We start from the raw sequence: 57671 nt of genomic DNA on the forward strand, positions 1-57671 counted from the left end.
ACGATGGCGGGGAAGAAGTCCACCTCCGCCGGGTCGCCGCAGTAGCGCATGGTGGACAGCCCCAGGGCCCGCATCCGGTCCCTGACCAGCGTCTTGCTGGCCAGCACCTCCAGGCCGGCGCCGGCTCCCGGCAGGCCGTAGTGGGCGGCCAGCGCGTCCTTCCAGGGGATCAGCGCCTCGATCAGGCTGACGACGGCGGTGGGGACGATCCCGCGCTCGTCGAGCCGGGCGACGAGCGCGGGCACGTCCTCGCCGTCCCAGTCCACCAGGACGTGGTCGTCGCAGTCGTCACGGTGGCGGTTGTCCGCGAGTTCGGAGACCAGGACCGACCGCAGGCCGCGGGCCCGCAGCTGTCCGGCGGCGAGGAGGACGCCGCCGGCCTGCCACTTGGAGAGGATGAGTACGGATTTCACGCGCCGCGACCTCCGGGCCGAGTTCCAGGGCTGGTGCAAAGAAGCACCCAGACCAGCACGAGGGTGGCACGGGCGGGTCCGCGCCGGGGTAAGCGAGGTACGTAGCCGAAGGACGGCGAGGTCAACGCGGTGCGTCCCCACGGATGAGCTTGTCGCGGACGCACCCGGCGCCGACCCGGCCGTACCGTCCTTTTCGATGCGGCAGACCGACCGGTACCGCACCGGGACACCACCGGAACCGAGGGTGCGGACCGGTCCCCACCGCCGTCGACACGGCGTTCCGCCCCGGAACAACCGATGGAAAGGAAACCGTCACATGAGCACCATGCTGGCCTGTCCGGAGTGTGAGGACGAGGTGCAGATCAGTCAAACGGCGCGGCTCAACGAGATCGTCGACTGCGCCGGCTGCCGGAGCGAGCTGGAGATCGTGGCGCTGAGCCCGGCCGTCCTCGCCCTCGCACCCGAGGTCGAAGAGGACTGGGGCGAGTAGGCGATCAGGCAGGTGGGCGCGGTGGCGCCCCGGTTCCCCGGCAAGCGGGTCGGCGGTGCGCAGCCGCGACCGGGTCTCCGGCCCGCCAGGAACCTCCGTCCGGGGTTCGTTCCGACTCACAAGGGAAGTAGCTGACGATGCCAACCAGTTCCCGCGCGCGAACGAGGCGCGTGGCGTTCGTCGACGCGTTCTCGATGGGGCGCCACCTCCTGCCCGTGCTGCACCGGCTCGGCATGGAGTGCGTGCACGTCCAGTCGCCGAGCCCCGACGTCCACATGGCCCGGCTGCCGTTCCCCGAGGGCTTCGTGGCCGACATCCGGCACGACGGCGACATCGACGCGACGGCGGCCGCGCTGCGCGAGCAGGAGGTCGCCTGGGTGATCGCGGCCGGCGAGTCGGGCGTCGAGCTGGCCGACCGGCTCTCCGCCGAACTCGGCACTCCCGGCAACGGGATGAGCAGGCCGACGGCCCGCCGCAACAAGTACGACATGGTCCTGGCCCTGCGCGACGCCGGACTGGAGCACGCGGACACCATCGTCTCGTCCGACGCCGACGAGATCGTCGAGTGGGCCGAGAAGACGGCGGGCTACCCGGTCGTCCTGAAGCCGGTCGCCAGCGCCGGCACCGACAACGTCGTGGCGTGTACGTCCGCGGAGCAGGTCCGCGCCGTCCACGAGAAGATCATGACCAGCACCGACCGCCACGCGATGCCCAACACCGTGGTGCTGGCGCAGGAGTTCCTGGACGGGGACGAGTACTTCGTCAACACGGTCAGCCGGGACGGCGGGCACCACACCGTGGAGATCTGGCGGTACTACAAGACCCGCCTGCCCGGCGGCAACATCATCTACGACTACAACGAGCCCCTGGCGCCGGACGATCCGGTCGCCAAGGAGGTGGAGTCCTACGTCCACCGGGTGCTCGACGCCCTGGAGATCAGGAACTGGGCCGGCCACACCGAGGTCATGGTGACCGCCAGGGGGCCGGTGCTGGTCGAGTGCGCCGCACGCTTCGGCGGGGGGCAGGTCCCGGAGATCCTCGACCGCTGCTTCGGCACCAACCAGGTCGACCTGGTCGTGCGGGCGGTGACGGATCCGGACGGGTTCGACCGACTGCCCACCACCGCCTACCGGTTGCTGGAACGCCTGCGTTTCGTCCACCTCGTCAACCCGAGCGAGCGCGGGGTGGTCCCGTCCGAGGAGGCGCTGGCCGCCGTCCGCGGGCTCCCGTCCCACGCCCGCACCGTCCTGTGGCACCCGGAAGGACAGCCGCTGCCCCGGACGATCGACGTCGCGACCCAGGTGGGGTACGTCCTGCTCATCTCCGAGGACCCGGCGCAGCTCGACGCCGACTACCGGAAGCTGCGGGAGATCGAGCGCGACCACCTCTACGCCGAGGGGCCCTGAGGCCCGTCCCCGGTGACCGGGCAGAAGCCGCCGAGTAAGGAGTCACGTTGTCCGACAAAGCCGTACGGTCGAGCGTCGGCGAGCCGCGGTTCCGTGACACCCTGCGCGGCCTGCCCCACCGGGTCTGGATCATCAGCCTCGGCAACCTGATCCTCCAGGTCGGCACCTTCCTGCCGGTGTTCATCGTGCTCTACCTGACCAGGAGCGGCTACTCCGCCGGCTCCGCGGGGCTGGTGCTGGGCGCGTCCGGCCTGGGCAGGGTGCTCGGCAACGTCATCGGCGGCCACCTCACCGACTCCATCGGCCGGCGGCCGGCCATCCTGCTGTCGGTCGTGACCACCTCGGGGCTGACGGCGAGCGTGCCGTTCCTCGGACCGCTCCCGCTGGTCGTCGTGGTGGTCGGTCTCATCGGCGTGGTGTCGCAGATCTACCGGCCGGCCATGGCGGCGGTGCTGGTCGACTGCGTGGCGCCCGGGCAGCGGCTCGCCGCCTTCGGGGTGCTCCGGTTCGCGCAGAACGTCGGCGCGGCGCTGGGCGGCGTGCTCGGCGGCGTGGTGTCGAGCATCTCCTACCGGGGGCTCTTCCTGGTGGAGGCCGCCGTGCTCCTGGTGTTCGGCGCGATCGTGGCGGTGCTGCTACGGGACGCGCCCGGGGAGGGGTCCGGCTCCGACGAGGCGGCGGAGCCGGCCGTGGCGGAGCCGGCGGTCGGGTACCGGCAGGTGCTCGCCGACCGCACCCTGGTGCGGTTCCTGCTGATGACCGTGTTCTCGATGTTCGTCTACATCCAGACCAGCGTCGGCCTGCCCCTGCACGTCACCGCCGTGGGCCTGAGCGAGCGTGACTTCGGGCTCCTGATGGGGCTCAACGGTCTGCTGGTGGTGCTGCTGGAGCTGCCGCTGATCAGCGTGGTCGCCCGGTACCGGCCGGAGTACGTGCTGGCCGCCGGCAACCTGTTCACGTGCGCCGGGCTCGCGCTGACCGGGTTCACCGACGGGATGGGCCCGCTGGTGGCGACGGTGCTGGTCTGGACGCTCGGCGAGATGGTGTCCTCCTCGATCGTCCAGGCCCACCTGGTGAGCCTGACCCCGCCGGGGCTGGTCGGCCGCTACCAGGGGCTGTACGGCGCCGCGTACACGGTCGGCACGGGCGCCGGCCCGGTGGTCGGCGGAGCCGTGTACGCGAGCAGCCCGGGGGCGCTGTGGATCCTGGTCGCCGTGCTGGGCCTGCTGAGCGTCCAGCTCAGTCTGGGGCTCCGCCGGCCGGCCGCCACAGCGGCTGCGGCCGAGTGACGGCCCCGAGTGACGGCCCCGAGTGACGACCGCCGGGTGACGGCCCCCGGGGCCGGCGAACCGGATTCCTGACCCGGGACCACGTCCCGCCGCACGAAGCGGGCGCGTCCGCACGCACGCGGTGACGCCGCGCCGAGGCATCCCCTTTTTCCGCAAGACCGTCCGCACATCGTCCGCAAACGTCCGCAATGAACAGGAGAAACCAGTGAGCGACTTCACAGGGCTGACCGCGATCGTCACCGGCGGTGCGGGGGCCATCGGCCTCGCCACGGCGAAGATGCTGAAGAGCAGGGGCGCCGACGTCGCCGTGCTCGACCTCAAGCTGGACGGCGTCCCGGACGACATCCTGGGCATCGAGGCCGACGTCACCGACGACGCCCAGGTCGAGGCCGCCGTGGCCGCCGTGGTCGAGCGGTTCGGCCGGCTGGACGTGGTGGTGAACAACGCCGGCGTCGCCGCCGTCGGGAACGTCGCCGAGAACGACGACGAGGAGTGGCGGCGCGTCCTGGACATCAACGTGGTCGGCATGGTCAGGGTCTCCCGGCACGCGCTGCCGCACCTGCGCCGCTCGCCCTCCGCCGCGATCGTCAACACCTGCTCGATCGTCGCCTGGGCCGGCCTGGAGAAGCGGGCCCTCTACTCGACCAGCAAGGGCGCGGTCTACGCGCTCACGCTGGCCATGGCGGCGGACCACGTCCGCGAGGGCATCCGGGTCAACTGCGTCGCCCCCGGCGCGGCGGACTCGCCCTGGGTGACCGGGCAGCTCAGCCGGACGCCGAACCCGGAGGCCGCGCGCGAGGCGATGAACCAGACCCTGCCGATGGGCCGGCTGGTGACGACCGACGAGATCGCCGGCGCGATCGCCTACCTGGCGAGCCCGCTGTCGGGCGCCTCGGTGGGCACGGTGCTCGCCGTGGACGGCGGCATCCACGGCCTGCGGATGCGTCCGTCGGCGCAGCAGCACCTCATCGGCCGATGAGCGTCCGGAACAGACCGTCGGAGCCGAAGGACTGGGGAAGTTCGCATGCCGCTTGATCCGACCATCGCGAGTGTCCGGGACTACCGCGTCGCGACCGGGTTCACGCCGCTCTACACGATGTCCATCGACGAGGCCAGGCGATCGGACGCGGAGACCGAGGCCACGGCCTGGGACTGGCACGAGCAGCCCGAGGAGATCTTCGAGCTGGAGATCGACGGCCCGGCCTGCCGGCTGCCGATCCGGGTGTACCGCCCGCGGAGCGACGGCCCGCTCCCCGTACTGGTGTACTTCTTCGGCGGCGGCTGGGTCGTCGGCTCGCTGGAGACCTCGGACGCGATCTGCCGGGCGCTGGCCAAGCTGACGCCCTGCGTGGTCGTGTCGGTGGGCTACCGGCTCGCGCCCGAGCACCCGTTCCCGGCCGCGACCGACGACTGCTACGCCGGTGTGAAGTGGGTGGCGGAGCACGCCTCCGAGATCGGCGCCGACCCCGCGCGGATCGCCCTCGGCGGGGACAGCTCCGGCGGCAACCTGGCCGCGGCGATGGCCCTGATGGCCAGGGCCGACGACGACGGGCCGCAGATCGCCGCCCAGGTGCTCGTCTACCCGCCGTTCCACAACGCCGCGGACACGCAGTCGATGCGGGACAACCAGGACCCGATGTTCTTCAACGCCCACTCGTCCGCGTGGTTCTGGAGCCAGTACCTCGCCGATCCCGCCGACGGGGACTCCCCGCTGGCCTCGCCGCTCAAGGCGGACGACCTCGGCGGGCTCCCCCCGGCGCTGGTGATGACGGCCGAGTACTGCCCGCTGCACGACGAGGGCGAGGCCTTCGCGGACGCGCTCGCCCGGGCGGGCGTGCCGGTGGACTACCACCGGTACGAGAACCTGACGCACGGCTTCCTGGCCATGTCGGCGATCCTGGAGATCTCCCGGGACGCGATGGACCTGATCGCCGAGTACCTGCGCGAACGGCTGAAGTGACATGGCGCCGGACGAGACCGCAGGCGTGGTCCTGCGCGCGCCCAGGTACGTGCTCGGCGAGACCCCGGTCGACCACACCGACATCGAGGGGTTCGCCGAGTACGTCGACCGGCAGCGGATGGTGCCCGACGCCGGGATGTGGGGCTGGGGGGCGGTCCACCGCACGGAGCTCGACCTGGCCGCCCTCGCCGTACGGACCGGCCGCGAGACCCTGCGCGCGGCCGCCGTCGAGCCGGGCGAGGTCGACGCGCTGGTGCTGTGCTCCAATGCCTTCCCCGCCGAGGTCGAGGCGCACGGCGAGCTGATCGCGTCGGTTCTCGGCGGGCTGGGGCTCGGGCCGGTCCCGGTCACCGGGATCACCCTGAACCGGTGCGCGAACCTGCTCACCGGACTCCAGGCCGCCGCCTCGACGGTCGCCGCGGGCCGGCACCGGACCGTGCTGGTGATCACGACGGACCGGGTGTCCGCCGAGTCCGCGCGGATCGCCGACTTCGCGCTGTTCAGCGACGGCGCGGCCAGTTGCCTGGTCACCCGGCGGTCGGACGGCGCCCCGGAGTCCTACACGTGGGTCGGCGACGCGTACGCCCAGGACCCGGCCACGCTCGGCCGGGGCAACGAGATCAGCGCCGATCTGGCCAGAGCGGCCAATCAGCGGCTGACCGCCGGGACCGGCATCGGGGTCGAGGCGATCGACGGCCTGCTGCACAACAACATCTACCTGCCGATCGTGACGATGAAGGAACTCCAGGCCGGGTTCCGCCAGGCCCAGTTGGACACGTCGAACATCGCCAGGGTCGGGCACTGCTTCGCCGCGGACCCGCTGATCAACCTCGTCGACCGGCAGTCCGCCGGCGCCGTCCGTCCGGGCGGGCTCTACCTGCTGGCGTCCAGCGTGTCCGGGCTGCGGGTGTGCGTCCTGCTGCGCGCGGACTCCGCGGACCCCGCGGCCTGACCGGACGGCCGCGCCGGCGGACCGGCCGTCGCGCATCCACGAAGGAGTCACCGAAGTGCAGAACTTGACCGTCACGGCCCGCGCCGACCAGGGCGGGGCGCAGTGAGCGCCGCACCGGGCGGGCCCGGGACCGCCGGCGTCGACCGGGCCACGCTGGAGTGGCTGCGGACCCTGGTCCGCGAGATCGTGCAGCTGCCCGAGTCCGAGGACGTCGACCGGCGGACCCTGCGTCAGCTCGGCGCCGGATCCCTACAGGTGGTCGCCGTGCAGTTCCGCGTCCTCCAGGAGACCTCGGTCACCGTGGAGATGGGCGAGCTGGTCGGCGAGACACCCGTCGCGGACCTCGCCGCGCTGATCGACGCGCGCCGGCCGGCCGCGTAGTGGGCCCCGGCGGCCGGCCGGGAACGGTCGCGCCGGCCGGGTAAGCGAAATGCGCAAATGCGGAGGACGGAAGTCAACGCATCGCGTCGTCGAAGTGAACCGGCAGCGGACGCCCGGAATACCGGCGCACCCGTATCGTCCATTTCGACGTGGCAGACCGAATTCCCAGCGGGCGTTCGCCGAGGACGTCCGGCTCGACATCCCGTCCGGAGGAGACCGAAAGAATGGAAGAGCCAAACTTTTCGCTCGGCAACGTGCGTGACGACCTGCTCCAGGAAAGCGACGACTGGGACAGGTTCGGCCGGTTCTGGGAGAACCTGCCGCTGGACCCGCACATGGGGGACGGCGGCGTGTACCGGCGCCGCAAGTACTCCGCGATCTCCTACGACCTCGACGCCGACACCGTCCGGGTGGTCGACCAGGAGGGCTTCCTGCAGAGCAAGGAGATCAACAAGCTGAACGGCGGAGTCGTCCGCCGCTTCGAGCCGGTCGACCCGGCGCTGCTGGACACCCCGGTGTTCCGGCGGGTGCTGGCGCACTTCGCCACCCGCATCGAGGAGGCGGCGCCCGACGGCGAACAGGTGCCCAGGGTCCGGCACGTCAACATCCACCAGCACCGCATCGTCGCCACCGAGGGGGAGGCCGGAAACCCGACCCCGGAGGGAATCCACCGGGACGGCGTCGAACACATCGTCATGATGCTGGTCGCGCGACAGGGAATCGCCGGCGGGGTCAGCACGCTCTACGACAACGCCGAGTCGTCGATTCTGAGCCGCACCCTGGCCGACCCGGGCGACTACATATTCCTGGACGACAAGACCTGCCTGCACTCGGTTTCCCCGGTGGAGGTGCTCGCGCCGAATCCGGAAGGGTACCGCGACATGTTCTTCCTGGAATTCTGCTGACGGAGACGGACCCCGTCCCGCGGTAGGCCGGTTCGCGGTAGGCCCGGTCCCACGCCGGGCGGACGCCGGCCTCCGCGACCGGCAGCGTCCACCTCGACGACGTGGCACGGCACAGCGGCGAGGAAGGGGCGCGGCGGCGGATCCGCCCGGCACGGCCGGGCCTCCGCCGCCCGCTCCCTCGACACCGACCCGGTCGACCGGCTGGAGCCCGCTTCCGGGCCGACCACCGAGCCGACCACCCGAGTGAGGATCACGATGAGTCTCTCCGAAGTGTTCGATCCCGGCGTCCTCGCCCTGCCGCTGTACGACGACGCGCACCGCGCCCTCGCCGACGGGATCGTGACGTGGTGCGGGGACCGGGCCGAGGCGTGGGCGGGCCTGGACACCACCGATCCGGCCGCCACCGGCCGGGCCGTGCTCGCCGACCTCGGCCGGTCGGGGTGGCTGAGCCACCTCGACCCCGACCGGCCCGACTCCGACCTCAGGTCCCTGTGTCTGAGGCGCCAGGCCCTGGCGTACCACGAGGACCTGGCCGACTTCGCCTACTCGATCCAGGAGCTCACCGCCGCCGCGATCGCCCGCCACGGCACCGAGGAGCAGCGTCGCCGCCACCTGCCGGGCCTGGCCGCGGGGACCAGTGCGGGGGCGCTGGCCGTCTCCGAGCCCGGCGCGGGGTCCGACCTCGCCGCCGCGGCGCTCGAAGCGACCCCCGACGGGGACGGGTTCGTCCTCAACGGGACCAAGGCGTGGATCGCCCAGGGCGACATCGCCGACGTGTGCGTCGTCCTGGCCCGCACCGGGGACGGCCCGGGCCCGCTGGGCCTGACCACCTTCGTGGTCGACTGCTCAGCCCCCGGCTTCAAGGCCGAGCCCGTCGGGGCGATCGCCCCCCGCTCGTGGGCCGAACTGACGTTCACGGACTTCCGGGTGGGCCCCGAGGCCGTGCTCGGCGAACGCGGCCAGGGCCTCGTGGTCTCCCTCGACGCGCTCGAACGGGCCCGGGCGACGGTGGCCGCCGCGGCGATCGGCTTCGGCAGGCGCGCCTTCCGGCTCGCCCTCGGCCACGCCCGTACCCGCAGGGCCTACGGAGGCCGGCTCGCCGACCTCCAGCTCGTCAAGGCCTCGCTCGCCCGGATGGACGTCAAGCTCTCGGCCGCCTCCCTGCTGACCGCCCGCGCCGCCTGGGCGATGGACGCCGGACTCGACTACGCCAGGCACTCCTCGGCGGCCAAGCTCTACGGCACCGAGGCGGCCGGCGAGATCGTCGACGGCGCCGTCCAGATCTTCGGCGCCGCCGGGATCGTCGCCGGCAGCACGATGGAGCGGCTCTACCGCCAGGTCCGCTCCCTGCGCATCTACGAGGGGGCGTCCGAAGTGATCGAGATGACGATCGCCGACGCCCTGTGAACGACCGGTGCGACCGGCACCGGGACCGAGCCCAACAGCCTGCACCACCACAGGAAGGACCTGACGTGGGACCTGTACCGAAGCCAACGACGGCGTCCGGTGCCGCCGAGCAGCCCAGTCACCTCCGGCTCGTCGGCATCGGGGCGGGCCCGGCCAACCTGAGTCTGGCCGCACTGCTGCACGGTGACCCGGAGCAGCCGAACCTGTTCCTCGACCGCAAGCCGAGCTTCACCTGGCACGACGACCAGCTCATCACCGGCGCGACCCTCCAGGTGTCGATCTTCAAGGACCTGGTGAGCCTGTCCGACCCGACCAACCGCTTCTCGTTCCTGTCGTACCTGCACGAGCACGGCCGGATGTACCACTTCCTCAACGCCCAGTTCGCCGAGGTGCCGCGCACCGAGTTCCGCAACTACCTGGCCTGGGCGGCCGAGACCAACGAGAACGTGGCCTTCTCCGAGACCGTCGAGCGGGTCGACTTCGACGGGGTCTTCCGCGTCACCACCGACCGCCGCCAGGTCACCGCCGACAACATCGCTGTGGGCGTCGGCACGGTCCCGTGGGTGCCCGACTACGCCGTCCCGCACCTGGGCGCCGGCCACCTGCACGTCAGCCAGTACCTGCGGCACGCGAAGGAGCTGGCGGGCAAGCGGGTCGCCGTCATCGGCGGCGGCCAGTCCGGGGCCGAGGCGTTCCTGGACCTGATCTCGCGGTCCGACGCCGAGCGCCCGGCCTGGGTCTCCTGGGTCTCCCGCCGCCGCAACTACTTCCCGATCGACGACTCGACGTTCACCAACGACTTCTACATGCCGGAGTACTCCGAGTACTTCTACCGGCTGTCCGAGTCCAAGCGGGCCGAGCTCAACTCGGCCCACCTGCTGAGCTCGGACGGGATCTCCGAGTCGACCCTCAGGGCGATCTACCAGGTGCTGTACCGGCTCCAGTTCATCGAGCGGGACGAGCACCGGTTCGGGCTGCTGCCCAACCGGAACGTGGTGTCCGCCGACCGCACCGCGAGCGGGGCGTTCGAGGTGATGCTGCGCCACAACGACGAGTCCGGCCAGAGCGAGTGCCTGCCGGTGGACGCGGTGGTGTGGGCGACCGGCTTCCGCCCCGCGCCGAAGACCTTCCTGGAGCCCCTGATGGGCCGCATCGAGACCGAGAACGGCGAGGTCAGGGTCAACGAGGACTTCGCGGTCAGCTGGGACGGCCCGCCGGACCGGAACATCTTCATGCAGAACGCGGTCCGCGGCCAGCGCGGCCTGCCCGACGTGAACCTGAGCCTGAACGCCTGGCGGGCCCAGCGCATCGTCAACTCCCTGCGCGGCAGCACCGCCCCCGAGCTGGCGATGTCGTTCATCGACTGGTCGGCCAAGAGCGGGCGGGGCACCCAGTGGACACGGTAGACCTCGCCGTCGTCGGCGGCGGAGTCATCGGCGCGCTCATCGCCCACGAGGCGGTCGCGGCCTTCCCCGGCCTGTCCGTCGCCGTCCTGGAACGCGGCCTGGTCGGCCAGGGCGCCTCCAGCCGCTCGGCCGGCGTCCACTTCCCGCGCGGTGCGACCGAGCGCGTCCGGTCCATGACCGAGCACTCCCACCGGGTCTGGGAGCGCCTGGCGGCCGAACTCGACCTGCCGATCCGGGAGGTGGCCGCGACGGTCGTCGCCACCGGCGCCGGCGACGCGGTCCCCACCAGCTACCTGCGGCTCGGCGGGGAGACCGCCCCGGCCGACCCGGCCCGCGGCTGGGCGGCTCCGGCCGGCGCCCGCGCCTGGACCCTGGACGGGTGCCACTACGCCGACGTCCAGGCCGTCACCGGCCGGGTCCTGGCCCGGCTGCGCGACCAGGTGGCCGTCCTGGAGGGAGCCGAGGTCACGGCGCTCGCCGCCGAGGACGGGCACCACAGGATCACCCTCGGCCAGGGGCAGGAACTGCTCGCCCGCCGGGTCGTGCTGGCCCCGGGCCCGTGGATCGCGCACCCCGCCTGGGCCGAGCTGCTCGCCCCGTTCGGCCTGCGCGTCAAGAAGGTCGTCGCCACCCACCTCGAATCGGCCCCGGCGCCGGACGCCCCGCTCGCGGTCTTCCACGACGAGGACGCCTTCCTGCTGCCCCTCCACGAGCGCGGCCACTACCTGTTCAGCTACACCTGCGACCGCTGGGACGTCGCCCCCGACGACCTCGAACCCGGGCTGGAGCGCTCCGACCTCGACGACGCCCGGGCCGTCCTGGGCCGCTTCGCGCCCGGGCTGGCGGCCCGGTGCACCTCGGGCCGGGTGTTCTGCGACGCGTACAGCCCGCGCCGCGAACCCGTCGTCGCCGAACTGCGGCCCGGCCTGGTCTTCGCCGGAGCCGCCGGCGGCTCCGGCTACCGCCTGGCCCCCGCCATCGCCGCCGAGACCGTCGCCGCCCTGGACCTCGCACCGGTCCGCACCCTCTCCCAGCCACCGCAGAGGCAGTCATGATCCTGAACCACTACAGCGAGTCCGAACTGACCGCGGCCTTCGGCATCGACATGTCCTCGGTCGAGGGCCTCGGGGTCGGCGCCGGCTGGGGCCGGGTCGCCCCCGGTGCCTCCACCCACACCGACCGGCACGACGAGACCGAGTTCTTCGTCATCGTCGCCGGTACGGGCGAGCTGACCGTCGACGGCCGCACCCATCGGGCCGGGCCCGGCACGGTGGTGCTGTTCGAGCCGTTCGAGTCCCACATCCTCGCCAACACCGGTGACACGGACCTGGTCTTCCTCACCCAGTACTGGCGCGACTCGGCCCGCGCCCGGGTCTCGGCGCAGTCGCGGGTCCGCCCGAACCTCACCGAGCGCCCGCAGTTCGTGTTCTCCACCCCGCCGACTCCCAACGGCGACCTCCACCTCGGCCACCTCTCCGGCCCCTACCTCGGCGCCGACGTCTACGTCCGCTACCAGCGCCTCAACGGCAACCGGGCCTGGCACCTGACCGGCAGCGACGACTTCCAGAGCTACGTCGAGGCCGTCGCGACCCGCGAGGGCACCACCGCGGCCGAGGTCGCCGCCCACTACTCGGCCGAGATCGCCGCGACGCTGAAGGCGATGGACATCGAGGTCCACCAGTACTCCGTCACCAACAAGGACGAGGGCTACGCCGAGGGCCTGCGGCGCTTCTTCTCCCGGCTGGTCGACTCCGGAAGCGTCGGCCCCAGGGCGACGCCCGCGCTCTTCGACGCCGAGACGGGCGCGTACCTCTACGAGGTCAACGTCGGCGGCGCCTGCCCCGGCTGCGCGCACGGCACCAGCGGCAACATCTGCGAGGAGTGCGGCGAGCCCAACCTGGTCGCGGACCTGGTCGACCCGGCCTCCCGGATCAGCGGCACCGCGCCGAAGCAGGACGAGGCCGAGCGCTACACGCTGCCGCTGCACGAGTTCGCCGACGCCGTCGCCGAGCACCACGGGCTCGGCCGCGTCCCGGCCCGCCTGCGCGAGCTGGCCCAGCGGGTCTTCGCCCGCGAGACGCTCGACCTGCCGGTCTCCCACCCCTCCGACTGGGGCGTGCGGCCCGCCGGCGACGCCCCGGACGGCCAGGTCATCTGGGTCTGGCCGGAGATGAGCTACGGCTTCCTCCACGGCATCGAGCGGCTCGGCGCCGGACTGGGGGAGGACTGGTCGCGCGAAGTGCCGTCCCCCGACTGGAAGATCGTGCACTTCTTCGGCTACGACAACAGCTTCTACCACTCCATCCTCTACCCGGTCCTGTACCGGCTGGCCTTCCCGGAGTGGAACCCCGACATCGACTACCACGTCAACGAGTTCTACCTGCTCGAAGGCCAGAAGTTCTCCACCAGCCGGCGGCACGCGATCTGGGGCAAGGAGATCCTCACCCCGGACACCGTCGACGCCGTCCGCTACTACCTCTCCGGGACCCGCCCCGAGGGCGAGCGCACGGACTTCCGCCGCGCCGAGTTCGACCGGGCCTGCGCCGACACCCTGGTCGGCCAGTGGCAGGAGTGGCTGACCGGCCTGGGCGAGCGCGTCGACGCCCGGTTCGACGGCGTCGTCCCCGACGCGGGCACCTGGACCGCCGAGCACACCGCCTTCCTGGCCCGGCTGTCGCTGCGGCTCGACGAGGCCACCGCCGCACTCAACCCCGAGGGGTTCTCGCTGCGGTCCGCCGCGGCCGTGCTCGACGGCATCGTCACCGACGTCCGGACCTTCTCCCGCCGGCAGTCCGCCCTGGCCGGGATCGACCGGTGGAGCTCCGAGGCCCGTACCGCCGTCGCCCTCGAACTGGCCGCGGCCCGCCTCCTCGCCACCGTCTCGGCCCCCCTGATGCCGCGCTTCTCGGCCGGACTGGCAGCCGCCCTCGGCATCCCGGCGGTCGAGACCTGGCCCGACACGGCCGACCTGGTCGAGCCCGGCAGCCGCTGCACCCTCTCGGGCACCCGCTTCTTCGGCACCGGCTGACCGCCCGAGGAGCCGACCGCCCGAGGAGTCGACCGCCCGAGGAGACCGTGCCCGGCACGGTGCGTGCCATGGCCCACCACATCGCAGCCGCGAAGGACCGGTAGCAGCAATGACCGAATCGATCATCAACCGCATCATCGCCACCAGGCCCTCGCACGACGGCGCCATCACCGTCACCGGCCTGGGCCACCGCACCACCATGCCGCTGGCCGAGTTCCACGACCGGGCCAGGGCCGTCGCCGGAGCCCTGCGCCGCCGGGGCGTCCGCGCGGGCGACCGGATCGGCATCCTCTCGGCCAACCGGCTGGAATGGGTGCTGCTCGACCTCGCCGCCCTCATGCTCAAGGCGCAGACCGCCGGGTTCGAGCCGGGCAAGTTCCGCCCCGACGCCGACCTGGTCGAGCGCTACGGCCTGGACCTGCTCTACACCGACGTCCCGCTGTCCGACGGCTCCCCAGCCGAGGCCGTGTCGATCGCGACCGTCGCCGGCCACGCCGAGGAGGCCGCCGGGGCCGTCGGGGCCGCCGGGGAACCGGCCCCGGAGCGGTGGGCCGCCACGGAGTGCACCACCGTCAAGTTCACCTCCGGCTCCACCGGCGCCCCCAAGGGACTCGAAGCCACCGCCGGCAGCATCGACTCCTCGCTGCGCGCCGTCCAGAGCCTGTTCGAACACCGCCCGGGTGACGACGTCCTGACGTTCCTTCCGCTCTCGCTCCTCCAGCAGCGCTACTGGCTCTACTCGGCGCTGTACTGGGGACACGACATCACCATCACGACCTACCAGTCCGTCTTCGCCGTGATGCCGACCGTGCGCCCCACGGTCGTCATGGGGGTCCCCGCCTTCTTCGACACCGCCAGGCGGCACCTCGAAAGCAGCATCGCCGACGGCGTCGAGCCGGCCAAGGCCGCCGCCGAGCTCTTCGGCGACCGCGTCCGCTACCTGTGGACCGGCTCGGCCCCCGCCGACCAGGCGACGCTCGGGTTCTACACCGGGCTCGGGCTCCCGATCTTCGAGGGCTACGGGCTCAACGAGACCTGCATCACCACCAAGAACCACCCCGGTGCCCACCGGGAGGGCAGCGTGGGCCGGGCGCTGCCCGGCAAGGAGATCGTCATCGACGAGGAGGGCGTCGTCTGCGTCCGCAGCGACCACCCGGTCAACACGGCCTACACGTACGCCGCTCCCGGTGACAGCGAGCGGATGTTCAGGCCCGGCGGCATCGTCCGCACCGGGGACCTCGGGCGCCTCGACGAGGACGGGTTCCTGTACATCCTCGGCCGCGCCGACGACGTCATCGTCCTCGACAACGGCAAGAAGGTCATCGTCAGGCCCGTCGAGACGCGCTTCCGGGACACCGGCGCGGTGGCCGAGTGCGTCCTGTACCACCCCAGCCCGGCCGGATTGGTCGCCGTCGTCTCCCCCCACCCCGGCCCGGTCGACACCGACGCGATCGCCCGGGCGCTCGCCCTGGTCAACGCCGCCTCCGAGCCCGACGAGCGGATCTCCCGGGTGATCGTCGCCGACGAGCCCTTCGCCGTCGACAACGGGCTCCTCACCTCCCAGTTCAAGCCGATCCGCAAGCGCATCGCCGACCGCCACCGCGACCGGATCGACGACCCGAAGGCAGGCATCCATGCCCACTGACCTCGACACCCTGGCCCGCGAACAGCTATCCCGGGTGCTGCGCGACCACCCCGATCCGACGGCCCTCGACCCGGCCGAGGACCTCGTCCACACGTACGGGATCACGTCCCTGAACAAGGTCCTGTTCCTGACCTCCCTGTGCCGGGCGGCCGACGTCGGTCTCGACAACTTCACCGAGGACGACCTCGCCGGCATGCGCACCCTCGGTAACGTCGTCGACGCCCTCCGGCGCCACGCCCCCCAGAACGGATGACTTCCTTGAACAGCACCACCTGGAGCCGGCAGGCCTCCGCGCTCCTCGAGAACGAGCACGTCGAACTCCACCCGATCTCGGAGGCCGACCGGGAGCCGCTGCGCAAGATCGCGTTCGACGACCGGATCTGGACGTACTTCGTCTCCCGGGTCGGGAACGACGTCGACTACGAGCGGTTCTTCGACGCCATGCTCGCCGACCAGGCCGCCGGCAGGCGCGCGGTCTACATCGTCGTCGACAAGTGCACCGGCCAGGTCGCCGGGAGCTCCAGCTACGGCAACCTCGCCGAGGCCGACGGGCGCCTGGAGATCGGCTGGTCCTGGCTCGGCGTCGACTTCCAGGGCAAGGGCGTCAACCGGTGGGTCAAGTACCTGCTGCTGCGGCACGCGTTCGACGTCCTGGGCGCCGAGCGCGTCGAGTTCAAGACCGACGTGCTCAACGTGCAGGCCCGCGCCGGACTGCGCAACATCGGCGCGTACGAGGAGGGCGTCATGCGCAGCTTCAACCCGATGCCCGAGGGCCGGCGGCGCGACGCCATCTACTACTCGGTGCTCCGCGCCGAGTGGCCCTCGGTCGGGGAGCAGCTCAGCCGGGCCGGCAAGGCCGTCAACCCGTGCGCGTGAACGGCGCGCCGCTGCTCGAACTGTCCGGCCCGCCGCACACCCGTGGGTTCGCCCACGGGCGCGCGCTGGCCGGACGGCTCCGCGGCTTCCTGGGCGACTCGCTCGCCCGCCTCGGCCACCTCAGCGACCGGCCGATGGACCTCGACGCGCTGCGGCCGTCCATCGCCGCCCACCGCGAGGTCGTGGCCACGACGCTGCCCGATCTCGCCGAGGAGGTCGACGGCCTCGCCGCCGGCGCGGGCATCGAGCGCGACGAGGCCTGGCTGCTGCAACTGCGTCGCGAACTCCTGGGCTACAGCCGGGTCACCGCCGGGGACTGCACCACCTACGCCTCGGTCCGCGGCGGGCCGGTGCTGGCCCAGACGGTCGACCTGAACGGGAACCTCGACGACCAGATCGCCGTCCTGGCGGTCTCGGGGCCGCGGCACCGCTCCCTGGTGCTCAGCTTCGCCGGGCTCCTGGGCTACCTCGGTGTCAACGACGCCGGGATCGCCGTCGGCCTCAACCTCGTCCTCGGCGGGGAGTGGGAGCCCGGAGTGCCGCCGTACCTGGCGATCCGTCACGTGCTGGACAGCGCCGACAGCGTCGACCACGCGGTCGAGCTGCTGTGCGGGCTCCCGCTGGCCAGTTCGCGCTCGTTCACGGTGTGCGGAGAGGAACGGGCCGTGTGCGTCGAGTCCCTGGGCCGGGAGCGCAGCGTCCTCGAAGACGCCGATCCGGCGCACACCAACCACTTCCTGGACGCGCGGTTCGCCGGACGGGACGAGATCAACGTCTTCGCCAAGAACTCGTCGCGGCGGCGCCTGGACGCCGTCCGGGAGGCCGGCATCCCGGCCGCGGGCGACACCGCGGGCCATCACCGGCTCCTCTCGACGCCACCGGTCCTGGTGCGCGACAACGGCGACATCCGGCGCGAGCGGACCGTCGCGGCGGTGGTCCTGCGCCCGGACCTGCGGGAGCTCCGGCTCTGGCCGGGCGATCCGTCCACGGTGGCGGAGCAGGTCCACTCCCTGCGGTGACGGCCGGCGTCCGGGCGACGGCACCGGACCCGGAGTAATCGGAGCGTGTAGCCGCGCGGCGGCGACGTCAGTGCGGTGCGTCCTGCGGAATGCGTTTGCCGCGGACGCGAGAGGTACGGCCGGGTACGTAGTTTCCCTGTGACGGATGGTCGGTTCGCAATGGAGGGAGTCGTGGTGGTGGGTCGGAGCATGTCGGCGAGGGGGGTGCGGTCATGATGCGGGTGGCGGTGGTCGGCGCGGCCGGCTACATCGGCGGGGAGCTGCTGCGGCTGTTGCTGGGACACCCCGGGGTCGAGCTGGTGGGCGCGGTCTCGTCCCGCTTCCCCGGCAAGCGGATCGACGGTGTGCACCCGAACCTGCGGTCCTCCACCGATCTGTCGTTCTGCGCGGCCGAGGAGGTCCCGGACTGCGACGCGGTGTTCCTGGCGCTGCCGCACCGGGTGGCGATGACCCAGGTCGAGCAGTGGACCCGGCGCTCCAAGGTCGTCGTCGACCTGACCGGGGACTTCCGGCTCGACGACACCGAGGTCTTCCGGCGCTACTACGGCGAGGAGCACCAGGCCCCGCACCTGCTGGGCGACTTCGTGCCCGGGCTGCCCGAGCTGTACCGCGAGGGCCTGCGCTCCGCGGACCTGATCAGCGTTCCCGGCTGCATGGCCACGGCCGGCGTGCTCGCCCTGTACCCCCTGGTGGCCCGCGGCCTGATCGACCTCGACCGGGGGGCCCAGTTCGACGCCCGCACCGGGTCCAGCGGCTCGGGCGCCACCGCCGGCCCGGCCAACCTGCACGCCGAACGCAGCGGTGCCATGCGGGTGTTCGCGCCGACCGGGCACCGGCACGAAGCCGAGATCTCCCGGCACCTCGGCCTGTCGGCCGCGATGACGGCCACCGGCGTCGAGGCGGTCCGCGGCGTCCAGACCATCTGCCACGCCACCCTGCGCCCCGGCGTGGACCTGAAGACCGTGCGCCGGGCCTACCGCGAGCAGTACGCCGGGGAGCCCTTCGTCCGCATCGTCGCGCACCAGCGCGGCATCTTCCGCTACCCGGACCCGAAGATCCTGCTGGGGTCCAACTTCTGCGACGTGGGCTACGCCCTCGACGAGGACACCGGCCGGCTGACCACCATCGCCGCGCTGGACAACCTGGTCAAGGGCGGCTCCGGCAACGCCCTTCAGTGTTTCAACATCCGCATGGGACTACCCGAGAACCTCGGCCTGACCTTCCCCGGCCTCCACCCCCTGTAACCCCGGCCAACCGGAGCGACCGTGACCACCAAACCGCTGACCGTCGTCAAATGCGGCGGCAACCCGGCCGTGGACGCCGCGGGCATCTGCGCCGACATCGCCGGCCTCGTCCACGAGGGCCACTCGATCCTCCTCGTCCACGGCGGCTCGGGCGAGATCGGCCGCCTCGCCGGCCGACTCGGCGTCGCCCAACGCACCCTCGTCGCGCCGGACAACGTGTCCGCGCGCTACACCGACCCGGACACCCTCGAAGTGGTCGTCCTCGCCCTGGCGGGCTCGGTCAAGCCCGGACTCGTGGCGGAGCTCTCCCGCCACAAGGTGCCCGCGGTCGGCCTCACCGGCATGGACGGCGGGATGCTCCGCGCCCGCCGGAAGTCCGCCGTCCGCGCCGTCGTCGACGGCCGCACCGTGCTGATCCGCGACAACCACAGCGGCCGGATCGACACGGTCGACACCACGCTCCCCGAGACCCTCCTGCGGGCCGGCTTCGTCCCGGTGCTCTCACCGCCCGCCATCGACGAGAACGACCGGCCCGTCAACGTCGACGCCGACCGCGCCGCGGCGGCCCTGGCCGCCGCCCTCGGCGCGGAGCGGCTCCTGCTGCTCACCGGCGCCCCCGGGGTCCTCGCCGACTCCGGCGACCCGGCCAGCCTGCGGAGCACCCTCGGGATATCCCCGGCGGGCCCGCCCGACCCGTCCGCCACCGGCGGCATGGCGCTCAAGCTCATCGCCGCGCGCGAAGCGCTCGCCGGCGGCGTCGCCACCGTGCGCATCGCGGACGGACGCACCCCCGAACCCGTCAGCCGGGCACTCGCGGGGGCCGGCACCACGGTGCACATCTCCCACGCGGGGACGCCGACCCACAGCTCTCGTGAAAGGGAGATCCGCACATGAGCGAACCGAACGGCACGCCCGCCGAGTGGCAGGGCGGCACGGTCTGGCTGACCGGGCTGCCCAGCGCGGGCAAGACCACCATCGCGACGGGCCTCGCCGGGCGACTGCGCTCCGAGGGGCACCGGGTCCAGGTGCTCGACGGCGACGAGGTCCGCGCCGCCCTCTCCGCCGAGCTGGGCTTCTCGAAGGAGGACCGGGACGTCAACGTGCGGCGGATCGGCTACGTGGCGGCCCTGCTCGCCGAGCACGGCGTCACCGTGCTGGTGCCGGTCATCGCCCCGTACGCGCAGTCCCGCGCGGCGGTCCGCGAGCTGCACGCGGCGCGCGGCGCGCGCTACGCCGAGGTGCACGTGGCGACCCCGCTGGAGGTCTGCGCCGACCGGGACGTCAAGAGCCTCTACGCCAGGCAGGCGGCGGGCGAACTCAGCGGTCTCACCGGCGCGGACGACCCCTACGAGGTGCCGGTCGACCCCGATCTGCGTGTCCACACCCAGGACCAGACCGTCGACGAGTCGGTCCGGCAGGTGCGTGCGCTGCTCACCGCCCGGGGCCTGTCGTGACGGCCCCCGCGCGGCCGGTGGCCGCCGACCGCCCCGGAGACCACGGCCCGCTGCCGGACCCGGCGCCCCCGCTGACGCACCTGGAGGTGCTGGAGGCCGAGGCGGCGCACATCTTCCGCGAGGTGGCGGGGGAGTTCGACCGGTCGACGCTGCTGTTCTCCGGCGGCAAGGACTCGATCGTCATGCTGCACGTGGCGCTCAAGGCGTTCGCCCCGGCCCCGCTGCCGTTCTCCCTGCTGCACGTGGACACCGGCCACAACTTCCCCGAGGTGCTCGCCTACCGCGACCGGATCGTCGGGAAGCACGGCCTGCGGCTCGACGTGGCGTCCGTGCAGGACTACATCGACGCCGGGACGCTGCGCGAGCGGCCGGACGGCACCCGCAACCCGCTCCAGACCGTTCCGCTGCTGGACGCCATCCGGGACGGCCGCTACGGCGCGGTCTTCGGCGGCGGCCGGCGCGACGAGGAGAAGGCGCGCGCCAAGGAGCGGGTGTTCAGCCTGCGGGACGAGTTCGGCGCCTGGGAGCCGCGCAGGCAGCGGCCAGAGCTGTGGCAGCTCTACAACGGCCAGCACCAGGCCGGTGAGCACTTCCGGGTCTTCCCGCTGTCCAACTGGACCGAACTGGACGTCTGGCAGTACATCGAGCACGAGGGCATCGAGCTGCCGGAGATCTACTTCGCGCACTGGCGCAAGGTGTTCCGGCGCGACGGCATGTGGCTGGCGCCCGGCGACTGGGGCGGCCCCAGGGACGGCGAGTCCGTGGTCGACCGTCAGGTCAGGTACCGCACGGTCGGCGACATGTCCTGCACCGGCGCGGTCGACTCGTCCGCCTCGACGGTGGGCGAGGTGATCGCGGAGATCGCCGCGAGCCGGGTGACCGAGCGCGGTGCGAGCAGGGCCGACGACCGGTTGTCCGAGGCAGCCATGGAGGACCGCAAGCGAGAAGGGTACTTCTAGACATGTCAACGGGCGTCGCGGAAGCGGCAGATCAGACGCGCTCCACCGGCCGGCCCTCGGGCGGCCTGCTGAGGCTGGCCACCTGCGGGTCGGTCGACGACGGCAAGTCGACCCTGGTGGGACGGCTGCTCTACGACACCAAGTCGGTCCTCGCCGACCAGGCGCTGGCCATCGAGGAGGTGTCCCGCAGGCGCGGGCAGGACAGCCCCGACCTGGCCCTGCTCACCGACGGCCTGCGGGCGGAGCGGGAACAGGGCATCACCATCGACGTGGCCTACCGCTACTTCGCGACGCCCGCGCGGCGGTTCATCCTCGCGGACACCCCGGGGCACGTGCAGTACACGCGCAACATGGTGACCGGCGCCTCCACCGCCGACCTGGCGGTGATCCTGGTCGACGCGCGCAACGGCGTGGTCGCCCAGACCATGCGGCACGGCGCGATCGCGGCCCTGCTGCGGGTGCCGCACATCGTGCTGGCGGTCAACAAGATGGACGCGGTCGACTTCCGGGAGTCCGTCTTCACCGGGATCGTGGACGAGTTCGGCCGCCGGGCCCGCGAGTTGGGCATCACCGACGTCACCGCCATCCCGATGTCCGCGCTGACCGGCGACAACGTGGTCGAACCGTCGACCAGGATGGACTGGTACGGCGGCGAGACCCTGCTGTCCCACCTGGAGGGCGTGCCGCTCGGAGCGGAGCCGGCCGGCCGGCCGCTGCGGCTGCCGGTGCAGTACGTGGTCCGGCACCCCTCGGGCGACCGGGTGGAGCGCTGGCTGGCCGGTCAGCTCGCCTCCGGGCAGCTCAGGGTGGGCGACCCGGTGGCCGTCCAGCCGTCCGGGGAGACCAGTACGGTGGCCGGCCTCACCGTGCTCGGCAAGGAGGCCGACCGGGTGTGGGCGCCGCAGTCGGTGGCCGTCCGGCTCGCCGACGACGTCGACATCTCCCGGGGCGACATGCTGGCCGCGGGCCCGGCCCCCCGGATCCTGCGGAACATCACCGCGAACCTGTGCCACCTGCACGAGCGCCCGCTGCGCGAGCGGCAGCGCGTCCTGCTCAAGCACACCACCAGGACGGTCCCCGCGGTGGTGGAGCGGATCGACCACCGCATCGACGTCACCGACGCCCGGCGGCTGCCCTGCGAGGACGGACTCTCCGTCAACGACATCGGCGGCGTGCGGATCCGCACCGCCGAGCCGCTCGCCGTCGACGACTACCGGGAGAACCGGCGGACCGGCTCGTTCCTGCTCATCGACCCGCAGGACGGGGCGACGCTCGCCGCCGGGATGATCGAGGCGGCGGAGCGGTAGCCCCGGTCCGCTTCGCCGTCTGCCGCCCGGGTCCCGTGTCCGTACGGGGCCCGGGCGGCCGGATGCCTTGGGCCGGTGCCGGACTCAGCCGACGGTGACGGTCAGCAGGCCGTCGGGCCCGGCGGTGACGGTGACGGCGGCGAGGGTGCCGGCCTGGGCGTCCGGCCGGTGGGGGAGGGCGCGCGGGCCGACGCCGACGACCCGGACGCCGGCGGCCCTGGCGGCGGCGATGCCGGCGCCGGAGTCCTCGAAGGCGAGGCAGTCGGCGGGGGCGAAGCCGAGGGCGGCGGCGCCCTTGAGGAAGCCCTCGGGATCGGGCTTGCTGGCGCCGACGGACTCGGCGGTGACCAGGACGGGCGGCAGCGGCAGGCCGGCGGCGGCCATCCTGACCCGGGCGAGCGGCTGGTCGGCGGAGGTGACCAGGGCGTGCGGGAGGCCGGCCAGCGAGGCGAGGAAGGCGGGCGCACCGGGCACCGGGACGACGCCCTCGGTGTCGGCGCGCTCCTCGGCGAGCATCAGCTCGTTGTCGGCCAGGTTGGCCTCGGCCGGGCGCTCGGGCAGCAGCACGGCCATGGTCGCGTGGCCCTGGCGGCCGTGGGCGACGGCGAGCACCTCGGCGGGGTCCAGGCCGTGCCGCTCGGCCCAGCGGCTCCAGCAGCGCTCGACCACGGCATCGGAGTCGACCAGGGTTCCGTCCATGTCCAGGAGGACGGCGCGGGCGGTCAGCCGGACGGGGGCAGCGGACATGGGACGGCTCCTCGGGGAGAATGGCTGCGGGAGAGCCGGAAACGGAAGCTCTTTGTTTCCCGATGATACAAAAGTTCAGCCGAGCAGGTGGATGTTGACCGCCCGGGCCTCCCCGGCCAGCTCCGGCAGCTCCACCACCTCGACCCCGGCGGCCTCCAGCAGCGCGGTGCCCTGGCAGTCGGTGACGAACAGGTCGGGCTCCCGCCAGGCGACCACCACCCGCGGCACGCCCGCCGCGACGAGCAGCCGGGCGCACGGCACCGGCCGCGAGGCGCGCTGCCCGCAGGGCTCCAGCGAGCTGTAGACGGTCGCCCCGCGCAGCCGCGGGTCGCCCGCGGGCAGCTTGGCCAGGGCCGCCTCCTCGGCGTGGTCGTGCGGGTCCGTCTCCCGGCTGTACCCCTCCGTCAGCACCGTGCCGTCGGCGCCGACGACCACCGCGCCGACCGAGAAGGCCGTCCCGGACGGCGGGCAGCGGCGGGAGAGTTCGACGGCCCGGCGCAGGTGGGCGAGGTCGGTGGACGCGGGCTCGGTCACGGCGCGGGCTCCTTCGGGGCGTACCTGAGCAGGACGACGTCGCCCACCGTACGTGCCCCCAGCAGCCGCATCCGCCGGGCCGGGCCGCCAGGGAACGCGGCCGGGCGGACGAACCGGGGAGCCTCGGCCTGGCCGACCAGCAGCGGGGCGACGGCGAGCTGGAGCTCGTCCGCCAGGCCCTGGGCCAGGAACTGGGTGTGCACGCCCCCGCCGCCCTCGACCATCAGCCGGCGCACCCCGCGCGCGCCCAGGTCGTCCAGCACCGCGCCGAGGTCCACCGCGCCGCCGAGCGCGACCACCTCGGCCAGTCCGTCCAGCCGGGGGCGCAGCGCCGCGGCCCCGGCGTCCGTGGTGTAGGCGAGCTTGGCGCCGCCGGTGTGCCAGAACCGCAGGCCGCCGTCGAGTGAGCCGCTGGCGCTGAGCGTCACCTTCAGCGGGTGCTCGGGCCGGCCGGCCGCCAGCCGGGCGGCCCGGCGCCCGGGGTCGGCGACCAGCAGCCGGGGGTTGTCGGCGCGCAGGGTGTTGCCGCCGACCAGGATCGCGTCGGCGGCCGCGCGCTCCTCGTCCACCCGGTCGAAGTCGGCGGCGCCGGAGAGCAGCAGCCGGTCGGGGGAGGCGTCGTCGAGGTGGCCGTCGAGCGAGACGGCGGCGCTCAGCAGGACGAAGGGGCGCTGGCCGGGCATGGGCGGGACCGTTCTGTCGGGGGCGCCTCCACGGTACGGCCGGCCGGTCCCGCCCCGGCGCCCAGCGTTCGACATCTGAGACAGATCTTCTCGGGATGCGGGACGGGGAGTAGCGTCGAGGGCGTCGCGGAACATCGGAGCCGACCACGCCCAGGGGGACCTCATGACCGGACCGCAGCCCGCCGCCGTCTACACCCACGGCCACCAGGAGGCCGTGCTGCGCTCGCACCGCTCCCGCACCGCCGCCGACTCGGCCGGCTACCTGCTGCCCGGACTGCGGCCCGGGCAGTCCCTGCTGGACGTCGGCTGCGGGCCGGGCACGATCACCGCGGACCTGGCCGGGCTGGTCGGCCCCCAGGGGCGGGTGGTGGCGGTGGACACCTCCGCCGAGGTGCTGGAGCAGGCCGCCGGGTACGTCGCCGGGCGGGGCCTGTCCAACGTCGTCTTCGAGCGCGCCGACGTGCACCGGCTGCCGTACCGGGACGGCGAGTTCGACGTCGTGCACGCCCACCAGGTGCTACAGCACGTGGCCGACCCGGTGGCCGCGCTGCGCGAGCTGCGGCGGGTGACGGCGCCGGGCGGGGTGGTCGCGGCCCGGGACGTCGACTACGCCTCGATGACCTGGTTCCCCGAGGTGCCCGCGCTGGACCGGTGGCTGGAGCTGTACCGGCGGACCGCCCGCGCCAACGGCGGCGAGCCGGACGCCGGCCGGCGGCTGCTGTCCTGGGCCAGGGCGGCCGGCTTCACCGAGGTCACCGCGAGCGCCACCACCTGGACGTACGCGACGCCCGGGCAGCGCGCCTGGTGGGGCGGGATGTGGGCGGACCGGGTCACCGGCACCGCGCTGGGCCGGACGGCGGTCGAGCGGGGCTTCGCGGAGCCGGACGAGCTGGACCGGATCGCGGCCGGCTGGCGGGAGTGGAGCGACGCCGGGGACGGCTGGTTCTCGATGCTGCACGGGGAGGTCCTGGCCCGGGGCTGAGCGGGCGGACGGCGGGCCGGGGAGGACGGGCAGGCGTTCGGAAAGATCGGGTAAAGTCGCGCGACCGTTCAGATCGGGCCCGTTCGGGTCCGAGCCATGGTGCCGAGTGCCGAGCCGAGTGCCCGCCGCGGCGGGTTGGGGGAGTCCACGTGTCCAAGCCTGAGTCCGGGCCGCCCGTCCCGGGGCCGGAGTCGCCCGCGGCCGCGGGGGCCGGTACGGACGCGGACCCGGCGGCTCCGGCGGCGGAGGCTGTCGAGGCGACGGTTGCCGAGACGGTGGCGGAGGATCCGGCGGCTGGCCAGGACCCGCGGGTGGACTTCCGCAAGCACACCGCCGCCCCGGACGCCGTCACCCCCGCCGTCACCCCCGACGACACCGCCGAGCCGGCCGAGCCCGAAGCCCCCGCCGACCCCTGGGCCGCGCCCGACGTCACCGCGGGCCCGCTCGCGAGCCCGGCCCCGCGGGCCGTCCCGCCGTCGGCCGCCCCGCCCCAGCCGCCGTACCCGCTGCCCGCCGGCGGCTGGGCCTCCGTCACCCCGGCCGAACGGTCGGGCCTCCAGCCAGGCCACCCGTACGCCGTGGCCCCGGGCCAGGCCCCCGCCGTTCCCGGGTTCGCCCCCGGCTTCGTCCCCGGGCCCGCCCCGACCAACGGCTTCGCCGTCGGCTCCCTGGTCACCGGCCTGCTCCTGGTGGCCCCGGTGGCCCTGGTGTTCGGCATCCTCGCGCTGGTCCAGATCAACCGCCGCAAGGAGCGCGGCTCCGGGATGGCGGTGACCGGCCTGGTGCTCGGCACGATCGGCACGGTGCTGCTGGCCCTCCTCCTCGGTGCGGCGGACTTCGGCTCGGCGCGGGCCGGCCGCTTCGGCCAGGCCCAGAAGCCGCCGGGCTCGGTGCACTGGTCCGACCTCAAGACCGGCGACTGCTACGACTCCCCCGGGGGCGCCCCTGCGCCGGGCGGGGACGGCGACGAGACGGTGTCCTGGGTGCACCGGGTGCCCTGCGCCGAGCCGCACAACGGCGAGGTGGCCGGCACCGTCGAGATCCCCGGCGGCGACGGCCCGTACCCGGGCGAGAGCGAGGCCAGGGAGTCGGCCGCCCGGCTGTGCCGCAAGGTGCTGGACGAGTACGCGCTGGACCAGTGGGCCCTGCCGGACGGCATGGACGACGTCTACCTGTACCCGACCGCGCAGAACTGGAAGTCCGGCGAGCGGTACGTCACCTGCGGCTTCGAGGACTACGAGGACCGGCACCGGGGGACGGTCCGCACCGACCGGAACAGCCTGACCGCCCCCCAGCTGGCCTACCTGGAGGCCGTCCGGGGCTTCAACGACGTCTACCTGGACCAGCCGGGCCGGGACGTCTCGGTCGCCGGGCCGGAGCACCGGGCGTGGGCCCGGCGGATGGCCGTCGCCTCCAGGACCGAGGCGGCGGTGCTGGGCAACCCCGGGGCGCCCTGGCCGGCCGACGTCCGGCCGGGCATCGTCAAGCTGGTCGACGCCCAGTCGCAGGCGGCCGCCGCCTGGGACGCCGCGGCCTCCGGCGACGACGTGGCCGGTGACGTCCGCCGGGCCAGGGCCCTGGTCGCCAAGACCGCGCCGATCACCCTGGAGATCCGCCGCGGGCTGAGCCTGTCCACCGGCGAGCAGGCGCCCGACCTGCGGGTCTGAGCGCCCGCGCGAGCGGTGCCCGGGCGTCGACCCGCCGCAGCGGGCCGGCGGGCCCGCCACGGAGCCGTACGGCCCGCGGCGGCCCCCGGTACCCTCCCGGCATGGACACCTACCGGGTGATGCGGCAGGACGACAACGGCAACCGCTTCCTGGTCGCCGGAGGCCTCGACCCGGCCGAAGCGCGGCGGCTGGCCACCGACTTCGAGTCCCGCGGCCACAAGCAGCTGTACTGGGTCGAGGCGGACGGGGAGGCCGGGCCGGAACCGGCGGATCGGACCGTCCGGAACGCCTGAGCCGCCAGGGCCCGCCGGCGACAGCCCGTAGGGTCGGCCCCATGGACGCGACCCACGCCACCCACCCCACCCACCCCGCACCCGGCACCCCCGGCACCCCCCGGATCGTCGTCGGCGGCGCGCTGGTCCGCGGCGGCCGGGTGCTGGCCGCCCGGCGCAACGCGCCCGAGGCGGTGGCCGGGCGGTGGGAGTTCCCCGGCGGGAAGGCCGAGCCCGGTGAGACCGAGGCGCAGGCGCTGGAGCGGGAGCTGCTGGAGGAGCTCGGCGTCCGGGCGCGCGCGCTGACCCGGCTGCCCGGCGCGTGGGCCGTGCGCCCCGGCCTGGAGCTGCACTTCTGGGCCGCCGAACTGCTGGCCGGCGAGCCGCGCGCACTCCAGGACCACGACGCGCTGCGCTGGCTGGGCCCGGACGAACTGGACGCCGTGGACTGGATCGACCACGACCGTGACGTGCTGCCGCACGTCGCCCGGCTGCTCGCGGAGGGCGGGGCGGCGGCCGCGGACGGCGCACCCGCGGGTGACGACGCGCAGTCCGCCGGGTAGGTCAATCGGACAAGACGACCCAGCCTCCGGGATAGCCTGGGAACTGCTGGGTATGTCACTTTTCGGCACTATTCGTCACCATCGGTGAGCCGCCCCCAGCCGGCGACGCCGATCCCGACCAGAGCCGGAGGCCACGTCGGTGTCGAGTACCGGGAAGGGTGGCGGGGGAGAGCGGCGGGCAGGCTCCGCGGGGAGCGCCGCCGCCCGCGCCCGACTGCGCCGCGTCGCCCGTCCGGCCGCCCCCCAGCCGCCCTCCGGCCGCCGCGGCGGCGCTGTCGAGGCCCCCGACGCCGCGCGGCCCGCCCAGCCGGCGCCGACCCTGGCGGTGTCCGGGGCCGGCACCGCGCCCGGCCTGCGCAGCCGTCCCGGACGGCCGTTCCCCGGCGGTCCCGCCGAGAGCCAGGCGGGCCCCGGATCGCCCGCCGAGGGCAGCCTGCTGGACATGCTCAAGGTCGCCATCGCGATCCTGGACACCGCGGGCCGGGTGGTGCTCTGGAGCCCGGCCGCCGAGGAACTGCTCGGCTGGCCGAACGAACTGCTGGTCGGCCGCCGGATCGAGGAGCTGATCCCCGAACCCACGCAGGTCGCCCGGATCCGGGCCGCGATCCAGGACACCCTGCGGCACGGCCGCTGGGCCGGCTACGCCGAACTGCGCGACCGGGACGGCGCGCCGGTCGCCGTGGACGCCAGGATCTCCCTCCTGGTGGACGGCGACGGCACCCCGTTCCTCCAGGTCAACATGGCCGAGGCGACCGCCGTCCGGGCCGTCGAGCGGGACCTCGCGGTGCGTGACGCGCTGTTCGAGCAGTCCCCGCTGGGCATCGCCATCATGGACACCGACCTGCGCTACACCGCCGTCAACCAGACCCTCGCCGAGATGAACGGCGTCGCCCTGGAGGACCACGTCGGCCGCACCACCGGCGAGACCCTGCCGGAGCGGGCCGCCGACGAGATCACCGCCATCCAGCGCCAGGTGCTGGCCACCGGCGAGCCGGTCATCGACGTCACCCTGGCCTCCCCGGTCACCACCAGGGCCGGCTACCGCTCGATCTCCTACAGCCGGATGACCGACCGCTCCGGCCGGGTGCTCGGCATCTCCGGCACCGTGATGGACGTGACCGAGCGTTACCGGGCGGTCGCCAAGGTCGAGCACGCCCGGCGCCGGCTCTCGTTGCTCAACGAGTTCGGCTCCCGGGTCGGCGATCTGCTGGACGCCTCCAGGATCGCCCAGGAGCTGGCCGGCTCGGTCGTCCCCAGGCTGACCGACCACTCGGCGGTGGTCCTGCTCCAGGCCGTCGCGCACGGTGACGACCTGCCCCGGCACGGCCACGACCGGCGCACCTCGCTGCTCCAGCTCGGCACCGCCTCCGTCCAGGACGGCCCCGAGGTGGACGTGATGCTGCGCCGCGGCGCCAGGATCACCTTCGCCGAGGACTCCACCTGCGGCCGGGTGCTGCGCACCGGAGTGCCCGAGCTGCTGTCCGGCGCCGACCGGCTGGAGGACGTCACCTACCCCGGCGATCCGAAGATGCAGGCCGCCAGGGACCTCGGCGTGCACTCGATGCTGGTCGTGCCGCTGCGCGCCCGCGGCATCGTGATCGGCCTGCTGCTGGTCAGCCGGGCCGGCTACCGCGAGGGCTTCGACCGGGACGACCTGGCCTTCACCGTCGAGCTGGCCGACCGGGCCGGCAGCTCGCTGGACAACGCCCGCCTCTACGCCCGCGAGCGCACCGCCGCGCTCACCCTCCAGCGCACCCTGCTCCCGCAGCAGGTCCCGCAGCCCACCGGCGTCGAGGTCGCCTACCGGTACGTCCCCGGCAGCAGCGGCACCGAGGTCGGCGGCGACTGGTTCGACGTCATCCCGCTGCCCGGCGACCGCACCGCGCTGGTGGTCGGCGACGTGATGGGCCACGGCCTGCGGGCCGCCGCCACCATGGGACGGCTGCGCACCGCCGTCCGGGTGCTGGCCGCCCTCGACCTGCCGCCGGACGTCCTGCTGCGGCACGTCCACGAGCTGGCCGACGACCTCGCCCAGGGCCCGGACGAGGCGCTGCTGGCCACCTGCATCTACGCGGTCTTCGACCCGGCGACGGCCCGGCTCACCGTCGCCAAGGCCGGGCACATCCCGCCGGTGCTGGTGGTGCCCGGCCCGGACGGCGCGGAGCCGACCCGCACCGGCGGTCCGCTGCCCGGCGGCACCGGCCGCATCCTGGACCTGCCCTCCGGCGCCCCGCTCGGCGTGGGCGGAGTCCCGTTCGAGTCGGTCGAACTGAAGATCCCCGAGGGCAGCCTGCTGGCGCTGTGCACCGACGGCCTGGTCGAGTCCCGCGACAAGGACCTGGACGTCGGCCTCGGCCGGCTGGTCACCGTGCTCCAGGACTCCCACGCCTCCATCCAGGCCGCCTGCGAGGCGGTGCTGGACACCATGGAGCAGGGCCGGGAGCCGGACGACGTGGCGCTGCTGCTGGCCCGGCTCGGCCACGGCCAGGCCGGCACCCCGACGGCCGGCTGGACCCTGCCCGCCGAGCCCACCGCCGTCTCCCGGGCCCGCCGGCTGGTCCGCGCCGCGCTCGCCGAGTGGGGCGTCGAGGGGCTCACCGACACCGCCGAGCTGCTGGTCAGCGAGCTGGTCACGAACGCCGTCCGGTACGCCAGCGCTCCCATCGGGGTACGGCTGACGCTCGGTGAGACGCTGCTGGTCGAGATCTCCGACCCGCTGCCCGACCCGCCCAGGGAGCGGCACGCGGCCGAGGCCGACGAGGGCGGGCGCGGTCTGGAACTGGTCCACCGGCTGGCCCTGCGCTGGGGCGCCAGGGCCGAGGGCATCGGCAAGGTGGTCTGGTTCGAGCAGGCACTACCGGGTAATGAGCCCGACGGATCGTGATCGGAACGAACGTCGGGAGAGCCGTGCCGCACATGCCGTCGGGAGCCCAGGGGGAGCGCGCGACTCGGAAGGGGGCGCGAGCGTGGCATTGTGGTTGCGCGGGCGGTAGGACAAAAACCTTCGCCCGATCTGATGTTGTGATGTTGAGGGCGTGTGAACGTACCCCTCGATGATGAATACTCGGTCTTCTCGACATCCGGACGGTCGCGGGTTGGAGGGGTCGGTCCGTTGAACAGCACTCCGGCGCGGAGCGCGCAGAGCAGCAGCGGTCATGCCGCCGTGCCCGGACAGGCCGGTGCCTCGCACCTGCCCGTACCGGGCGGCCGGGCCACCAGCCGCGGCCACCATCCGGTACCGGAGGACCGGTCGCGGGGCGCCGGTGACCCCGGATCGATCTACGACTACATCCGGGTCGCCACCTTCGCGATCGGCCCCGACGGGCGGATCAGCCAGTGGAGCGAGCGCGCCGCCGAGTTCTTCGGCGTCCCGGCCGCCGAGGCCGTCGGCGCCGACCCGATCACCACCTTCGTCCCCCGCGAGCTCTGGCAGCGCGGCCGCGCCCGGCTGGAGCGCACCCTGGCGGGGGAGGAGTGGGTCGGCACCACCCCGTACCAGGACGCCGCCGGCGGCGAGGGCCTCGCCGAGCTCTACCTGATGCCCGACAGCGCCCTGCCCACCGCGGGCGCCACCTGCCTGGCCGTCGACCTCGGACGGCTGCGCCGGATCGAGACCGACCTGGCCGCCTCCGAGGCCGTCTTCGGGCAGACGCCCACCGGTTTCGTGCTGTTCGACGGCCGGCTGCGGCTGCAGCGGGTCAACGACGCCTTCGCCTCCGGGATGGGCCTGGTCCCCACCGACCTGGAGGGCCTCACCCCGCACGACCTCTTCCCGCCGTCCGAGGCCGACCGGCTCACCGCCGCCCTGCGCAAGGTCCTGGCCACCGGCGAGCCCGTCTTCGACCTGCGCTTCCACGGCGCCGTCCCGACCCGCGAGGGCAACCGGCTCTGGGCCGTCTCGCTGTATCGCCTGAACGGCACCGCGGGGCAGACCGTCGGCGTGGCCGGACAGGTGACCGACGTCACCAGCCGGCACGTCGCCGAGCGCGAGGCCGACGGCGTGCGCCGCAACCTGGCGCTGCTCAACGAGGCCAGCGCCCACATCGGCTCCACGCTCGACCTGGAGACCACCGCCAAGGAACTCCTGGACGTCGTCGTCCCGCCGTTCTGCGACCTCGCCACCGTCGACCTCTACACCGCGCTGCTCTCCGGCGAGACCGTCCCCAGCGCCGGCCGGCTCGGCGACACCGTGCTCACCGACGGCAGCGGCGAACTGCGCCGGGTCGCCGTCTCCAGCGTGGTCGGCGGCGCCTCCTCGGTGCTCGGCTCGGTCACCGCCCTGCCGATCGCCGAGGCCGGCGGCACCCTCTGTTATCCGCGCCGCTCCCCGCACGCCCGGGCCCTGCGCACCGGCCGCAGCGTCATCCCCGAGCCCGGGCCCGACCCGCTGCTGCGCTCCACGCTGATAGTCCCGCTGGTCGCCCGCGACCAGGTGCTCGGCCTCGTCCAGCTCTCCCGGGCGATCGGCAGCGAGCCCTTCGACGCCCGCGACGTCGCGATCGCCGAGGAACTGGTCGCCCGCGCCGCCGTCTGCATCGACAACGCCCGGCTCTACCGGCGCGAGCACGAGCGGGCGCTGATCCTCCAGCGCAGCCTGCTGCCCCCGGGCAACCCGGCCGCCAGCGGCCTGGAGATCGCCTGCCGCTACCTGCCCAGCAACAACAACACCGAGGTCGGCGGCGACTGGTTCGACGTCATCCCGCTGCCCGGCAACCGCACCGCGCTGGTCATCGGCGACGTGATGGGCCGCGGTCTGCGCGCCGCCGTCGCCATGGGCCAGCTGCGCACCGCCGTCCGCACCCTGGCGATGCTCGACCTGGACCCGGCCGAGGTGCTCACCGCGCTGGACGAGATCGCCCGCGGCCTCGGCGACGACTCGGTGCCGGCCGGCCCGCCCACCCAGTACGGGCGGCTCACCTCGACGGCCGACGAGGAGGCCCGCGAGGTTTACCTGGCGACCTGCGTCTACGCGGTCTTCGACGCCGTCACCCGCCGCTGCGTCTTCGCCAACGCGGGCCACCTGCCGCCCGTCCTGCTCAGCCCCGGCGACAGCGCCCGGATGCTCGACGTACCGCCCGGCCTGCCGCTCGGCGTCGGCGGCGAGCCCTTCGAGGAGGTCGAGCTGACCCTCCCGGACGGCGCCGTGCTCGCGCTCTACACCGACGGCCTGGTGGAGAGCCGCAAGCACCAGCTGGACGAGGGCCTGCGGGCCTTCCGCTCCGCGCTCTCCGGTGAGGGCAAGGGGCTGGAGGAGCTCTGCGACCACGTGCTCGGCGAGCTCAACCCGCACCACGGCGAGGACGACATCGCCCTGCTGATGGCCAAGGTGCACGCCTTCCCCGAGGACGCCGTCGGCAACTGGTTCCTGCCGCCCGAGCCCACCTCCGTGGCCAAGGCCCGCGAGCTGGCGTGCAGCTGGCTGCTCTCCAGGGGGCTGGAGGAACTGGTCGACACCACCGAGCTGCTGGTCAGCGAGCTGGTCACGAACGCGCTCAAGCACGGGCGGGGCGAGATCCGGCTGCGGCTGCTGCGCGAGCGCAGCCTGGTCTGCGAGGTCTGGGACGACGGCTACGCCCAGCCCAGGCAGCGGCGTGCCCAGGAGACCGACGAGGGCGGGCGCGGCCTGCAACTGGTCAGCCTGCTGGCCGAGCGCTGGGGCAGTCGGCGCACGCCGAAGGGCAAGATCGTCTGGTTCGAGCTGGGGCTGTAGCCGTCCGGAGCGGTGGGCCGGACGGGTGCTGTCGCCCGGCCGCCCGCCGTGTCGGCGCGGGCCGGGCACCGGGCGCGGCGTTCGATGGCCGCCATGCGCGTCCGCCAGCTCACCGCCGCAGCCGCCGCGCTGCTGCTCGCCGCCGGCCCCGCCGGCTGCTCCGCCGACCGGGGCCCCGCCCGTACCCCGGCCCCCGCGCCCGTCCCGGCCGAGCCCACCGCCACCACCGGGGACGTCCGGCCCGCCGACCGCACCGCCGTCCGGGACGGCGGCACGCTGCGCTGGGCCCTGGACGGCGTCCCGGCCACGCTGAACGTCTACCAGGGCGCGGCGAGCGCCGACTCGGCGCTGCTCGCCCATGCGCTCTACCCCTCGCTGTTCCGGCCCGACGGGCACGGCCGGCTGGCCCCCGACCCGGACTACCTGGCCGGTGCCGAGTCCACCCCGGCGGGGCAGCAGCCGCAGGTGGTGACGTACCGGCTCAACCCGCGCGCCGTCTGGAGCGACGGCACCCCGCTCTCGGCCGCCGACCTCGACGCGCAGCGGGCCGCGCTGTCCGGCCTGGACCCGGCCTACCGGGGCGCCCGGCCGGCCGGGTACGACGCCATCGACTCGATCACCCGGGGCGCGGACCCGCACGAGGTACGGGTGACCTTCCGGCGGCCGTACGCCGAGTGGCGCTCGCTGTTCGGGCCGCTCTACCCGGCCGCCGAGACGGCCACCCCGGCCGCCTTCGAGCGGGCGCTGACCGGCGGGGGCCGGCCGGGCGCGGGGCCGTACACCCTCTCCAGGTACGACGCCGAGGGCGGGCAGGTCAGCGTGGTGCGCAACCCGCTCTGGTGGGGCGATCCGCCGAAGGCCGACCGGATCGACTTCCTCGCCGTCCCGCCCGGGCAGCGGCTGGACGCGCTGGACCAGGACCGGCTGGACGTCGCCCCGCTCACCGCGGCGGTGGACCGGGCGGTGCCGGCCGCCTCCCCTTCCCCTTCCTCGTCCCGTGCCGCTTCCCCTTCCTCGTCCCCCTCAGCTTCCCCGGCGCCGCCGCCCGCGGCCGCGCCCGAGGCGGCGGCGCTCGCCCTGCGCCGGGCCGAGTCGCTGCCCGGCGTCACCGTGCACCGGGCCGCCGCGGCCTCGCTCACCCAGCTCACCCTCAACGCCGCCCGCGACCCGCTGACCGACCCGGTGGTGCGCCGCGCCCTCACCAAGGCCGTGGACCGGCGGCGGATCGCCGAGGCCGCGCTCGCCCCGCTCGGCCTGCCCGCCGAGCCGCTGGGCAGCCACCTGCTCGCGGGTGACCAGGAGGGCTACCGGGACGACAGCGCCGCGGCCGGTTCCGCGGACCCGGGCCGGCTGCTGGACGAGGCGGGCTGGATGCGGTCCGCCGGCGGGGGCCCCCGGACGAAGGGCGGCCGGCCGCTCGCCCTCTCCCTGCTCGTCCCGGCCGGTTCGGCGACCGCCCAGCGCACCGCGGACACGCTCACCGCCGTCCTCGCCGAGTCCGGGATCGTGGTGCGACCGGTGGCCGCGCCCGCCGACTCCTTCCTCGGGGAACACCTGGCGGCCGGGGACTACGACCTCGCGCTGTTCTCCTGGCCGGTCGGCCCCAGCCCGGCGAGCGAGCAGCGCCCCGCGTACGCCAAGCCCCGGCCGGACGCCGACGGCGCACTCGACCCAGGCGGCAACTTCGGCCGCAGCGGCACCGAGGAGATCGACCGGCTGTTCGACCGGGCCGCCGCCGAGCTGGACCCGGCGGCCCGGCTGGACCTCCTCCAGGAGGCGGACCTGCGGATCTGGCAGCTCGGGCACTCGGTGCCGCTCTACCAGCGGCCGGAGCTGGCCGGCGTCAGGACCGGGGTGGTCGGCGCGGGCACGTACGGCTTCGGGTGGCCGCGCTTCCAGGACGTGGGCTGGAGCCGCTAGCGCGCCGCCTCCGCGGGCTCCGGCTCCGGCCGCGGCCGCAGCCGGGGCAGCGAGGCCCGGAGTCGTCGGATCACGAACGGAAGAGTGTCGGAGTCCGGCCGCCAGGTGAAGGGAGTATGACCCACCTGTGATCTTGATCCCGCCCGACCTGCTCGTTTCTGCCCACCTCGGTGCTTCCCCGTACGATAGGAGGAAGCCGAGGCATGGCCATGTGCCCGGCGGGTGGACCGGTAGTAGCAGGCGGAACGGGCGGCGGCGATCGACAGGGATCGCAAGTGCGCGTCACGCAGCCGGGCGCCGCAACCCACGATTCCGGGAGAATCAGCAAGGCATGCCCACGCGCAACGACATCCGTAACGTCGCCATCGTCGCCCACGTCGACCACGGCAAGACCACGCTGGTCGACGCCATGCTGAAGCAGGCCGGCGCCTTCGCCGCCCACCAGCACCTCGACGACCGCATGATGGACTCGAACGACCTGGAGCGCGAGAAGGGCATCACCATTCTCGCGAAGAACACCGCGGTCAAGTACCACCCCAAGGATGGTGGCGCACCGATCACCATCAACATCATCGACACCCCGGGCCACGCCGACTTCGGTGGCGAGGTCGAGCGCGGTCTGTCGATGGTGGACGCGGTCGTCCTGCTGGTCGACGCCTCCGAAGGCCCGCTGCCGCAGACCCGCTTCGTGCTCCGCAAGGCGCTCACCGCGCGGCTGCCCGTCATCCTCTGCATCAACAAGACCGACCGTCCGGACTCCCGGATCGACGAGGTCATCAACGAGACCTACGACCTGTTCCTGGACCTGGACGCGGACGAGGACCAGATCGAGTTCCCGATCGTCTACGCCTGTGCCCGTGACGGCGTCGCCTCGCTGACCAAGCCGGAGAACGGCACCGTCCCCGCGGACAGCACCAGCCTGGAGCCGTTCTTCTCCACCCTGCTGGAGCACGTCCCGGCCCCGACGTACGAGGAGGACGCGCCGCTCCAGGCCCACGTCACCAACCTCGACGCCGACAACTTCCTCGGCCGCATCGCGCTGCTGCGCGTCGAGCAGGGCGAGCTGCGCAAGGGCCAGACCGTGGCCTGGATCAAGCGCGACGGCACGACCTCCAACGTCCGCATCTCCGAGCTGCTGATGACCGAGGCGCTCACCCGCAAGCCGGCCGAGGTGGCGGGCCCCGGTGACATCTGCGCCGTCGCCGGCATCGGCGAGATCATGATCGGCGAAACCCTCGCCGACCCGGAGAACCCGGTCGCGCTGCCGCTGATCACGGTGGACGAGCCGGCCATCTCGATGACCATCGGCACCAACACCTCCCCGCTGGTCGGCCGTGGCGGCAGCGGCAAGGGCGCGGACGCCAAGGCCGCCGGCAAGGTGGACCGCAAGGTCACCGCCCGCCAGGTGAAGGACCGCCTGGACCGCGAGCTGATCGGTAACGTCTCGCTGCGCGTGCTGGACACCGAGCGTCCGGACGCCTGGGAGGTGCAGGGCCGCGGTGAGCTGGCGCTGGCCATCCTGATCGAGACCATGCGCCGGGAAGGCTTCGAGCTGACCGTCGGCAAGCCGCAGGTCGTCACCAAGCAGGTCAACGGCAAGACCCACGAGCCGGTCGAGCGCCTCACCGTGGACGTGCCGGAGGAGCACATGGGTGCCGTCACCCAGCTCATGGGCATCCGCAAGGGCCGGATGGACAACATGTCCAACCACGGCTCGGGCTGGGTCCGGATGGAGTTCGTCGTGCCGTCCCGCGGCCTGATCGGCTTCCGCACCGAGTTCCTCACCAACACCCGCGGCACCGGCATCGCCCACTCGATCCACGAGGGCCACGAGCCGTGGTTCGGCAACCTGACCACCCGCAACAACGGCTCGCTGGTCGCCGACCGGGCCGGTGTGGTCACCGCCTTCGCGATGACCAACCTCCAGGAGCGCGGCGTGCTCTTCTGCGAGCCGGGCACCGAGGTGTACGAGGGCATGATCGTCGGTGAGAACTCGCGCGCCGACGACATGGACGTGAACATCACCAAGGAGAAGAAGCTCACCAACATGCGGTCCGCGAACGCCGACGTGGCCGAGTCGATCGTCCCGCCGCGCAAGCTCTCGCTGGAGCAGTCGCTGGAGTTCTGCCGCGAGGACGAGTGCATCGAGGTGACCCCGGAGACGGTTCGCATCCGTAAGGTCGTCCTTGACCAGAAGGACCGCGGACGCACTGCCTCGCGCGCCAAGAAGGCGTGATCCGGACGCGCTGAACGGCCTTTGGCCGGAATGATTCGCCCCCCTTTCCCATGGAGAGGGGGGCGAACTTTTTCAACTACTCCAAGTTGCCGGGGCCGCTATTAACGGAATAGCGCTCATCACGCCGAGGCGTCCGCTGAGCGGACGCGGCAGTTCGTCATCCGTGACGACTGTCCGTTTGGTGCCTGTCTGGCTATGTCTCAAATGTCCGGTTTTCGAAACTTACCGACTGTTCATGTGACCTAATTGAGATCGTCACTGGTCACTTTCGTGTCCGTGCGTGACGGATAGTGGGTGCAGTCAGGCTCGGGTCAAGGGTGAACGCGCAGGGGTGCGCGCCGAAACCACGAGCGCGGACGGCACGGCGGACCCGGTGAGAACCGTTCCGCGATGCCCTCCTCGTTGCAACGTCGAATTCAGGAGGCACACCGATGCGCGGTGCGAGCCAGGCCAAGTGGGTTGTCGCAGCTGTTGCTGTCGCCCTCGCTGCGACTTCGTGCAGCAGCAGCGACTCCTCTGGGGGTAGCTCCGACAGCGCCGCGGTCGACCCCGGGGCCAGCTTCAGCTACCAGAGCGCGGAGCCGCAGCGCCCGCTCCAGCCGGCCAACGCCATGGAGAACCAGGGCGGCCGTATCGTCAAGCAGCTCTTCAAGGGCCTCGTCGACTACGACCCCGCGACCGGTGCCCTGCGCAACCAGGTGGCCGACAAGATCGAGACCACCGACGCCAAGAACTACACCGTGACGCTGAAGTCCGGCTGGACGTTCCACGACGGCACCCCGGTCACCGCCAAGTCCTTCGTGAGCTCCTGGAACTGGTCGGCGAACCCGAAGAACAACCAGATCAACTCGGACTGGTTCTCGGACATCGTCGGCTACGACGCCGTCCACCCGGACAAGGACAAGGGCGACCCGACCGCCACCGAGATGTCCGGCCTGAAGGTCGTCGACGACACTCACTTCACCATCGAACTGACCAGCCCGGTCTCGTACTTCACGTACAAGCTCGGCTACTCGGCCTTCTTCCCGCTGCCGGAGGGCTTCTTCGCCGACCCGGCGGGCTACGGCCAGAAGCCGGTCGGCAACGGCCCGTACAAGTTCGTGTCGTGGGAGCACAACAAGGCCATCACGCTGGCCTCCTTCGACAAGTACACGGGCATCGACAAGCCGAAGAACGGTGGCGTCGTCTTCCGGAACTACACCGCCGGTGAGGCCGCGTACAAGGACCTGATGTCCGACACGCTGGACGTGCTGGACCAGGTCGACCCGACCGACCTGCCGAAGTACAAGGACGACCTGGGCAAGCGCGCGGTCGACCAGGCGCAGGGCGCCATCCAGAACATCGGCTTCGCGCTGTACCAGGGTGACTGGAACACCCCGGGCAAGGAGAAGGTCCGTCAGGGCCTCTCGATGGCGATCGACCGCGAGACCATCACCAAGACCGTGCTGAACGGCAACCGCCTGCCCGCCGACTCGTTCGTGGCGCCCGGCGTCATGGGCTACAAGGCCGGCACCTGCGGCGACGCCTGCAAGTTCAACCCGGAGAAGGCCAAGCAGCTGATCACCGAGGGCGGCGGCGTCCCCGGTGGCAAGATCGGCATCCTGTACAACTCCGACGGCGGCCACAAGGAGTGGGTGGACGCGGTCTGCAACTCGATCCGCCAGAACACCGGCGTCGAGTGCCTCGGTGACCCGAAGCCCGACTTCAAGACCTCGCGTGACATCATCACGAACAAGCAGGTCCAGAGCATGATGCGGACCGGCTGGGTGCAGGACTACCCGCTGAACGCCAACTTCCTGCGCGACGTCTACGGCACCGGTGCCGCGGCCAACGACGGTGGCTACTCCAGCCCCGAGTTCGACGCCCTGTCGAAGCAGGCGGACGCCGCCACCTCGGTCGAGAAGACCGCCGAGCTCTACCAGCAGGCCGAGGCCGTTCTGGCCAAGGACATGCCGGCCATCCCGCTCTGGTACTACAAGACCAGCTCCGGCTACTCCAAGAACGTCCAGAACGTGAAGTTCAACTCCTTCGGCGACCCGGTCTACACCGACGTCGAGGTCAAGAAGAAGAAGTAATCGGTCGGCACCGCCTGACCCGGTGACAACGGCCGGTGCCCGTCCATCCCCACAAGGGCGAGGACTGGCACCGGCCGTTGGCACGCCGACTTATCTCTTGCCGAGTTGACGGGCTCGGCAGGGCCATACATGGAGGCACGATGGGGCGCTTTGTCGCAAGGCGACTGCTCCAGATGATCCCGGTGTTCCTCGGAACGACCGCACTCATCTTTTTCATGGTGCACTTGCTGCCTGGAGACCCGGTGGCAGCACTGTGGGGCGACAAGGCACCGGACCCGGTGCAGCTCGCCGCTCTGAAGCACCAGCAGGGCTTCGACAAGCCGCTGATCCAGCAGTACTTCGACTACATGGGGAAGCTGCTCACCGGTGACTTCGGCACCGGTCTGGACCAGCGCCCGGTCATCGACAAGATCACCGAGGCGCTGCCGGTCACGGTCCGGCTGGCGCTGTTCGCGTTCGCCATCGAGATCGTCCTGGGCATCGGCATCGGCCTGTACTCCGGTCTGCGCCGCGGCAAGATGTTCGACAAGGGCACGCTGGTCCTCACCCTGCTGCTGATCTCGATCCCGGTCCCGGTGCTCGGCTTCATCTTCCAGACGGTCTTCGGGCAGAACCTGAAGTGGGTCACCCCGACCGTCCAGGACAGCAACGACATCACCCAGCTGGTGCTGCCGGCCTTCGTGCTCGGCTCGCTCTCGCTGGCCTACGTCGCGCGTCTCACCCGTACTTCCATAGCCGAGAACATCAAGGCCGACTACGTCCGCACCGCGGTGGCCAAGGGTCTGCCGCGGCGCAAGGTGATCGGCACCCACCTGCTCCGCAACTCGATGATCCCGGTGGTCACCTTCCTCGGTACCGACCTCGGCGCCCTGATGGGCGGTGCGATCGTCACCGAAGGCATCTTCAACGTCCAGGGCGTGGGCCACGCGCTCTACCAAGCGATCAACATGAAGGAGGGCGCGACGGTCTCCGGCTTCGTGGCCTTCCTGGTGATCGTCTACCTGGCCGCCGGCCTGATCGTCGACCTGCTTTACGCGGTCCTGGACCCGAGGATCCGGTATGCCTGACCTGACCGAGAAGAAGACCGCCGGGGACGTCCCGGCCCAGCGCGCCGCGGACGCCCCGGCGCCGAAGCAGGAGAAGGCCCGCAGCCTCGGCTCGGACGCCTGGCACGACCTGCGACGCAGGCCGATCTTCGTGATCTCCGCGCTGCTGATCCTGCTGCTGATCGTCATCGCCATCGCCCCCGGCCTGTTCACCTCGGTGGACCCGCGGGCCGGCGACCTGCGCAACCACTACCTGACGAAGCCGAACTACAGCCACTTCTTCCAGGCGGACTGGTTCGGCTACGACCTCCAGGGCCGCAGCATCTACGCCCGCGTCGTCTACGGCGCCCGCGCCTCGGTCGTGGTCGGCATCTGCGTGACCCTGGGTGTCACCATCCTCGGCGGCCTCGCCGGCATGGTGGCCGGTTACTTCGGGGGCTGGGTCGACACGATCATCTCCCGCGTCACCGACATCTTCTTCGGCATCCCGCTGCTGCTCGGCTCGCTGGTGGTCCTCAACGCGTTCACCACGCGCACCGTCTGGAGCGTGGTCTTCGCGCTGGTCGCCCTGGGCTGGACCCAGATGACCCGTGTCATGCGCGGCTCGGTGATCACGGTCAAGCAGGCCGACTTCGTGACGGCGGCCAAGGCGCTCGGCGCCGGCACCGGCCGGATCATGTTCAAGCACATCCTGCCGAACGCGATCGCCCCGGTGATCGTCGTCGCCACCATCGCGCTCGGCGGCTACATCGCCACCGAGGCGACGCTGAGCTTCCTCGGCATCGGTCTCCAGGACCCGACCATCTCCTGGGGCATCGACATCAACTCGGCCCAGAAGGTGATCCGTACGGCGCCGTTCGCCCTGTTCTTCCCCGCCGGAATGCTGAGCCTTACCGTGCTGGCGTTCATCATGCTCGGCGACGCGGTGCGCGACGCCCTCGACCCGAAGCTCCGCTGAGAGAAGAGGTGACGACCCGATGACCACCGTGATCGAGAACGACCAGAAGAACGACCGTCTCGAAGTTGGCACTCCTCTCCTGGAGGTGAAGGACCTCCACGTGGAGTTCCACACCCGGGACGGCGTGGCCAAGGCCGTGAACGGCGTGAACTACTCCGTCGCGGCCGGCGAGACCCTCGCCGTGCTCGGCGAGTCCGGCTCCGGCAAGTCCGTGACGGCGCAGACCATCATGGGCATCCTGGACATGCCCCCGGGCAAGGTGACCCAGGGCGAGATCCTGTTCCGCGGCCAGGACATGCTCAAGATGAGCAACGAGGAGCGGCGGCGGGTCCGCGGCCGGAAGATCGCGATGATCTTCCAGGACGCGCTCTCCGCGCTGAACCCGGTGCTCAGCGTCGGCTACCAGCTCGGCGAGATGTTCCGGGTGCACCAGGGCGCCTCCCGCAAGGAGGCGAAGGAGAAGGCCATCGAGCTGATGGACCGGGTGCGCATCCCCGCCGCCCGGGAGCGGGTGAACGACTACCCGCACCAGTTCTCCGGCGGCATGCGCCAGCGCATCATGATCGCGATGGCGCTGTCCCTGGAGCCCGACCTGATCATCGCGGACGAGCCCACCACCGCCCTGGACGTCACCGTCCAGGCCCAGGTGATGGACCTGCTGGCCGAGCTCCAGGCCGAGTACAACATGGGCCTGATCCTGATCACCCACGACCTCGGCGTGGTCGCCGACGTCGCGGACAAGATCGCCGTGATGTACGCGGGCCGGATCGTCGAGACCGCCCCGGTGCACGACCTGTACGCGAACCCCGCGCACCCGTACACCAAGGGCCTGCTCCGCTCCATCCCGCGCCTGGACCAGAAGGGCCAGGAGCTCTACGCGATCAAGGGCCTGCCCCCGAACCTGCTCAAGGTTCCCACCGGGTGCGCGTTCAACCCCCGCTGCGACGTCGCCACCGACCTGTGCCGCACGGAGATCCCGGCGCTGCACCACGTGACGGACAAGGACGGCAAGGAGCTCACCGGCCGCCGCAGCGCGTGCCACCTCTGGAAGGAGACCCTCCATGGCTGAGAACATCCTGGAGGTCAAGGACCTGGTCAAGCACTACCCGCTGACCCAGGGCATCCTGTTGAAGAAGCAGGTCGGCGCCGTCAAGGCGGTCGACGGCATCTCCTTCGAGCTCAAGAAGGGCGAGACGCTCGGGATCGTCGGCGAGTCCGGCTGTGGCAAGTCCACGCTGGCCAAGGTGCTGATGAACCTGGAGCGGGCCACCTCCGGCCAGGTGCTCTTCAAGGGCGAGGACATCTCCACGCTCCAGGGGGCGGCCCTGAAGGCCGTCCGGCGGAACATCCAGATGGTGTTCCAGGACCCGTACACCTCGCTCAACCCGCGCATGACGGTCGGCGACATCATCGGCGAGCCGTTCGAGATCCACCCCGAGGTGGCGCCCAAGGGCGACCGCCGCAAGGCCGTCCAGGACCTGCTGGACGTCGTGGGTCTGAACCCGGAGTACATCAACCGGTACCCGCACCAGTTCTCCGGCGGACAGCGCCAGCGCATCGGCATCGCCCGCGGTCTCGCGCTCAAGCCCGAGATCATCATCTGCGACGAGCCGGTGTCCGCGCTGGACGTGTCCGTCCAGGCGCAGGTGATCAACCTGCTGGAGCAGCTCCAGGGCGAGTTCGGCCTCTCCTACATGTTCATCGCGCACGACCTCTCCATCGTCCGGCACATCTCCGACCGCGTCGGCGTGATGTACCTGGGCAAGATGGTCGAGATCGGCTCGGACGAGGAGATCTACGAGAACGCCACCCACCCGTACACCCAGGCGCTGCTCTCCGCGGTGCCGGTGCCGGACCCGGCGGCGCGCGAGTCCCGCGAGCGGATCATCCTCAGCGGGGACATCCCCTCGCCGGCCAACCCGCCGTCCGGCTGCCGCTTCCGCACCCGCTGCTGGAAGGCGGAGGAGCGGTGCGCCGAGGAGGTCCCGCTGCTCGCGGTCCCCTCGCTGCTGGAGGGCCCGGCCGCGCACGAGTCGGCCTGCCACTTCCCCGAGGTCAGGGAGCAGGCCGCGGCCTGATCCCCCCGTACACCCAGGAAGGGCCCGTGGCGTTCGCGCCGCGGGCCCTTCCCGCGTCCGCGGGTCCGGCGCCGCGTCAACTCCGTGACGGGGGCACGGCACCCGTCCGGGTGCACCTGACGCGCGCCGTCGCCGGGCCGCGCTTCTCATGGGGTGTGATGCGACACACACCCCCCTGAGGAGGAACCTCCATGCCCGTAGCCGCCCGTGCTCGTTGGGTCCTCGCCGCTGCGACGTCCGTGGCCCTGGTGGCCACCGGGTGCAGCAACAACGACAGCGGAGGAGGCAGCGGCTCGTCGGACGCCGGCAAGACCTTCAGCTACCAGAGCAACGAGCCGCAGAACCCGCTGCAACCGGCCAACGCGAACGAGGTCGGCGGTGGTCGCATCCTCCAGAACCTCTTCAAGGGGCTGGTCGACTACGACCCGAGCAACGCCAAGATCCGGATGCAGGTCGCCGACAAGATCGACACCAGCGACTCGCAGACCTTCGAGGTCACGCTGAAGGACGGCTGGAAGTTCCACGACGGCACCCCGGTGAACGCCAAGAGCTTCGTCGACGCCTGGAACTGGGGCGCCAACCCCGCCAACAACCAGATCAACAGCTCCTGGTTCTCCGACATCGAGGGCTACCAGGACATCCACCCGGCCACCGGCTCGCCGACCACGGACAAGATGTCCGGGCTGACCGTCACCGACGACCTGCACTTCACCGTCAAGCTGGACCACAAGGTCTCGTACTTCGAGTACAAGCTCGGCTACATCGCCTTCTCGCCGCTGCCCGAGGGCTTCTTCAAGGACCCGGCCGGCTACGGCCAGAAGCCGGTGGGCAACGGCCCCTACCAGTTCGTCAGCTGGTCGCACAACAGCCAGGTGGCCACCAAGGCCTTCCCGGACTACCAGGGCGTGGACAAGCCGAAGAACGGCGGCATCGTCTTCAAGATGTACACCACGTCCGAGGCCGCCTACGCCGACCTCCAGTCCAACAACCTGGACGTGATGGACCAGGTGCCGCCGTCCGCGCTGGCCACCTACAAGAACGACCTCGGCGACCGCGCGGTGGACGAGCCGCAGGGTGCCATCCAGAACATCGGCTTCACCCTCTACCAGGCCGACTGGTCCTCGCCGGACAAGGCCAAGGTGCGCCAGGGCCTGTCGATGGCGATCGACCGCGACACCATCACCAAGACCGTGCTCCAGGGCTCCCGCAAGCCCGCCACCGCCTGGGTGGCGGAGGGCGTCCAGGGCTACAAGGACGGCACCTGCGGCGAGTTCTGCACGTTCGACCCGGCCAAGGCCAAGCAGCTGATCCAGGAGGGCGGCGGCGCTCCCGGCAACAAGCTGCTGATCACCTACAACGCGGACGGCGGCCACAAGGAGTGGGTCGACGCGGTCTGCAACTCGATCAGGCAGAACACCGGCGTCGACTGCCTGGGTGACCCGAAGCCCGACTTCAAGACCGCGCGGGCGGCGATCACCGGGCACACGCTCAACGGCGCCTTCCGCACCGGCTGGGTGCAGGACTATCCGCTGAACGCCAACTTCCTGGCCGACGTGTACCGCACCGGCGCCGCGTCCAACGACTTCGGCTACAGCAGCCCGCAGTTCGACGAGGCCGCCACCAAGGCCGACGAGGCGGCCAGCGTCGCCGACACGGTCACCGGCTACCAGCAGGCCGAGGCGGTGCTGCCGAGCGGGATGCCCGCCATCCCGCTCTGGTACTACCGCACCAACTCGGGCTACTCCTCCAAGGTGCAGAACGTGAAGTTCGACTCCTTCGGGAACCCGGCCTGGACCCAGGTCGAGGTCAAGGGCTGAGCCCCTGGCCCGGCCCCCGAACCGGCGCGCCGGCCCCGCCCTCCCCGCACGGAGGGCGGGGCGCGGTCTCTCGGACGACCGCACCGGTCGGCCGGGCAATCCAGGACACCTAGGAAGGAGGCTCGGATGGGCAGTTACGTGCTGCGACGGGTGCTACAGATGATCCCGGTGTTCTTCGGCACCACGCTGCTGATCTTCCTGATGGTCTACACGCTGCCGGGGGACCCGGTGTCGGCACTGTTCGGCGAGAAGGCCGCCGACCCGGCCGTGGTGGCCAGCATCAAGCACACGTACTACCTGGACCAGCCGCTCTGGAAGCAGTACCTGCACTACATGGGGAACCTCTTCCAGGGGGACTTCGGCACCAGCTTCACCGGCCGGCCGGTCTCCGACATCATGGCGGACGCCTTCCCGGTCACCATCCGGCTGGCCCTGCTGGCCTTCGTCTTCGAGCTGGTCGCCGGCCTCGCCCTCGGCCTGGTCTCCGGCCTGCGGCGCGGCAGCGTCGCGGACACCGCGGTGCTCATCATGACCCTGGTGGTGATCTCGATCCCGGTCTTCGTGCTCGCCTACATCGCGCAGACGGTGTTCGCCACCAACCTGGGCTGGGTCACCCCGACGGTGCAGGACAGCTACGACCTCACCCAGCTGGTGCTGCCGGCGGTCGTCCTGGGCTCGCTCTCGCTCGCGTACGTCGCCCGGCTCACCCGGACGTCGATCGGCGAGAACCTGCGCGCCGACTACATGCGCACCGCGGTCGCCAAGGGCCTGCCCCGGCGGACCGTCATCTCCCGCCACCTGCTGCGCAACTCGCTGATCCCGGTGGTGACCTTCCTCGGCACCGACCTCGGCGCGCTGATGGGCGGGGCGATCGTCACCGAGGGCATCTTCAACGTGCAGGGCATCGGCAACGTCCTGTACCGGGCGATCAACCAGAAGGAGGGCCCCACCGTGGTCGGCATCGTGACCGTCCTGGTGATCGTCTACCTGGTCGCCAGCCTGCTCGTCGACCTGCTCTACGCGGTCCTGGACCCGAGGATCCGCTATGCCTGACATCCACGACGAGGACTCGTACGAGCCGCATCCCAAGCCGGGCGTCTCACGCCTCGACTACGCGGGAGAGCAGGGCATGGCGGTCGAGCAGGAGACTCTGGTCGAGCGCGACGCGGAGAAGCGCGAGGAGGCCCGCAGTCTGTGGGGCGACGCCTGGCGGGACCTGCGCCGGCGGCCGATCTTCCTGATCTCGGCGGTGCTGATCCTGCTGCTGGTGGTGATGGCGGTCTTCCCCTGGGCGTTCACCGACGCGGACCCGCGCAAGGCCGACCTGGTGAACGACTACCTCAGGCGGCCGGACTGGGGCGACGTCTTCGGGACCGGCTGGTTCGGCTACGACGCCCAGGGCCGGTCCATCTTCGCCCGGGTGGTGTACGGGGCCCGGGCCTCGATCACCGTCGGCATCTTCGTGACCGCCGCCGTCACCGTGGTCGGCGGGCTGACCGGGATGGTCGCCGGCTACTTCGGCGGCTGGATCGACGCGGTGATCTCCCGGATCACCGACATCTTCTTCGGCATCCCGCTGCTGCTCGGCGCGCTGGTGCTGCTGAACGCGTTCGCCACCCGCACGGTGTGGAGCGTGGTCATCGCGCTGGGCGTGCTCGGCTGGACCCAGATCGCCCGCGTGATGCGCGGGGCGGTGCTGACCGTGAAGCAGTCCGACTACGTGGTGGCCGGCCGGGCGCTCGGCGCCGGGACCGGGAGGCTGATGTTCCGGCACATCCTGCCGAACGCGATCGCCCCGGTGATCGTGGTGGCGACGATCGCGCTCGGCGGCTACATCGCCACCGAGGCGACACTGAGCTTCCTCGGCATCGGTCTCCAGGACCCGACCATCTCCTGGGGCATCGACATCTCCTCCGCCCAGAAGGTGATCAGGACCGCGCCGTACGTGCTGTTCTTCCCGGCCGTGGCGCTCTCGATCACCGTGCTGGCCTTCATCATGCTGGGCGACGCGGTGCGCGACGCCCTCGATCCGAAGCTTCGCTGAGCGAGGGGAGCGCATCGTGAGTACAGCGGTGGACACCACCGGGAGCCGGCGGGAGGCGCCGTACCAGGGCCCGCTGCTCGACGTCCGGGACCTGCACGTCGAGTTCGTCACCAGGGACGGCGTCGCCAGGGCCGTGAACGGCGTCAACTACAGCGTCAGTGCCGGGGAGACGCTGGCGGTGCTGGGCGAGTCCGGCTCCGGCAAGTCGGTGACGGCGCAGGCGATCATGGGCATCCTGGACATGCCGCCGGCCCGGATCCCGCGGGGCGAGATCCGCTTCCGGGGCCAGGACATGCTCACGATGGGCAAGGACGAGCGGCGGCGGATCCGCGGCCAGAAGATCGCGATGATCTTCCAGGACGCGCTGTCGGCGCTGAACCCGGTGCTCAGCGTGGGCTACCAGCTCGGGGAGATGTTCCGGGCGCACCGTGGGGTCTCCCGCAAGGAGGCGAAGGAGAAGGCCGTCGAGCTGATGGAGCGGGTGCGCATCCCGGCGGCCCGGGAGCGGGTGAACGACTATCCGCACCAGTTCTCCGGGGGCATGCGCCAGCGGATCATGATCGCGATGGCGCTGGCCCTGGAGCCGGACCTGATCATCGCGGACGAGCCCACCACGGCCCTGGACGTGACGGTGCAGGCCCAGGTGATGGACCTGCTGGCCGAGTTGCAGGCCGAGTACAACATGGGGCTGATCCTGATCACCCACGACCTGGGCGTGGTGGCGGACGTCGCGGACAAGATCGCGGTGATGTACGCGGGCCGGATCGTCGAGACCGCGCCGGTGCACGAGCTGTACGCCCGGCCCGCGCACCCGTACACCAGGGGCCTGCTGGACTCGATCCCCCGGCTGGACCAGAAGGGCCAGGAGCTCTACGCGATCAAGGGCCTGCCGCCCAACCTGCTGCGCATCCCCAGGGGTTGCGCCTTCAACCCGCGCTGCCCACGGGCCCAGGACGTCTGCCGGACCGAGGTGCCGGAGCTGTTCCCGGTCACCGAGGAGGACGGGACGCCACTGGAGGGGCGCGGCAGCGCCTGCTTCTTCTGGAAGGAGACCCTCCATGACCGTTGACGGGGCCAGCGCACTGGGCGCGGCGCTGCCGGAGGAGGTCGCCTTCGAACAGCCGGTGCGGCGCGGCGAACCGATCCTCGAAGTCCGGGACCTGGTCAAGCACTTCCCGCTGACCAAGGGCGTCCTCCTCAAACGGCAGGTCGGCGCGGTCAAGGCGGTCGACGGCGTCAGCTTCGACCTGATGCAGGGCGAGACGCTCGGCGTCGTCGGCGAGTCCGGCTGCGGGAAGTCCACGCTGGCCAAGGTGCTGATGAACCTGGAGCCGGCCACCGAAGGGTCCGTCCGCTACAAGGGGGAGGAGATCTCCAGGCTCTCCGGGGCGGCCCTGAAGGCCGTCCGGCGGAACATCCAGATGGTGTTCCAGGACCCGTACACCTCGCTCAACCCGCGCATGACGGTCGGCGACATCATCGGCGAGCCGTTCGAGATCCACCCCGAGGTGGCGCCAAAGGGCGACCGCCGCAAGGCCGTCCAGGACCTGCTGGACGTGGTCGGGCTCAACCCCGAGTACATCAACCGCTATCCGCACCAGTTCTCCGGCGGACAGCGCCAGCGCATCGGGATCGCCCGGGGGTTGGCGCTCAAGCCCGAGATCATCATCTGCGACGAGCCGGTGTCCGCGCTGGACGTGTCCGTCCAGGCGCAGGTGATCAACCTGCTGGAGCAGCTCCAGGGCGAGTTCAACCTGTCGTACATGTTCATCGCGCACGACCTCTCGATCGTCCGGCACATCTCGGACCGGGTCGGGGTGATGTACCTGGGCAAGATGGTCGAGATCGGCAGCGACGCGGAGATCTACGACCACGCGACCCACCCGTACACCCAGGCGCTGCTCTCCGCGGTGCCGGTGCCGGATCCGACGGCGCGGGAGACCCGGGACCGGATCGTGCTCACCGGCGACGTGCCCTCGCCGGCCAACCCGCCGTCCGGCTGCCGCTTCCGCACCCGCTGCTGGAAGGCGCAGCAGCGCTGCGAGGTCGAGGTGCCGCTGCTGGCTCCGCCGTCCTGGCTGGGCGGGGCGGCGCGGCACGACTCGGCGTGTCACTTCGCGGCGGAGCGCGAGATCGGGCAGAGCGCGGCGGAGCGCGACGGCGGGCAGGACGCCCCGGAGCGCGACGGCGGGCAGGACGCCCCGGAGCGGGACGGCGGGCAGGGCTCCGACTGAGCGGTCCACTACCAGGGCGCGTCCTCGCAGGTGAGGGCGCGCCCTGTTCCGTGACGGAAAAGAGATCTGCCGCAGGCTCGCCAAGTGCGGTCCGTTCCTTGATAGTTGCTCTGCGCCCATCGGTGGACGCCGCTGCGCTGAGGAGGGCTGCCCACATGGACGCGGTGGAGGTGATCGGCGGCGGTCGGGAGAGCCTGGAGCCCGGGACGCCGCTGCTGGAGGTCGACGACCTGCACGTGGAGTTCCACACCCGGGACGGCGTCGCCAGGGCCGTCAACGGGGTGAGCTACTCGGTCGCGGCCGGGGAGACCCTGGCGGTACTGGGGGAGTCGGGCTCCGGCAAGTCGGTGACGGCGCAGGCGGTGATGGGCATCCTGGACATCCCGCCGGGTCGGATCACCTCGGGACGGATCCTGTACCGCGGCGAGGACCTGCTGACCATGAGCACCAACGCCAGGCGCTCGGTGCGGGGCCGGCACATCGCGATGATCTTCCAGGACGCGCTGTCGGCGCTGAACCCGGTGCTCAGCGTGGGCTACCAGCTCGGGGAGATGTTCCGGGCGCACCGCGGGGCCTCGCGCAAGGAGGCGAAGGAGAAGGCCGTCGAGCTGATGGAGCGGGTGCGCATCCCGGCGGCCCGGGAGCGGGTGAACGACTTCCCGCACCAGTTCTCCGGGGGCATGCGCCAGCGGATCATGATCGCGATGGCGCTGGCCCTGGAGCCGGACCTGATCATCGCGGACGAGCCCACCACCGCTCTGGACGTCACCGTCCAGGCCCAGGTGATGGACCTGCTGGCCGAGTTGCAGGCCGAGTTCAACATGGGGCTGATCCTGATCACCCACGACCTCGGTGTGGTGGCGGACGTCGCGGACAAGATCGCGGTGATGTACGCGGGCCGGATCGTCGAGACCGCCCCGGTGCGTGAGCTGTACGCCCGGCCCGCGCACCCGTACACCAGGGGCCTGCTGGACTCGATCCCCCGGCTGGACCAGAAGGGCCGGAACCTGCACGCCATCAAGGGCCTGCCGCCGAGCCTGCTGCGGATCCCGGAGGGCTGCGCCTTCAACCCCCGCTGCGACCGGGCGCAGGACCGCTGCCGGGCCGAACTCCCGCCGCTGGTGCCGGTGACGAGCGAGTACGGAGCGGAGCTGGCGGGCCGCCGCAGCGCCTGCCACTACTGGCGCGAGACACTGCACGGCTGAGGCCCGCTACCGGCCGGCGGGGTGCCCTATTTCACGAAGCCGACGTTCTCCCAGACGATGTCGGACAGGCCCTGGGCGCCGATGTTGGCGAGGTCGGCGCGGGCCCCGTACAGCTGCGGGCGCTGGTAGAGCGGCAGGACGCCGGCCACCTTCCACAGCTCGCCGTCGGCCTGGTTGATCGCCTCGGAGACGGCGGCCGCCTCGGTCGCGGAGGCGGCCCGGTCGAGCGCGGCGTCCACCGCGGGGCTGCCCGTGCCGGTCTGGTTGGTGCCGCCGCTCTGGACGAAGTTGGCGCGGTTGCCGCTGGCCGGGAAGGGGGTGCCGAGCAGCGAGTAGGCGGCGATGTCGAAGTCGTGGCGGTTCACGTACTTGTCGAAGAACTCGTTGGCGGGGGCGGTCACGGTGGTGACCTTGATGCCGACGTCCTTGAGCATCCTGGTGGTGTCGGCGGCCTCGGTCTGGGCCGGGGTGACGCCGGCCGGGATGACCATCCGCAGGTTCAGCTCGCGGCCGTCCTTCTTCCGTACGTCGCCGTCCAGCTTCCAGCCGGCCGAGTCCAGCTTGCGGGCCGCCTCGGCCGGGTCGTAGCGGGCCAGGCCCAGGGAGTTGTCGCGGTAGCCGTTCTGGTTGGTGACCAGCAGGTGGTTGTTGAGCGGGACGGCGGGCCAGTCCAGGCCGCTGAGGTCGGCGCGGATCACCACGTCCCGGTTGATCGCCTGGAAGACGGCCTGGCGCACGGTCGCGTCGCCGAGCGCGGGGGTGCGGGCGTTCAGGGTGAACTGGCGGAAGTCCGGGCCGCCGGCCCGGCGCACCACGGCGCCCCTGGTGTTCTTGATGACCTGGTAACCGGCCACGTCGGGGCCGTTGTTGACGAGGTCGAGCCGGCCCTCGGCGAAGGCGGCGGGCATCGCGTCGGGCAGCATCGCGTGGAAGACGATCCGGTCCAGCACCGGCTTGTCGCCCCACCAGGAGGGGTCGGCGACCAGGGTGACGCTCTGGCCGGCCCGGTCCAGCTGCTCGACCTTGAAGGGGCCCGCGGTGACCGGGATGGTGTCCAGGTAGGCGGTGTTGAACAGGTCGGGGGTGGAGATCCGGGAGGCCGGCAGCAGCGGGGCGTTGCCGGCGCTGTTGAACATCGACTGCCACTCGGAGAACGGGCGGTCGAAGGTCATCACGGCCTGGAAGTCGTCCTTGCCGCGCTCGACCCCGGAGACCAGCTCGAAGCCGGTGCTGCTGGAGGACCGGTAGGCCGGGTCCTTCCCGTTCAGGGCGCGCCAGTTGGCCTCGATGTCGCGCCAGGTGATCGGGGTGCCGTCGGACCAGTGGGCCTTCGGGTTGAGGGTCCAGGTGACCACCTGCCGGCCGTCCCTGACCTCGGCGTGCGCCTCCTGGAGGTAGGCCGGGTTGGGGGTCTGGGTGCCGGCCGCGTCCGAGCGGAAGAAGGTCGGCAGCAGCGGCTTGCTGACCGCGATGGTCGAGGACTCGCCGCCGTCGGTGTGGATCGGCGACCACTGCCGGGAGAACTGGGCGATCGCCAGGTTCAGGGTGCCGCCCTGGCGCAGCTCGGCCCGGTCGTGGGGGTTGATGTCGATCGAGGTGAGCTTGGGCGACGCGGGGGCGGACGCCAGGGCGCCGGAGCCCTGCCCCGAGGTGCAGGAGCAGAGCGCGAGGGAGAGGGTGAGGGCGGTGAGACCGGCGAGCAGGGCCGTCCCGTGGTGCTGGAGGCGGCGGCGCATCGGCGTGTTCCCCGGGGTGGATGTGACGGATGGTGTGGCGTCACATCTTGCTGACCGGGAGGGGCGTTGTCGAGGGGGGTGCCGGGGGCACTGCCGAGGGGCGGGCCCGGGATGCGGGCCCGCCCCCCGTCGGCGCGGGTTCGTCGGACGCGAGGGCGTCCGACGCGAACGGGTCAGATCGCGAACTTGAAGGTGCGGTCCTTGTCGCTGGTCTTGTCGAGCACCGAGGTGATGCCGTCGGCGACGTCCTGCGGGGTGATCGCGGCGACCTGGCCGTTCTTCTTGACCTTCACCTTGTCGAACACGTTGCCCAGCTGGCCGGAGAGCGCGTCGAGGTCCCACTTGGGCGCGATCTTGCCGGAGGCGTCCGGAACGAGGGTGAGCACCTTGGCGGCGGTCTTCGGGCCGAAGTCCCAGGACTTGGTGCCGGCCACGACGTGCACCTTGCCGACGGCCACCTGCTTGCCGAGAGTGTCAGCGGCGCCCTGGAGGGCCTGGGTGGAGATCTTCGGCTGGGCGGCCGTGACGGCGAGGGCGATCGGCTGCTCGGGCTTGCCGTCGGCGCGGTCGCGGTAGGCCTGCGCGATCACGTCCAGGGCGCTCGCCGAGTCCACCGCCTGGCCGGCCCGGCCGGGGACGACGATCGGCTCGCCGTTCTCGCCGAACTTGACGTAGCCCTCCTGGAGGCCCTGGCCGGAGCCGGCCGCGAGCGTGTCGAGGGCGGCCTTCAGCTTGGCCTTGTCGACCTTGACCTCGGGGGCGACGGTCTTGGTGCCGCCCTTGAGCGACTTGAAGACGTCCAGCGGGTTGTAGCTGTGCCGGGCCAGGCCGTCCACGGTGGCGGTGGTGTCGAAGCTCAGGCCGGCGACCGTCGGGTCCAGGTCCACGGACTGGTCGCCGATCTTCAGCTTGAGCGGCTGCTGGCCGGCCTTGCCGACCGACTCGTCCAGCTGGTGGATCGCCTGGTCGCGGCTGCTGCCGCCGATCTCGGCGCCGAGCACCACGGTGCCCTTGGGGACGTCCGACTGGTTGAGCATCAGGCCGGTGCCGTACGCGGCGGCACCGAGGAACAGCGCCGCGCAGACGCCGTAGACGCCCAGCTTGACCAGCTTCTTGCCGGCGCCGCCCTTCTTGGCCTTGGCGGGAGCGGCGGGCTCGGCCTTCGCCTTCGCGGGGGCAGGAGCGGGGGAGGCGGCGGCCTCGGCGTCCGCGGACCCCTCGGGCCGGGGGCCGGCGGCCGGGGTCGGCAGCGGGGTGAACTCGGTGGCCTCCGGGTCGCGGCCGGTCTGCCGCGGACCACCGGGCTGCGGGGCGGCGCCCGGCGCGCCGGGGAAGAGGGCGCCGGGGCCCGCCGGGGCGGCGAGGCCGTCCTGGCCGGCGGCGGCCTGGCGCTGGGCGGCGAACGGGTCGGTGCCGGTCGGGGCCGAGGCGAACAGGCCCGGCTGCGGACGGCCGTCGGCGCCGTGCGGGGCGCCGTTCTGCGGCAGGCCGGATATCCCGGCGGGCGGCGGGGTGTTGTCGCGGATCGGCGCGAAGCCGTCGACCGAGGTGTCCTCGGGGCCCGGCCCGGCCTGCGGTGCGGGCGCCGGGTGGCCGTTCGGCTGGAAGCCGTTCTGCCGGGGACGGCCGCCGTGTGCCCCGGCGTCCGGGGCGGCGGTGCCGAACGGGTCGGCAGTGCCGAACGGGTCGGCAGTGCCGAACGGGTCGGTGACCGGCGCGAAGGGGTCGGCGGCCTCGTACACGCCGGGCTCCTCCACTGGGGCCTCGGCGTGGAACGGCGCGGCGGGTGCGGCCGGCTGCGGCTGCTTGCCCTGGGCGGGCACCGGACGGCCGTTCGGGGCACCGTTGGCGCGGGCGGTCTGACGGGCAGCCTGCGGGCGCGGCTCGGCGACGGCATCCAGCCCGGCCGCGGCCTCTGCCGTCGCGGGGGCGGCTGCCGACACGGCGACCGGGGCGGGCTCGGCCGCCGGGGCCTTCTTCTGGCGGGGCCGGAACCACGCGCCGGTGGACTCCGACTCGGAGGTCGCCGGCGGGATCGGCGGGATCTGCCACTCCGGCGGCAGGTTCGGCGGGGCGGCCGGGCGGCCGCCGCCGTCCATCACGCCGAGGACGGGCGAGGCCGGCGCGGAGCGGTGCCGCGCGGCGCCCGGATCGGGTGCGGCGGCCGGGGCGTCATCGCCCGGGCCGTCCTCGTTCTTGACGGTGCTGCGGACGACGACCGGCGGGATCGGACGCGAGCCGGGGATGTTGATCCGGACCCGGGTGGTCAGGGTGGTCTCGGTCTTCGGACCGTCGTCCTCGCCGCCCGACGCGGCGCCCTGGCCGGCGCCGGCCGCGGTTCGGTCGCCGCCGGGGAGCCCCGGTGTGCCGTAGGGCGGGGTGCCCGACGGGTAGGCGTCCGGACCCGTGCGCCGGGGCGTCGGGTGGGCGTTGTCAGATTCGCGGCTGCTCAATGCTGCTCTGCTCCGGGTTCGCGGGCGGGCCGTGCGGCGCGACCGCGGTTCGTGGTCGCCGGGCCTTGACTGGGGCGGGCGGCGGTCGGGTACGGCGTTCTGCGGGACCACCATACTGGGAAGAACTGAGCGGCGAACGGCTTCGGACAGATCCGGATACGTCCGGTTCCTCCGGTATGAGAGTAAGGCCGTACGCTCCTGACTGCGCGTCGTACGAGGTACCGTACGCCGTGCACGACCCGGGTCAGCGCGGGGGGCCGGGCACCCCGGGGAACCAGCTGGTGCGGGTGGGCAGGGTGGCGCAGATCACGCCCAGCACCGAGCCTGCGAACAGCCAGGCCAGCGAGGTGGCGTTGGACCACAGCACGTTGTCGCCCTCGGGCCGGGGCACGATCAGCAGCAGCATCGCCAGGAACCAGCCGGCCGCGGGCACACCCGCGCCGAGCCGGGTGCCGGTGATCCGCAGACCGCCGTAGAAGGTGCCGGCGGTCGCGCCGAGCGCCAGCAGGACTCCGACCGGCGGCCACAGGGCCTGCACAAAGGATCCGCAGACCGACACCGCGACGCCCAGCAGGAAGAGCAGCGGGTAGGCCGCGATCCGGGCGGCGCGCGGGGGCTGGGGCTCGGCCAGCCGCTCCTCGCGGGTGCCGAGGACGGCGGCGGGGAACGGGCGGCGCGGCGGCTGGGGGGCGGGCTTGCTCATCGGGCGCCCTCCTCGGCGTGCGAGCCGTGCGAGGCATCGGAGGCTTCCGGAGCGAGGCCCGCGAACAGGTCGTCCTCCGGCTCGCCGGGCCCGGCCTGGCCGCGCACCAACTGGTAGTACTCGGTGGCGAGCAGCGGCTGGCCGAGGTGGTTGGAGAGCGCGAAGGACGCGCCGTCCACGGTGATCTGGGTGGCGTGCGCGGTCAGCGCGGCGGCCTTGCGGTCCGCGTACGCGGTGCCGTCCAGCACGGTGGTGACCACCGCGTCCTCGACCACTCCGGGGACGTCGGCGGGCCGGGCGACGCCGGGGAAGGACGCCTCGGCGGCGGTCCCGGCGAGCCCGGCCTCGATCACCGTGCGGGGCATCCGGTTCCAGTACACCTTGGCGATCCGCCAGGCCGGGCCCAGCTCCGGACGGTGCGCCGGGTCGGCGGCCAGCTCGTGCGCGCGCATCGCGACCCGGTGCGCCTGGATGTGGTCCGGGTGCCCGTAGCCGCCCTCGTCGTCGTACGTGACCAGCACCTGCGGCCGCACCTCGCGGATCACCGCGACCAGGTGGCCGGCCGCCTCCTCGACGTCCGCCCGCCAGAAGCAGCCGGGCACGTCGTTCTCGGGCACGCCCATCATCCCGGAGTCGCGGTAGCGCCCCGGGCCGCCGAGGAAGCGGAAGTCGGTGACGCCGAGGGCGCGCATCGCCTCGGCCAGCTCGCCGATCCGGTACGCGCCGAGGGTGTCTTCCCGATCGGCCGTCAGGTGGGCCAGCTCCGGCGGGATCACCTCGCCGCCCTCGCCGAGGGTGCAGGTCACCAGCGTGACCCGGGCGCCCTCGGCGGCGTACCGGGCCATGGTGGCGCCGTTGCCGATCGACTCGTCGTCGGGGTGCGCGTGGACCAGGAGGAGGCGGCGGCCGGTAGTCGCGGTCATGGGAGGAAGCCTAGGGCCTGTCGCCGCACTCCCGTCGTCCGCCTGGAGGGTGGGCGGGGCGGTGTTGGGGTGCGTGCATCGCAAGGCGGAGGAGGGAGTCCGTGCGGAGCATTGGCGACCGACGACAACGCGGCGAGGTGCGTGCCCTGGGGGTACCTCCCGGCCGAAGGCTGGGGGAGCGTCGCCCCGCAGACGGGAGTGTGGCGACAGGCCCTGGACCACCGGGCCGCGGGGGTCAGAGCCTCAGGCCGTTGATCATTCCGGCGAGGTTGCTGGTGACCTGGCTGATCGACGGGGCGATCGAGCTGGAGGCCAGGTAGAAGCCGAGCAGCGCGCAGACGATCGCGTGTGCCAGCTTCAGGCCGGAGCGGCGGATCAGCACCACCACGATGACCAGCATCAGCACGGCGGCGGAGATGTTCATGGCCATGTCGGCTCACACCCCTTCTCGGGCGCGCCGCTCCCCGGAGGGCGGCGCGGGACGGTGCGGGACTGGGGGCTGCGGGTGGCCGCGGTCCGGGACGGGACGGGGCCGACGGTCACTCGCCGGACAAGTCATACCCGATGAGTAAGGGGAGCATCACATTCAGTGAGGCCATGCGGGTCGGGCGGCGCGGCGTCCGGGCGGCGCGTGGGCCGGTCGGAGGCGGTTTCGACCTCTTTGGGGCGTACTTGGCGATGATGCTCCGAACGAGTGATCAACATGCTCCCGGGGGCGGTGGTCCGGCGTCATAGGGTCTGGTGCCATGACCTCCCACACCTCTGCCGACACCTTCCCGCGGCAGTACGCGCGGACCCTGCGCTACACCGTCGGCGCGCCCCGTTCCTTCTCCGTCGCGCCGGACGGCTCGCGGGTCGTCTTCCTCCGCTCGCGGTCGGGCCGTGACCGCGCCAACCTGCTCTGGACCCTCGACACCGCGACCGGCGAGGAGCGGGTCGTCGCC

Annotated in this window: 48 protein-coding genes and 1 pseudogene (2 of these 49 running past the window's edge); 41 read left to right on the top strand and 8 right to left on the bottom strand. The window is 72.4% G+C overall.

The features are described from left to right. On the bottom strand, positions 1 to 413 hold the start of the coding sequence (locus ACZ7C5_RS14455) for an ATP-grasp domain-containing protein (protein ID WP_470322686.1). 793 nt of this gene lie to the left of the window's left edge; 413 of the gene's 1206 nt are visible here — the first part of the coding sequence; the start codon lies at positions 411 to 413; its stop codon lies off the left edge, out of view. Positions 414 to 729: 316 nt separating this feature from the next. Here ACZ7C5_RS14455 and ACZ7C5_RS14460 point away from each other — a divergent pair, with 316 nt between their 5' ends. The 21 genes from ACZ7C5_RS14460 (at position 730) to ACZ7C5_RS14560 (ending at position 22141) form a co-directional block, all read left to right on the top strand. Further along, entirely contained in the window at positions 730 to 903 is a 174-nt protein-coding gene (locus ACZ7C5_RS14460) for a lysine biosynthesis protein LysW (protein WP_223243763.1), read from the top strand. Positions 904 to 1073: 170 nt separating this feature from the next. Beyond that, positions 1074 to 2309: an ATP-grasp domain-containing protein gene (locus ACZ7C5_RS14465; protein ID WP_401083165.1), complete on the top strand. Its 1236-nt coding sequence runs from the start codon at positions 1074 to 1076 to the stop codon at positions 2307 to 2309. A 47-nt stretch (positions 2310 to 2356) separates the two neighbouring features. Next, positions 2357 to 3598: an MFS transporter gene (locus tag ACZ7C5_RS14470; RefSeq protein ID WP_401083168.1), complete on the top strand. Its 1242-nt coding sequence runs from the start codon at positions 2357 to 2359 to the stop codon at positions 3596 to 3598. Positions 3599 to 3803: 205 nt separating this feature from the next. After that, complete coding sequence (locus ACZ7C5_RS14475; protein WP_188294961.1) at positions 3804 to 4577, top strand: SDR family NAD(P)-dependent oxidoreductase; 774 nt, start codon at positions 3804 to 3806, stop codon at positions 4575 to 4577. A 45-nt stretch (positions 4578 to 4622) separates the two neighbouring features. Then, on the top strand, positions 4623 to 5558 hold the full coding sequence (locus ACZ7C5_RS14480) for an alpha/beta hydrolase (RefSeq protein WP_401083172.1): 936 nt from the start codon (positions 4623 to 4625) through the stop codon (positions 5556 to 5558). A gap of 1 nt (position 5559) precedes the next feature. Continuing rightward, complete coding sequence (locus ACZ7C5_RS14485) at positions 5560 to 6510, top strand: beta-ketoacyl-[acyl-carrier-protein] synthase family protein (RefSeq protein ID WP_401083175.1); 951 nt, start codon at positions 5560 to 5562, stop codon at positions 6508 to 6510. A gap of 102 nt (positions 6511 to 6612) precedes the next feature. Then, positions 6613 to 6891 (top strand): acyl carrier protein, encoded by a 279-nt coding sequence (locus ACZ7C5_RS14490; protein ID WP_188294958.1) that lies wholly within the window; start codon positions 6613 to 6615, stop codon positions 6889 to 6891. 224 nt (positions 6892 to 7115) lie between these two features. Next, on the top strand, positions 7116 to 7796 hold the full coding sequence (locus ACZ7C5_RS14495; RefSeq protein WP_401083178.1) for a 2OG-Fe dioxygenase family protein: 681 nt from the start codon (positions 7116 to 7118) through the stop codon (positions 7794 to 7796). 255 nt (positions 7797 to 8051) lie between these two features. Further along, a complete protein-coding gene (locus ACZ7C5_RS14500) occupies positions 8052 to 9203 on the top strand; it encodes an acyl-CoA dehydrogenase family protein (protein WP_470322687.1) in 1152 nt (383 codons plus the stop codon). A 65-nt stretch (positions 9204 to 9268) separates the two neighbouring features. After that, positions 9269 to 10609 (top strand): lysine N(6)-hydroxylase/L-ornithine N(5)-oxygenase family protein, encoded by a 1341-nt coding sequence (locus ACZ7C5_RS14505; RefSeq protein WP_401083184.1) that lies wholly within the window; start codon positions 9269 to 9271, stop codon positions 10607 to 10609. Next, on the top strand, positions 10597 to 11664 hold the full coding sequence (locus ACZ7C5_RS14510) for an NAD(P)/FAD-dependent oxidoreductase (RefSeq protein ID WP_401083187.1): 1068 nt from the start codon (positions 10597 to 10599) through the stop codon (positions 11662 to 11664). The genes ACZ7C5_RS14505 and ACZ7C5_RS14510 overlap by 13 nt, the downstream gene beginning before the upstream one ends. Next, complete coding sequence (locus ACZ7C5_RS14515) at positions 11661 to 13637, top strand: class I tRNA ligase family protein (protein WP_470322688.1); 1977 nt, start codon at positions 11661 to 11663, stop codon at positions 13635 to 13637. Before ACZ7C5_RS14510 ends, ACZ7C5_RS14515 begins: the two co-directional genes overlap by 4 nt. Before the next feature lie 109 nt (positions 13638 to 13746). Continuing rightward, positions 13747 to 15282: an AMP-binding protein gene (locus tag ACZ7C5_RS14520; protein ID WP_470322689.1), complete on the top strand. Its 1536-nt coding sequence runs from the start codon at positions 13747 to 13749 to the stop codon at positions 15280 to 15282. Next, entirely contained in the window at positions 15272 to 15535 is a 264-nt protein-coding gene (locus ACZ7C5_RS14525) for an acyl carrier protein (RefSeq protein ID WP_401083196.1), read from the top strand. The genes ACZ7C5_RS14520 and ACZ7C5_RS14525 overlap by 11 nt, the downstream gene beginning before the upstream one ends. Positions 15536 to 15540: 5 nt before the next feature. Further along, on the top strand, positions 15541 to 16158 hold the full coding sequence (locus ACZ7C5_RS14530) for a GNAT family N-acetyltransferase (protein WP_470322690.1): 618 nt from the start codon (positions 15541 to 15543) through the stop codon (positions 16156 to 16158). After that, a complete protein-coding gene (locus ACZ7C5_RS14535) occupies positions 16149 to 17177 on the top strand; it encodes a C45 family autoproteolytic acyltransferase/hydolase (protein ID WP_470322691.1) in 1029 nt (342 codons plus the stop codon). Before ACZ7C5_RS14530 ends, ACZ7C5_RS14535 begins: the two co-directional genes overlap by 10 nt. Before the next feature lie 212 nt (positions 17178 to 17389). Next, positions 17390 to 18421: an N-acetyl-gamma-glutamyl-phosphate reductase gene (gene argC, locus ACZ7C5_RS14540; RefSeq protein ID WP_470322692.1), complete on the top strand. Its 1032-nt coding sequence runs from the start codon at positions 17390 to 17392 to the stop codon at positions 18419 to 18421. Positions 18422 to 18442: 21 nt separating this feature from the next. Beyond that, positions 18443 to 19315: a [LysW]-aminoadipate kinase gene (locus ACZ7C5_RS14545; RefSeq protein WP_401083208.1), complete on the top strand. Its 873-nt coding sequence runs from the start codon at positions 18443 to 18445 to the stop codon at positions 19313 to 19315. Beyond that, on the top strand, positions 19312 to 19875 hold the full coding sequence (gene cysC, locus ACZ7C5_RS14550) for an adenylyl-sulfate kinase (RefSeq protein ID WP_401083211.1): 564 nt from the start codon (positions 19312 to 19314) through the stop codon (positions 19873 to 19875). The genes ACZ7C5_RS14545 and cysC overlap by 4 nt, the downstream gene beginning before the upstream one ends. A 17-nt stretch (positions 19876 to 19892) precedes the next feature. Continuing rightward, positions 19893 to 20834: a sulfate adenylyltransferase subunit CysD gene (gene cysD / locus ACZ7C5_RS14555; RefSeq protein ID WP_401083729.1), complete on the top strand. Its 942-nt coding sequence runs from the start codon at positions 19893 to 19895 to the stop codon at positions 20832 to 20834. A gap of 2 nt (positions 20835 to 20836) precedes the next feature. After that, positions 20837 to 22141, top strand: a complete 1305-nt coding sequence (locus tag ACZ7C5_RS14560; protein WP_401083214.1) for a sulfate adenylyltransferase subunit 1 — start codon at positions 20837 to 20839, stop codon at positions 22139 to 22141. A gap of 84 nt (positions 22142 to 22225) precedes the next feature. On the opposite strand, the gene ACZ7C5_RS14565 is transcribed toward ACZ7C5_RS14560, so the two are convergent. Together ACZ7C5_RS14565 and ACZ7C5_RS14570 are read right to left on the bottom strand one after the other, a co-directional pair. Next, positions 22226 to 22888: an HAD-IA family hydrolase gene (locus ACZ7C5_RS14565; RefSeq protein WP_401083217.1), complete on the bottom strand. Its 663-nt coding sequence runs from the start codon at positions 22886 to 22888 to the stop codon at positions 22226 to 22228. 75 nt (positions 22889 to 22963) lie between these two features. Then, positions 22964 to 24105, bottom strand: a pseudogene (locus tag ACZ7C5_RS14570) (dihydrofolate reductase family protein). Between the two features lie 163 nt (positions 24106 to 24268). Here ACZ7C5_RS14570 and ACZ7C5_RS14575 point away from each other — a divergent pair. The 19 genes from ACZ7C5_RS14575 (at position 24269) to ACZ7C5_RS14665 (ending at position 50912) form a co-directional block, all read left to right on the top strand. Further along, positions 24269 to 25087 (top strand): methyltransferase domain-containing protein, encoded by an 819-nt coding sequence (locus tag ACZ7C5_RS14575; RefSeq protein ID WP_188294941.1) that lies wholly within the window; start codon positions 24269 to 24271, stop codon positions 25085 to 25087. Positions 25088 to 25236: 149 nt separating this feature from the next. Beyond that, positions 25237 to 26754 carry a DUF4190 domain-containing protein gene (locus ACZ7C5_RS14580; RefSeq protein WP_470322693.1) on the top strand — a complete coding sequence of 506 codons (1518 nt, stop codon included), beginning with the start codon at positions 25237 to 25239 and terminating at the stop codon, positions 26752 to 26754. Positions 26755 to 26855: 101 nt separating this feature from the next. Then, a complete protein-coding gene (locus tag ACZ7C5_RS14585; RefSeq protein WP_401083225.1) occupies positions 26856 to 27047 on the top strand; it encodes an SPOR domain-containing protein in 192 nt (63 codons plus the stop codon). Positions 27048 to 27088: 41 nt separating this feature from the next. After that, a complete protein-coding gene (locus ACZ7C5_RS14590; RefSeq protein WP_470322694.1) occupies positions 27089 to 27589 on the top strand; it encodes an NUDIX domain-containing protein in 501 nt (166 codons plus the stop codon). A 139-nt stretch (positions 27590 to 27728) separates the two neighbouring features. Continuing rightward, positions 27729 to 30473 carry a SpoIIE family protein phosphatase gene (locus ACZ7C5_RS14595; RefSeq protein ID WP_401083231.1) on the top strand — a complete coding sequence of 915 codons (2745 nt, stop codon included), beginning with the start codon at positions 27729 to 27731 and terminating at the stop codon, positions 30471 to 30473. 228 nt (positions 30474 to 30701) lie between these two features. Beyond that, positions 30702 to 33299: a SpoIIE family protein phosphatase gene (locus ACZ7C5_RS14600; protein ID WP_401083234.1), complete on the top strand. Its 2598-nt coding sequence runs from the start codon at positions 30702 to 30704 to the stop codon at positions 33297 to 33299. Between the two features lie 93 nt (positions 33300 to 33392). After that, on the top strand, positions 33393 to 35219 hold the full coding sequence (locus ACZ7C5_RS14605; RefSeq protein WP_470322695.1) for an ABC transporter family substrate-binding protein: 1827 nt from the start codon (positions 33393 to 33395) through the stop codon (positions 35217 to 35219). A gap of 331 nt (positions 35220 to 35550) precedes the next feature. Further along, positions 35551 to 37455: a translational GTPase TypA gene (gene typA, locus ACZ7C5_RS14610; protein ID WP_188296648.1), complete on the top strand. Its 1905-nt coding sequence runs from the start codon at positions 35551 to 35553 to the stop codon at positions 37453 to 37455. A 431-nt stretch (positions 37456 to 37886) separates the two neighbouring features. Next, positions 37887 to 39530 carry a peptide ABC transporter substrate-binding protein gene (locus tag ACZ7C5_RS14615; RefSeq protein ID WP_188296647.1) on the top strand — a complete coding sequence of 548 codons (1644 nt, stop codon included), beginning with the start codon at positions 37887 to 37889 and terminating at the stop codon, positions 39528 to 39530. Between the two features lie 140 nt (positions 39531 to 39670). Then, positions 39671 to 40597 carry an ABC transporter permease gene (locus ACZ7C5_RS14620; RefSeq protein WP_401083239.1) on the top strand — a complete coding sequence of 309 codons (927 nt, stop codon included), beginning with the start codon at positions 39671 to 39673 and terminating at the stop codon, positions 40595 to 40597. Beyond that, positions 40590 to 41534 carry an ABC transporter permease gene (locus tag ACZ7C5_RS14625; protein ID WP_188296645.1) on the top strand — a complete coding sequence of 315 codons (945 nt, stop codon included), beginning with the start codon at positions 40590 to 40592 and terminating at the stop codon, positions 41532 to 41534. Before ACZ7C5_RS14620 ends, ACZ7C5_RS14625 begins: the two co-directional genes overlap by 8 nt. Positions 41535 to 41553: 19 nt before the next feature. Then, entirely contained in the window at positions 41554 to 42603 is a 1050-nt protein-coding gene (locus tag ACZ7C5_RS14630; protein WP_401083241.1) for an ABC transporter ATP-binding protein, read from the top strand. Then, positions 42596 to 43612, top strand: coding sequence for an ABC transporter ATP-binding protein (locus ACZ7C5_RS14635; protein ID WP_401083243.1), 1017 nt, complete (start codon positions 42596 to 42598; stop codon positions 43610 to 43612). The genes ACZ7C5_RS14630 and ACZ7C5_RS14635 overlap by 8 nt, the downstream gene beginning before the upstream one ends. A 191-nt stretch (positions 43613 to 43803) precedes the next feature. Continuing rightward, entirely contained in the window at positions 43804 to 45429 is a 1626-nt protein-coding gene (locus ACZ7C5_RS14640) for a peptide ABC transporter substrate-binding protein (RefSeq protein ID WP_401083245.1), read from the top strand. 126 nt (positions 45430 to 45555) lie between these two features. Further along, entirely contained in the window at positions 45556 to 46482 is a 927-nt protein-coding gene (locus tag ACZ7C5_RS14645; protein WP_401083247.1) for an ABC transporter permease, read from the top strand. A gap of 76 nt (positions 46483 to 46558) precedes the next feature. Continuing rightward, complete coding sequence (locus tag ACZ7C5_RS14650) at positions 46559 to 47473, top strand: ABC transporter permease (RefSeq protein WP_470322780.1); 915 nt, start codon at positions 46559 to 46561, stop codon at positions 47471 to 47473. 16 nt (positions 47474 to 47489) lie between these two features. Continuing rightward, positions 47490 to 48542 (top strand): ABC transporter ATP-binding protein, encoded by a 1053-nt coding sequence (locus ACZ7C5_RS14655; protein ID WP_470322696.1) that lies wholly within the window; start codon positions 47490 to 47492, stop codon positions 48540 to 48542. Beyond that, complete coding sequence (locus tag ACZ7C5_RS14660) at positions 48532 to 49707, top strand: ABC transporter ATP-binding protein (protein WP_401083250.1); 1176 nt, start codon at positions 48532 to 48534, stop codon at positions 49705 to 49707. Before ACZ7C5_RS14655 ends, ACZ7C5_RS14660 begins: the two co-directional genes overlap by 11 nt. 155 nt (positions 49708 to 49862) lie before the next feature. Next, positions 49863 to 50912 carry an ABC transporter ATP-binding protein gene (locus tag ACZ7C5_RS14665; protein WP_470322697.1) on the top strand — a complete coding sequence of 350 codons (1050 nt, stop codon included), beginning with the start codon at positions 49863 to 49865 and terminating at the stop codon, positions 50910 to 50912. 26 nt (positions 50913 to 50938) lie between these two features. Here ACZ7C5_RS14665 and ACZ7C5_RS14670 read toward each other — a convergent pair whose 3' ends face one another. The 5 genes from ACZ7C5_RS14670 to ACZ7C5_RS14690 form a co-directional block, all read right to left on the bottom strand. Continuing rightward, positions 50939 to 52648 (bottom strand): ABC transporter family substrate-binding protein, encoded by a 1710-nt coding sequence (locus tag ACZ7C5_RS14670; protein ID WP_401083254.1) that lies wholly within the window; start codon positions 52646 to 52648, stop codon positions 50939 to 50941. Positions 52649 to 52821: 173 nt separating this feature from the next. Beyond that, positions 52822 to 55101 carry a peptidoglycan binding domain-containing protein gene (locus ACZ7C5_RS14675; RefSeq protein ID WP_470322698.1) on the bottom strand — a complete coding sequence of 760 codons (2280 nt, stop codon included), beginning with the start codon at positions 55099 to 55101 and terminating at the stop codon, positions 52822 to 52824. 244 nt (positions 55102 to 55345) lie between these two features. After that, on the bottom strand, positions 55346 to 55804 hold the full coding sequence (locus ACZ7C5_RS14680; RefSeq protein WP_401083258.1) for a DUF6113 family protein: 459 nt from the start codon (positions 55802 to 55804) through the stop codon (positions 55346 to 55348). Beyond that, complete coding sequence (gene mshB / locus ACZ7C5_RS14685) at positions 55801 to 56727, bottom strand: N-acetyl-1-D-myo-inositol-2-amino-2-deoxy-alpha-D-glucopyranoside deacetylase (RefSeq protein ID WP_470322699.1); 927 nt, start codon at positions 56725 to 56727, stop codon at positions 55801 to 55803. Before mshB ends, ACZ7C5_RS14680 begins: the two co-directional genes overlap by 4 nt. 235 nt (positions 56728 to 56962) lie before the next feature. Then, on the bottom strand, positions 56963 to 57157 hold the full coding sequence (locus tag ACZ7C5_RS14690) for a DUF2304 family protein (protein ID WP_188296382.1): 195 nt from the start codon (positions 57155 to 57157) through the stop codon (positions 56963 to 56965). A gap of 316 nt (positions 57158 to 57473) precedes the next feature. Between ACZ7C5_RS14690 and ACZ7C5_RS14695 the strand changes: the two genes are divergently transcribed. After that, on the top strand, positions 57474 to 57671 hold the 5' end (the start) of the coding sequence (locus ACZ7C5_RS14695; RefSeq protein ID WP_470322700.1) for a S9 family peptidase. 2001 nt of this gene lie beyond the right edge of the window; 198 of the gene's 2199 nt are visible here — the first part of the coding sequence; it begins with the start codon at positions 57474 to 57476; its stop codon lies beyond the right edge, outside the window.

The sequence above is a fragment of the Kitasatospora sp. NPDC036993 genome (genome assembly GCF_055607525.1).

What these genes read in the sequence shown, in the direction of transcription:
- ACZ7C5_RS14485 (WP_401083175.1), top strand. Translation starts at nt 5,560, where the DNA reads ATGGCGCCGGACGAGACCGCAGGCGTGGTCCTGCGCGCGCCCAGGTAC.
- ACZ7C5_RS14590 (WP_470322694.1), top strand. Translation starts at nt 27,089, where the DNA reads ATGGACGCGACCCACGCCACCCACCCCACCCACCCCGCACCCGGCACC.
- ACZ7C5_RS14660 (WP_401083250.1), top strand. Translation starts at nt 48,532, where the DNA reads ATGACCGTTGACGGGGCCAGCGCACTGGGCGCGGCGCTGCCGGAGGAG.
- mshB (WP_470322699.1), bottom strand. Translation starts at nt 56,727, where the DNA reads ATGACCGCGACTACCGGCCGCCGCCTCCTCCTGGTCCACGCGCACCCC.
- ACZ7C5_RS14690 (WP_188296382.1), bottom strand. Translation starts at nt 57,157, where the DNA reads ATGGCCATGAACATCTCCGCCGCCGTGCTGATGCTGGTCATCGTGGTG.
- ACZ7C5_RS14500 (WP_470322687.1), top strand. Translation starts at nt 8,052, where the DNA reads ATGAGTCTCTCCGAAGTGTTCGATCCCGGCGTCCTCGCCCTGCCGCTG.
- ACZ7C5_RS14625 (WP_188296645.1), top strand. Translation starts at nt 40,590, where the DNA reads ATGCCTGACCTGACCGAGAAGAAGACCGCCGGGGACGTCCCGGCCCAG.
- ACZ7C5_RS14520 (WP_470322689.1), top strand. Translation starts at nt 13,747, where the DNA reads ATGACCGAATCGATCATCAACCGCATCATCGCCACCAGGCCCTCGCAC.
- ACZ7C5_RS14670 (WP_401083254.1), bottom strand. Translation starts at nt 52,648, where the DNA reads ATGCGCCGCCGCCTCCAGCACCACGGGACGGCCCTGCTCGCCGGTCTC.
- ACZ7C5_RS14575 (WP_188294941.1), top strand. Translation starts at nt 24,269, where the DNA reads ATGACCGGACCGCAGCCCGCCGCCGTCTACACCCACGGCCACCAGGAG.
- typA (WP_188296648.1), top strand. Translation starts at nt 35,551, where the DNA reads ATGCCCACGCGCAACGACATCCGTAACGTCGCCATCGTCGCCCACGTC.
- ACZ7C5_RS14525 (WP_401083196.1), top strand. Translation starts at nt 15,272, where the DNA reads ATGCCCACTGACCTCGACACCCTGGCCCGCGAACAGCTATCCCGGGTG.
- ACZ7C5_RS14665 (WP_470322697.1), top strand. Translation starts at nt 49,863, where the DNA reads ATGGACGCGGTGGAGGTGATCGGCGGCGGTCGGGAGAGCCTGGAGCCC.
- ACZ7C5_RS14605 (WP_470322695.1), top strand. Translation starts at nt 33,393, where the DNA reads ATGCGCGTCCGCCAGCTCACCGCCGCAGCCGCCGCGCTGCTGCTCGCC.
- ACZ7C5_RS14515 (WP_470322688.1), top strand. Translation starts at nt 11,661, where the DNA reads ATGATCCTGAACCACTACAGCGAGTCCGAACTGACCGCGGCCTTCGGC.
- ACZ7C5_RS14620 (WP_401083239.1), top strand. Translation starts at nt 39,671, where the DNA reads ATGGGGCGCTTTGTCGCAAGGCGACTGCTCCAGATGATCCCGGTGTTC.
- ACZ7C5_RS14680 (WP_401083258.1), bottom strand. Translation starts at nt 55,804, where the DNA reads ATGAGCAAGCCCGCCCCCCAGCCGCCGCGCCGCCCGTTCCCCGCCGCC.
- ACZ7C5_RS14480 (WP_401083172.1), top strand. Translation starts at nt 4,623, where the DNA reads ATGCCGCTTGATCCGACCATCGCGAGTGTCCGGGACTACCGCGTCGCG.
- ACZ7C5_RS14560 (WP_401083214.1), top strand. Translation starts at nt 20,837, where the DNA reads ATGTCAACGGGCGTCGCGGAAGCGGCAGATCAGACGCGCTCCACCGGC.
- ACZ7C5_RS14635 (WP_401083243.1), top strand. Translation starts at nt 42,596, where the DNA reads ATGGCTGAGAACATCCTGGAGGTCAAGGACCTGGTCAAGCACTACCCG.
- ACZ7C5_RS14650 (WP_470322780.1), top strand. Translation starts at nt 46,559, where the DNA reads ATGGCGGTCGAGCAGGAGACTCTGGTCGAGCGCGACGCGGAGAAGCGC.
- ACZ7C5_RS14615 (WP_188296647.1), top strand. Translation starts at nt 37,887, where the DNA reads ATGCGCGGTGCGAGCCAGGCCAAGTGGGTTGTCGCAGCTGTTGCTGTC.
- ACZ7C5_RS14645 (WP_401083247.1), top strand. Translation starts at nt 45,556, where the DNA reads ATGGGCAGTTACGTGCTGCGACGGGTGCTACAGATGATCCCGGTGTTC.
- ACZ7C5_RS14495 (WP_401083178.1), top strand. Translation starts at nt 7,116, where the DNA reads ATGGAAGAGCCAAACTTTTCGCTCGGCAACGTGCGTGACGACCTGCTC.
- ACZ7C5_RS14565 (WP_401083217.1), bottom strand. Translation starts at nt 22,888, where the DNA reads ATGTCCGCTGCCCCCGTCCGGCTGACCGCCCGCGCCGTCCTCCTGGAC.
- ACZ7C5_RS14630 (WP_401083241.1), top strand. Translation starts at nt 41,554, where the DNA reads ATGACCACCGTGATCGAGAACGACCAGAAGAACGACCGTCTCGAAGTT.
- cysC (WP_401083211.1), top strand. Translation starts at nt 19,312, where the DNA reads ATGAGCGAACCGAACGGCACGCCCGCCGAGTGGCAGGGCGGCACGGTC.
- argC (WP_470322692.1), top strand. Translation starts at nt 17,390, where the DNA reads ATGATGCGGGTGGCGGTGGTCGGCGCGGCCGGCTACATCGGCGGGGAG.
- ACZ7C5_RS14585 (WP_401083225.1), top strand. Translation starts at nt 26,856, where the DNA reads ATGGACACCTACCGGGTGATGCGGCAGGACGACAACGGCAACCGCTTC.
- ACZ7C5_RS14640 (WP_401083245.1), top strand. Translation starts at nt 43,804, where the DNA reads ATGCCCGTAGCCGCCCGTGCTCGTTGGGTCCTCGCCGCTGCGACGTCC.
- ACZ7C5_RS14460 (WP_223243763.1), top strand. Translation starts at nt 730, where the DNA reads ATGAGCACCATGCTGGCCTGTCCGGAGTGTGAGGACGAGGTGCAGATC.